The sequence below is a fragment of the Sphingopyxis sp. BSN-002 genome, from assembly GCF_022024275.1.
In the GTDB taxonomy this organism is placed as follows: Bacteria; Pseudomonadota; Alphaproteobacteria; order Sphingomonadales; family Sphingomonadaceae; genus Sphingopyxis.
In genome coordinates this window covers 2,589,200-2,644,430 of the sequence record NZ_CP091804.1, presented here as the reverse complement: position 1 = coordinate 2,644,430, position 55,231 = coordinate 2,589,200, and the positions used below count along the sequence as shown (strand labels likewise).

Genomic DNA, 55,231 nt, shown 5'->3' with positions numbered 1-55,231 from the left:
TCCAGTCGCTCGCCTTCCGTGCGTGCCGCCTGGTGGTCGACACCGGCATCCACGCCAAGCGCTGGACGCGCGAGCAGGGGGTCGACTTCTTCGTGAAGGAAAACGGCTCGAACCCGCTCGAGGTCGCAAGCGAGGTCGACCGCTATTGCAGCTGGGTCGGGCAGGCGTGCGGATACAAGGTCGGGCACAGCGAGATCGTCCGCCAACGCGGCCGCGCTCAGGCTGCGCTGGCGACGAAATACGACCTGCGCGATTTCGACGACGTCGTGGTCAAGGGCGGCAACGTGCCGCTCGACGTGCTCGCGAAGAATGTCGACGAATATATTGCGGTGACGAAGGGCTGATGCCGGGCGGCTTCGCCGCGGCTGCACTGATGCTGGCCGCGGCATCGACGCCGGCGGGCTGTCCCGAGACGAGCGTCGATGCATTGCACATGCAGATCGAGCAGGCCAGGATTTCGGTGGCGGCGGGTGGCGACGGGATGGATGCCACGCCCTTTCCCCTCCTCGGAGGAACCGCGCTGGGCATCTACACGTCCGCGTTCGAAAAAGGGGATCCGAACCCCTTTTATTTGCAGGTGCACATCCCGCTGTCGGGCTCCGCCGACGACTATCGGCAAGCGTTCCTCGCTGCCCATCCTGCGGCCGGCGCATTTCGCTCCTTCTGCAACGAGAAGCTCTGCGCATGGGCGCGGTCGGACAGCCTCTCCGGCGCGCAAGCCGCCGCTTCGGTGGAGCAGAGCCATCGCTATCTCGCGATGCTCGGTACCGAGCCCAAGGAGGGCAAGGCCATCCTCATCTGCCGCTATCGCCGGCTGTAGGCCGGCGATAGCCGATTGCCTATTTCTTGCCGAACAGCGACCCCGCGATGTCGCCGAGGTCGTTGAGCGGGTTGCCGTCGCCGTCGCGGTCGAGCGCACCGAGAATGCCCGAACCGCCGTCCTGCTGGACCATCTGCGCAAAGCGGCCGAGCGAGCCTTCGCCGCCGATCTGGCCGACGATTTCCTGCAGCTTTTCGAGCGGCAGCCCGGTCGCGGCGGCGGCACCTTCGGCGGTGTCGCCCTGCATCGGATGATGCTTGGCGAGCGCGGCGATCGCCGATTCGACATGTTCGGGCGACAGCCCGACCTTGGCGGCGAGGTTGGTCACCGTGCTGTTGTCCGAAATCTGGCCGAGAATATTGTCCAGGATGCTCATGTCATACGCTCCTTCGGGAAGAACCGGCGCCATGCTATCACGCCGCGGGCAGCGGCGCGAGGTCGGGTTCGACGAACCCGCGCCGCGCGGCGACCGAGAAGAGCAGCTCGCGGCTGTAGAAGCGCAGCGGCCAGTCGCGGCGACCGACGTCCGAGAGCAGCATCGCGTTGACGCGCGCCGCCAGCGCCTCCTCAGCCGTTTCCGACAGAAACAGCCGCACGCCCGCGACATAGGCGCGGGTGATGCTGTCATGATAGCCCTGCGTGTCGTCGTTCACCCCGCCGACGCTCTCGTTATAGCGGCTGATGATGGTCGCAATCTCGGCATCGACGTCGATGTCGGGCCGCTCGCTGACGAGCCACAGGCACGCGCCGAGATGCGCCTCGTGCGTCCACGCCTCGCGCGGCAGGGTACGCGCGAGCAGGCCCTCGCCGATCGCGCGGATGTCTTCATCGCCTGCAAACAGGCGGGGGATGTAGTCGGTAGTCATCTGTCCGGTCCTTCCGGGTGAATGAGCACCCGGAAGTTTCCGGGTCAATCAGGCTGCGACGGCGGCCTGCGGGGCTGCCTGGCGGACGCCTTCGTCGACATGCTCCGCAAATTGCGCGAAATTGTCGATGAATTGCGCGACGAGCGTTTGCGCCGTGCGGTCATAGGCTTGCTTGTCGGCCCACGCCTCGCGCGGGTCGAGCAGCGCCGTGTCGACGCCGGGCACCGCTACGGGAACCATGAAACCGAAATTCGGATCCTTGCGGAATTCGGCATCGTTCAGGCTGCCGTCGAGCGCCGCATTCAGCAAGGCTCGCGTGGCCTTGATCGGCATGCGCTTGATCCCGTCCATCGTCGCCATGCCGCCGGTCCAGCCGGTGTTGACGAGCCAGCACTGGACGCCGCCCTTCGCAATGCGTTCCTTGAGCAGGTTGCCATAGACCGACGGGTGGCGCGGCATGAAGGGCGCGCCGAAGCAGGTCGAGAAGGTCGCCTCGGGCTCGGTCACGCCGATTTCGGTCCCCGCGACGCGCGCGGTGTAGCCCGACAGGAAGTGGTACATCGCCTGATCGGGGGTCAGCTTCGCGATCGGGGGCAGCACGCCATAGGCATCGGCGGTCAGCATGATCACCGTCTGCGGCACCGGACCCATATTCTTTTCCGACGTGTTCGGAATGAAATCGATCGGATACGAACCGCGGCTGTTTTCGGCGAGCGTCGCGTCGTCGAAGTCGAGTTCGCGCGTTTCGGGGTCCATCACGACATTTTCGAGCACCGTGCCGAAGCGCTTGGTCGTCGCGAAAATCTCGGGCTCGGCCTCGGGCGAGAGGCGGATCATCTTGGCGTAGCAGCCGCCCTCGAAATTGAAGACTGCGGTGTCCGACCAGCCATGCTCGTCGTCGCCGATCAGCGTGCGCGAGGCGTCGGCCGACAGCGTCGTCTTGCCGGTGCCGCTGAGGCCGAAGAAGACCGCCGTGTCGCCGTTCGCGCCAATGTTGGCCGAGCAGTGCATCGGCATCACGCCCTTCACGGGGAGCAGATAGTTGAGGATGCCGAACACCGACTTCTTCATCTCGCCGGCATACTGCGTGCCGCCGATCAGGATCAGCTTTTCGGTGAAGTTCACCGCGATCACCGTTTCGGTGCGCGAGCCATGCTTTGCCGGATCGGCCCGGAAGCTCGGCAGGTCGATGATCGTATATTCGGACGCAAACGCCGCGAGCTCCGCCGCTGTCGGGCGGCAGAGAAGCGTGCGGATGAACTGGCTGTGCCACGCGAATTCGGTGACGACCTGCACGCCCACGCGGTGCTCGGGCTGCGAACCGCCGAACAGCTGCTGGCGATAGAGGCGCGGGCGGTCGGCGAGATGCGCGAAGAAATCGGCCTTCAATGCGGCAAAATGGTCGGGGGTCATCGGGACGTTCGTTTTGCCCCACCAGATGGTGTCGCGCGTCTCGTCATCCTGGACGATGAACTTGTCCTTGGCGCTGCGGCCGGTGTGCTTGCCGGTCGCGACGACGAGCGGGCCGTCCTTGGCGAGCAGGCCCTCGCCGTTACGGATCGCATCTTCGATGAGGGCCGAGGTGCCGAGGTTTTCGGCCACCTCCGCCTTCGTCTCGACCGTGTCGGTGCCGATCGCGAGCTTCGTCATTCTCTTCGCCTTTCCTCTGTCCCGGCCGCACCTTTGCATAGGTATGCAGGGCATGCCATGCGAAAGCGCTGGGCCCGCATGAACATGGGGTGCCGACGGGACGTCGATTCCGAAATCCCGGCCGCGTTAGCGTCGATGCGGTCCGAGGTCAAAAGATTAAAGGGTGAATTGCGGGCGGAGCGTGTGCGGTTGTCGCTCGGCGGCAGATCGGCTAGTCCCTGCCGGTTCCGCCCCAATGGAAAGAGCATGACGGCAACCATCGCGCTGGTCGACGACGACCGCAACATATTGCAATCCTTGTCGATTGCGCTGCAGGCTGAGGGATTCGTCACGCGCGTCTATTCGGACGGCGAGGCAGCGCTGAAGCCGCTGATCGACAATCCGCCCGATCTTGCGGTGTTCGACGTGAAGATGCCGCGCATGGACGGGCTCGAACTGCTGCGCCGGCTGCGCGAGAAGAGCCAGCTGCCCGTCATCTTCCTGACCAGCAAGGACGACGAGATCGACGAGGCGCTGGGCCTTGCGATGGGCGCCGACGACTATATCGCCAAGCCCTTCTCGCAGCGGCTCGTCATCGCGCGCATCCGGGCGATCCTCCGCCGCGTCGAACTCAATCGCGCTCCGCCCAGCGAGGACGACGAGCCCGTCGCCGAGCCTATCACTCGTGGAAGGCTGCAGATGGACCCGGCGCGTCACAAGGTGAGCTGGGACGGCAAGGACGTCACACTGACGGTCACCGAATTCCTGATCCTCGAAACGCTGGCGAGCCGCCCGGGCATCGTGCGCAGCCGCAACCAGCTGATGGATGCCGCCTATCAGGACGATGTCTATATCGACGACCGCACGATCGACAGCCACATCAAGCGCCTGCGCCGCAAGTTCCGCGAGGTCGATCCCGAGTTCGACGCGATCGCCACGCTATACGGGGCGGGTTACCGCTTTTCCGATGACAGCTGACGCCGCCAGGCCCGAAGGGAGCGCCGCCGAACAGGAGGAGTCGCCGCTCGTCTGGTCGGCGCGCTGGTCGCTGACGACGCGCATCCTGGCGGTGAACATCCTCGCGATCGTGCTGTTCGGTTTTGGTTTCTTCTATCTCGACACCTATCGCACGCGGCTCGTCGACACGCGCATGGACGTGATGGCGGCGCAGCTCGGACAGCTCGACGAAGCGCTCGAAGCGGCGCGACCCGACCAGCGACAGCATCTGGTCGACGAATTCACCCGCGCGACCGAGTCGCGGCTGCGCTTCTACACCGTCGGCGGCATCAAAATCGCCGACAGCTTCGCGACGGGCAAGCCGACCTATACGCTTCGCGATCCCGATCTCCAGCCGTGGCGTCGCGACGCCGCGCGCGCGATGGATCGCGGCATCGACTGGATCGTCGGCGCGCCGGCCTATCCCGATTTCGAGGAGCCACCCGTCGACCGTGGCACCGCATGGCCCGAGATCCGCGAAACGGTGAAAACCGGGCATGAGGCCAGCCGCTTCCGCTACGCGCCCGAGCGCACCCCGTTGCTCAGCGCGACCCGGATCGTCGACCTCGACAAGCCCGAGGTCATGCTGATGACGGTCAACGCGCGCGACATCACCAAGACGGTGCGCGCCGAACGCTTCCGCCTCGCAGTCGTGGTGTTCATGGTGCTGCTCACGTCGGTGCTGCTGTCGCTGTTCCTCGCGCGCACGATCGTCCGTCCGCTGCGCCGGCTCGCGCGCGCCGCGGTGCGCGTCCGCCTCGGCCGTGCGCGCGAAGTCGTCGTCCCCCGCCTGCCGAGCCGCCGCGACGAGATCGGGACGCTCGCGCGCGCGCTTTCGGACATGACGCAGGCGCTGCGCGAGCGCATCGACGCGGGCGAGCACTTCGCCGCCGATGTGACGCACGAACTCAAGAATCCGATTGCCTCGGTGCGCTCGGCGATCGAGGGGCTCGGCCGCGTCACGAGCGACGAACAGCGCGCACAGCTGCTCGCAATCGCCGACGAGGACGTCCGCCGGCTCGACCGGCTGGTCACCGACATCAGCGATGCGAGCCGGATCGACGCCCAATTGTCGCGCACGCTGTTCGAACCGATCGACCTTGGCCTGATGATCGAATCGATGCTGGCCGGCCGGGCCGCCCGCGCCGAACAGGCGCTGCCCACACCCCGCGTCGCCTTTGCGCGCCCGCGCAAGGGCACGACGGTGGTCATGGCCGACGGCCACCGCCTCGAACGCGCGATCGACAATGTCATCGACAATGCGGTCAGCTTCTCACCGCCCGAGGGTCTCGTCTGTATCGCCGCAACACGCCTCGGCGACGAGGTTCATATCCGCGTCGACGACGACGGACCGGGGATCGAGCCGTCGCAGCGCGAAGCTATTTTCCGGCGTTTTCATAGCGAAAGACCGAGCGGCGAATCGTTCGGGCGCCACAGCGGGCTGGGCCTTGCGATCGCGAGGACGATCATCGAGGGGCACAACGGCACCATCTCGGCACGCGACCGCGACGACGGCAAGCGCGGTGCGAGCCTGCTGATCACCCTCCCCGCGCGCGAAGGCAGCGACGAAACCGGTTAACGCGCCGCTGCCTATCGCCTTGCAGCCTCGCTTCGTCGCCGGTAAGCCCAGGGTCCGTGCTCCATTACAGCGTCGTCGAGGTTTGAAGCAAAATGGCGCAGTGCGAGGAGAGAAGGCGAAGATATATGTCGATATTTCGAGACTTCTCGACGAAGCAATGAGCCATTTTGATCAAATCCGTTCGGACGCCCAAATGGCTTCCATCTCGGGCCGAATGCCGCTTGGAAAGGCGACCCGCCTTCCCGGCGCGTCATTCGGCCCGATCTGTTCGCCATTTGGGCGCCTCGACGACGCTGTAATGGAGTACGGACCCTAGCCATGCTCCCGAGCCGGACCAAGCCCGAGATCGTCAATATCCATGCCAGCTGCGTCGCGGCGGGCAATGGAGGCGTGATCATTTTGGGCAATTCGGGCCAGGGCAAATCCGACCTCGCGCTGCGCCTCATCGACCGCGGCGCCAAGCTGGTCGCCGACGATCGCTGCGACCTCTGGTACGATCGCGAGCGGCTGTGGTGCCGCCCGCCCGAAAATCTCGCCGGCAAACTCGAAGTGCGCGGGATCGGCATCATCGACCGGCCGTGGACCGCGCCCGTTCCGCTCGCGCTGGCAGTGCGGCTGACCGACCGTTACGACCGCATGCCGACGGTGAACCAGATCGAGATGGTGGCAGGCCATCCGCTGCCCGCCCTGCTGCTCTCCGCCTTCGAGGCGTCTGCGCCGATCAAGATCATGCTGGCCCTTGAGCGGCTGGCGCCCGGCGCATGACCGATCCGGGCGAGCAACGGCTGCTGCTGGTCACCGGCCTGTCGGGCGCGGGCAAGTCGACCGTGCTCAAGGTCCTCGAGGATCTGGGCTGGGAAGTCGTCGACAATCTGCCGCTGGCGCTGCTCGAGGCGCTGATCGATGCCCCCGCACGGCGCAGCGAGGCGAACCGCCCGCTCGCGGTCGGGATCGACAGCCGCAGCCGCGGCTTTCGCCCGCCCCTGCTCGTCAAGCGGATCAAGGAACTGCGCGAAGGCGGCGAGCGCAGCATCCAGACGCTCTTCCTCGACTGTGCCGGGGCCGAGCTCGAACGCCGCTTTTCGGAAACGCGGCGGCGCCATCCGATGGCCGAGGACCGCCCGGCCGCCGACGGAATCGCCCGCGAACGCGAGATGATGGAGCCGCTCCGCCGCTGGGCCGAGCATGTCATCGACACCACCAATTACAGCAGCAACGACCTGCAGCAGGAAATCCGCCAGCGCTTCGGCGACACCGACGACGACGAGCCGGTGCTCAACGTGCTGAGTTTCGGCTTTGCGCGAGGCCTTCCGCGCCATGCCGACCTAGTGTTCGACATGCGCTATCTGCGCAATCCGCACTGGGATCCGAAGCTGAAGCCGGGCACGGGACTCGACGCCGACGTCGCCGCCTATGTAAAGGCCGATCCGGCGTATGAAGACAGCGTCGCACAGATCGAGAAGCTGATCCTGACGTTGCTGCCACGCTACCGTGCCGAGGGCAAAAGCTATGTCACCATCGCCTTCGGTTGCACCGGCGGGCGGCATCGCTCGGTCCATGTGGCCTCGCGTGTTGCCCAAACGCTACGCGAGTCCGGTTATGAGCCAACGCTGACCCACCGCAATCTTGACTCGGCACCGCAAGATGGGCTTGAGGGCAGGCCCCCGCCCGCATCTTCTGCCGGCACCGGAAAAGCATAAGGGTCCGCAACTTCATGGCCGTCGATAAAGCTCTGCCGCTGCTGGGAATGGTCCTCGTCACCCACGGCCGCCTCGCCGACGAAATGGTGCGCGCGATGGAGCATGTCGTCGGTCCGCAACGCGCGATCGGCACCGTGTGCATCGGCCCCAACGACAATATGGAAATGCGGCGCAAGGAAATCGCCGACGCGATCCGCGCGGTCGACGAAGGGCGCGGCGTCATCATGCTGACCGACCTGTTCGGCGGAACGCCCTCGAACCTTGCGATCAGCCTGCTCGAACACGGGCGCACCGAAGTGATCGCCGGCGTCAACCTGCCGATGCTGATCCGGCTGGAAAGCGCCCGCAAGACGATGGACCTGCGTGCCGCGGTGATCGCGGCCAAGGAAGCAGGCCAGAAATATATCTCCGTCGCGTCGGAGATGCTGGGAGTGGGACCATGAGCGGCGAAGTCAGCGAGACGGTCGAAATCACCAACCAGCGCGGGCTGCACGCGCGCGCAAGCGCCAAGTTCGTGACCTTCGTCAGCCGCCTGCCCGAAACGGTCTCGGTCGAGGTCGAAAAGGGCGGATCGCGCGTCAACGGCACCTCGATCATGGGGCTGATGATGCTCGGCGCCGCGAAAGGCGACAGCATCACGATCCACACCCGGGGCGACGGCGCCGACGCGGCGCTGCTGAAGCTCGTCGGGCTGGTCAAGGACAGCTTCGGCGAGGACTGATCCTATGTCCGGCCGTCGCAGCCGCATCGAAAGCTTCTCGAACCCGCTGGTCAAGCGGATGCGCCTGCTGCGCGAAAAGCGGCACCGGCGCGCCGAAGGATTGTTCCTCGCCGAGGGGCTGCGCATCGCGACCGAAGCGCGCGAGGCAGGCGTGTTGCCGCACTGGCTGTTCCTCGCCGAAGAGGGCGCGGCGCATCCGCTGGCGCAGGCGCTGGTCGAGGCGGTGCTGGCGAACGGCGGCGAGGTGATCGACACGACGCCCGCGATCCTCTCGAAACTCTCGGGCAAGGACAATGCGCAGGCCATCGTCGCCATCTACGCCGAACCGAAGACCGCGCTCGCCGATCTCGACCGCAGCGCCGCACCGATCTGGCTCGTCGCCGAGCGTCTGCGCGATCCGGGCAATCTCGGCACGATCTTGCGCACCGGCGATGCGGTCGGCGCGGGCGGACTGATCCTGCTCGACGAATCGACCGACCCCTGGGCGGTCGAGGCGGTGCGCGCGAGCATGGGCGCCATCTTCACGCAGCGGCTTGTGCAGGCGCAGTGGGACGAGTTTCTGCCTTGGCTGCGGAGCGGCCCGGGCGAACTCGTCGCGACATGGCTCGGCGACGATACGCAGGACTATCAGGCCGTGCGCTACGCCGCACCGACCTTCATCCTGATCGGCAATGAATCGCAGGGAATGCCCGAGACCTATGCCGCGGCGGCCGATGTGCGGGTAAAGATGCCGATGATGGGCAAGGCCGACAGCCTGAACGCCGCGGTCGCGGCGGCGGTCATGGCCTATGAGGTGCTGAACCAGCGGCGAAGCTGAACGCGGAGCCGCGTTTCGGTTCAGCCCGGCGCCAGCTCCATGCTATTATGGCGCTCTCCACCAAGGAGCACTCCGATGATCAAGCCCGTCCTGCCGATCGCCCTTTCGCTCCCGCTGGCCGCCTGCGTGCCGGCAGCCGAGGCGCCGCAATCCCCCACCCCGCCCGCATCCGCCTATATGGCGATCGGCACCGAGCCCGGCTGGACGCTCGAGATCACGCCCGCCCAGCTCAATTATGCGGGCGATTATGGCGAGACGCGGATCGCGGTGCCGAACCCCGGCGCGACGGCGTCGATGAACGGCGAGGTCTATGCTGCCGGGCGGCTGTCGGTCGTGATCAAGCATGCCGCGTGCAGCGACGGGATGAGCGACCGCCGCTACGCCGACACGGTGCGGGTCATCGCCGACGGCAAGCGCGTCGACGGGTGCGGCGGCGCCATCCTGCCGCCCGACACGCTTGCGGGGTCGAGCTGGACCTTCGTGTCGATCGGCGGGGTATCCGTTGCCGGCGATCGGCCGACGTCGCTGCAGTTCGACGGCACGCGGCTGAGCGGTAGCGCCGGATGCAACCGTTTTTCGGGAACCTATGTCGCCGACGGCCGGCGGCTGACCGCGGGACCGCTGATGGCGACCGAAATGGCGTGTCCCGGCCCGGCGATGACGCAGGAAGCGGCCTTCTTCAAACTGATGCAGGGACCGGTGCAGCTTGGCTTTCCGACCCATGGCACGCTGGAAATCACCGGCGCCGACGGGCAGACCGCCGTGCTGAAACGCGCGATCTAGTCGTTCGCGCCACCGGCGCCCGACAACTTGGCGAGCGGCCGCGCAGCCTGTTCGGCGACGGGGAGCGCCGGAATCTCGCGATCGCCGGTTTCGACGTCGAGCGCCTCGAAGCGCTTCGCCTGCGTTAGAACCTGCGATTCAAAGCTGCCCACGAAGGCGTTGTACGCGCCGGTCGCCTGATCGAGGTTCTTGCCGACACGCGCGATGTGCGATCCCATCACCGACATGCGCGCATACAGCTCTTTGCCGAGCGCGGCGATCTCGCGCGCCTGCCCGGCCAGCTTCTCCTGCCGCCACACCGCCGCAACGGTGCGCGCGATCGCGATCAGGTTGGTCGGCGTCGCGAGCAGCACCTTGCGCTCGAACGCATAGTCCCAGAGCTCGTGATCCTGATCGAGCGCGGCGGCAAGGAAATGCTCGCCGGGAACGAACATCACGACGAAGTCAGGGGTGTCGTCGAACTGGTTCCAGTAGGATTTGGCGCCGAGCGTGTTGACATGCGCCTTCATCGCCGCGGCGTGCGCGGCGAGATGCACCGCCTTCTCGCCCTCGTCGACCGCGCCGAACGCATCCTGATAGGCGTTGAGCGACACCTTGGCGTCGATGACGAGGCTCTGTCCGCCGGGCACCTTCACCACCACATCAGGGCGGAGGCGCCCGCCATCGCCGTCGGCGACACTGACCTCGGTCTGGAAATCGGCATGTTCGCTAAGCCCGCAGCTTTCGAGGACGTTGCGAAGCTGCTGCTCGCCCCAGCGTCCGCGCGCCTTCGGCGCGTTGCGGAGTGCGTTGACGAGCTTCGCGGCCTCGCTCGACACGCGCTCGGTGCCCTCGCGCATCGCGGCGATCTGGCCGTGGAGCAGCCCGAAAGCGTTCTGGCGCTCGGCCTCGACCTTGCCGACGGCTTCCTCATATTTCTGGAGGCGGTCGTGGACGGGCGAAAGCAGCGCCTTCAGATTCTGCCCTGCGGTCTCCTCGCTCTGCTTGAAGCGCTGGTCGGCGCGTTCGAGGAAGGCTTTTTGCGCCTCGCCCAGCATCGCCTGCCCGACCTCGCGGAACTGCGCGGTCAGCGCCCCCTGCGCTTCCTTGAGCTGCGCGATCTGCGCGTCATGCGCCGCGTCGCGCGCCTTTTGTTCGGCGAGCAGCGCCGCCAGCTGCAGGTCGGCGGCCTTGCGCGCTTCGGCCTCGGCCGCGAGGTCGGTGACCGCGGCCTTGAAACGCTCCGACAATCCGTCGCGCTCGACCTTGAGCGCCCCCGCCTGCCGCCCGGCGAGCAGCCAGCCGATCAGCCCCCCGAGAAAGAGAGCGACGAAGGCGATAGCGAGCGCGGTGACATCCATGCGCGGAACATAGATCGAACACTGCCCCGCTGGCTAGCCGCTAATTGCCGCGTCAGAGCATTTCGCTCGAGACGTCGAGTTCGCGCACGCGGCGCTTCTGCCGCGCCGCGTCGACCAGTCGGCGCAGCTCCTCGCGCCGTTCGGCCGCGCGGTCGATATGCGGCATCACGAGTGCGCCGTCGCGCGTCGTCTCGTCCGACGAATCGATGCTGATCGTGCCGATGCCCGCCCACTGGTTGATCAGCGTAAAGTCCATGCGGACGTCCTTGACGCGGTAGAGCTCGATCTCGTCAACGCTTTTGACGAAGATTCCCTTGCGCAGGATCAGCCGGTCCTCGGTCAGCTCATAGGTCATGTCGAGATTGCGGATCCACTGGACGAGGATGATCAGGAAGCCGACCCCGACGAGGCAGAGCAACAGCGTCAGCCAGCCGACGAGCGTGCCGCGCAGCCAGCCCCAGGTCGAGGAACGGAAGCGGTCGAGAACTTCGGGCATGGGCCTCTCCTTCAGACAATCAGATAGGCGACGACGTAGCGCGCGATGAGCAGCGACAGGATGACGATACTCCAGCGCCGGTCCTTCACCCACATCGCCGCAACGATCAGCCCCGTGAGGATGGCGGTCATCGCGAGCGGCAGCGGATGGAGCAACAGCGGCGCCAGCTTCGGATCGCCGGCGAAATAGACGAGCTGCGCCGCGAGCAACGCCAGCAGCAGCGCGAAGACGATCCGCCGGACGCGGAAATAATGCGTGTCGAGGTTCGCGAACCCTTCGGGGTGCGACGGAAAGACGAGCCGTGCCGCGAGGAAATAGACACTCGCGAACAGCGCGACCGCCATCAGCACCGCCGACGACACTGCGACATCCTCCCTCACGCGCCACGCCGTGCCCCAGAAGGAGAGGAGATCGAGCATCACGAACACCGCGAGCAACGGCGTCAGCCAGCCGATCGCGAACTTCCCGTGGCTTTCCTCCGCCGCGAACCGCGCTTCGAGCGCGCGCCCGAGCCCGCCGAGCAGCTCGACCATCGAAAGGCCGAGGAGCAGGCTGTAGAGCGCAAAGACGAATTCGAAATCGCTCATGCCGCGGCTTTCCAAGCATCGGGCAGGATCGCGCGATAGGATTCGACGTCGGGCGCGCCGCCGATGCTCACGCCCTGCGTCAGCAACCAGTAGTGGCGCACAATCTCGGCCTGCTGCTCGAGCCCGTAGCGGTGCAGCGGCCAGCCGGGCTTGAGGCTGTAGTCATAGGTCGCGAACGGGTGGCGCATCAGCACGAGATACCAGCGCCCGCGCTGCTGCGCCTGCCAGACGTGCGTCAGTTCGTGGAGGAACAGGCCCTTTGCCTTCAGCTCTTCCTCGCGCCCGCCGGCGGGGCAGGAGAAGTCATCGCAATAGGCGGCGCCCTTCGGATGAAAATGCAGGTCGCCCATCGGCGCCATCACGATCCGGCGCGGCTGGAAGAAAATCCATTTATAGTGGCGTACCCGCACACGCGCATAATCGATCGCATCGCCGAACACGCTGCGGGCAAGAGCGATTTCGCCGCTGGTCAGGGGGCGCGACGGGCGCGGCACACGCGCTTACTTCTTGGCCGCACCCGCTGCCGGGGTGTCGTCGCCCATATCCATCGAGCCATGATCCATCGCCGCATCGCCCGAGCCGGCAACCTCGCTCGTCGCCCCCCTGATCGGCATGTCGAAGAGGATGCGTTCGTTGTTGTTGTTGGTGAAGACGAACGCCATCGGCAGCTTGCCGGCGCGTACCGCGGCGCCGTTGATGTTCCAGATCATCAGATGCTTGCCGCCCTGTCTGAATTCGAGCTTGCCCTTCGCAGGAACGTCGGCGCTGAGCAGCGGCTTCATCGTCATCACGCCGTTTTCCTTGACGCTTTCGTGCATCTCCACCCGCTGCGCGAGGTCGGCGGTCACCGCGACGAGCTGGACGTCGCGCGGCCCGCCTTCGACGGTGAAATAGCCGACTGCGGGCCGGTCGGGGGTCGCGCCCATCTGGATATAGCCGCTCACCACATTGAGCTGCTGTCCGGTGCCCAGATTCTTCTCGCACGCCGACAGCGTCAGCGCGGTGGCGGCAAGGGCGAGCATGGCAAAGGGTTTCATTTCGGGAGGACTCCGTAAAAACGCGATATTTTCGCGTCCCAGATACGCGGTCAAAACCCTTGTGCCAAGGCAAAGCGCACCTATATCGCCCCCATCAAAACCCATGGACGGCGTGCCTTTTCAGGGCGCCGAAGAAGCAACAAGGACGAATTACCAATGGCCAAAGTGATCGGGATCGACCTCGGCACCACGAACAGCTGCGTCGCGGTGATGGAAGGCGGCAAGCCCAAGGTTATCGAAAATGTCGAAGGCACGCGCACGACGCCGTCGATCGTCGCCTTTGCGAAGGACGGCGAACGTCTGATCGGCCAGCCGGCGAAGCGCCAGGCGGTCACCAATCCCGAAAACACGATTTTTGCGGTGAAGCGCCTGATCGGCCGCCGCTTCGACGATCCCATGACCAAGAAGGACATGGAACTCGTCCCCTATTCGATCGTCAAGGGCCCCACCGGCGATGCGTGGGTCAAGGCGGGCGGCGAGGATTATTCGCCGTCGCAGATTTCGGCCTATATCCTCCAGAAAATGAAGGAAACCGCCGAGGCCTATCTGGGCGAGAAGGTCGAGCAGGCGGTCATCACCGTTCCCGCCTACTTCAACGACGCCCAGCGTCAGGCGACCAAGGACGCCGGCAAGATCGCCGGCCTCGAAGTGCTGCGCATCATCAACGAGCCGACCGCGGCGGCGCTGGCCTATGGCCTCGACAAGACCGAGAACAAGACGATCGCGGTCTATGACCTTGGCGGCGGCACCTTCGACATCTCGATCCTCGAAGTCGGCGACGGCGTGTTCGAGGTGAAGTCGACCAACGGCGACACCTTCCTCGGCGGCGAGGATTTCGACAGCAAGATCGTCGAATATCTGGCCGACGGCTTCAAGAAGGACGAAGGCATCGACCTGCGCGGCGACAAGCTCGCTCTGCAGCGCCTGAAGGAAGCCGCCGAAAAGGCGAAGATCGAACTGTCGTCGGCCGCGACGACCGAGGTCAACCTGCCCTTCATCACCGCCGACGCCAACGGGCCGAAGCACCTCGTCAAGACGATCACCCGCGCCGACCTTGAAAAGCTGGTCGAAGAGCTGGTGAAGCGCACGCTCGAGCCCTGCAAGAAGGCGATCAAGGACGCCGGCATCTCGGCAAGCGAGATCGACGAAGTCGTCCTCGTCGGCGGCATGACGCGCATGCCGCGCGTCCGCGACGTCGTGAAGGATTTCTTCGGCAAAGAACCGCACACCGGCGTGAACCCCGACGAAGTCGTCGCGATCGGCGCCGCGATCCAGGCGGGCGTTTTGCAGGGCGACGTCAAGGACGTGCTGCTGCTCGACGTGACCCCGCTGAGCCTTGGCATCGAGACGCTGGGCGGCGTGTTCACGCGCATGATCGACCGCAACACCACCATCCCGACCAAGAAGTCGCAGGTTTACTCGACCGCCGACGACAACCAGTCGGCGGTGACGATCCGCGTGTTCCAGGGCGAACGCGAAATGGCCGCCGACAACAAGATGCTCGGCCAGTTCGACCTCGTCGGCATTCCGCCGGCGCCGCGCGGCGTGCCGCAGATCGAGGTGACCTTCGACATCGACGCCAACGGCATCGTGTCGGTCCACGCCAAGGACAAGGGCACCGGCAAGGAACAGCAGATCAAGATCCAGGCCTCGGGCGGTCTCAGCGACGCGGACATCGATCAGATGGTCAAGGACGCCGAGCAGTTCGCCGAAGAGGACAAGAAGCGCCGTGAGGCGGCCGAGGCGAAGAACAACGCCGAAAGCCTGATCCACACGACCGAACGCCAGCTCGAGGAACATGCCGACAAGGTCGATCCCGGCCTGAAGGGCGAGATCGAGGCGGCAATCGCCGAAGCCAAGACCGCGGTCGAAGGCGGCGATCCGGCGGCGATGACCGAAAAGTCGCAGGCGCTCGCACAGGTCGCGATGAAGCTGGGTCAGGCGATCTACGAGAAAGAACAGCAGTCGGCCGCGTCCCCCGGCGCCGACGATGCCGGCGAAGCCAAGGCCGACGAAGATGTCGTCGACGCCGAATTCTCGGAAGTCGAAGACGACAAGAAGTAAGGTAAGAAACTCTCCCCGCTGCGCCTCCGGGCGCGGCGGGGTTGAGGGGGCTTTTGGATTATGTCGCTCGACATCGATTATTACGAACTGCTCGAAGTCGAGCGCACCGCCGACGACGCGACGCTGAAAGCGAGCTATCGCAAGCTCGCGATGAAGTATCATCCCGACAAGAATCCGGGATGCGACGACAGCGAGGCGCGCTTCAAGGCGATCAGCGAAGCCTATGACTGCCTGAAGGACCCCCAGAAGCGCGCGGCCTACGACCGCTTCGGCAAGGCCGGGGTCAACGGCGGCGCGGGCGGCTTCGGTGGCGGCGGCAATGCCGATTTCGGCGACATCGGCGATATTTTCGAATCGATCTTCGGATCGGCCTTCGGCGGCGGCGGGCGCCAGCAGCGTGGCCCTGCGCGCGGCGCCGACCTGCGCTACGACATGGAAATCCGCCTCGAGGACGCGTTCACCGGCTGCGAGCGCGAGATTCAGGTCGACGTCGCGGCGCGCTGCGAGACCTGCGACGGATCGGGCGCCAAGCCCGGCACCGCGACCAACCGCTGCTCGACCTGCGCCGGCCACGGCAAGGTCCGCGCGCAGCAGGGCTTCTTCATGGTCGAGCGCACCTGCCCGACCTGCCAGGGCGCGGGCGAGGTCATCGCCGACCCCTGCAACAGCTGCCATGGCGAAGGCCGCGTCGACCGGCGCAAGACGCTGACCGTCAACATTCCTGCCGGGGTCGACGAGGGCACGCGCATCCGCCTGTCGGGCGAAGGTGAGAGCGGCGCGCGCGGCGCGGCGCCCGGCGACCTCTACATCTTCCTCCACATGTCGCGGCACAAGGTGTTCGAGCGCGAGGGCACGACGCTCTTCACGCGCGCGCCGATCAGCTTCACCACGGCGGCACTCGGCGGGTCGATCACCATCCCCGGCCTCGACGGCAAGAAGCACGACATCGCCATTCCCGCCGGCATCCAGTCGGGCAAGCAGCTCCGCCAGCGCGGCGCGGGCATGCCGGTGCTCAACGCGCGCGGCACGGGCGACCTCGTCGTCCAGATCGACGTCGAGACGCCGACGAAGCTCACGGCGCGGCAGAAGGAATTGCTCTGCGAGTTCCGCGAGACCGAGACCGGCGAGGAATGCCCCGCAAGCCAGGGCTTTTTCGGCCGCATCAAGGAAATGTGGGACGATCTGACGGAGTAAGTCCCCCTCTCCCGCCGGCGGGAGAGGGATGCACAGACTTGGCAGCTTGCTGCCTAGTCGAAGCTGGGTGAGGGTGGGACGCCGTCCGCTGACCCTCACACCCTCATCCAACTGCGCCTAGCCGCTGAGCGGCGAGGCTTCGTATCCTTCTCCCGCAAGCAGGAGAAGCAGCTTATGTGCCGATCTCGCCCCGCAGTTCGGCAATCAGCGCCTTCACTTTCGGCAGCCGGCTCTCCTCTTCGTCGAGGATCGCGTGGAACGCCTGCCGCTTGATCGCGCCCAGCTCTTCCGTGGTCAGTGCGCCCGCGACGCTGCTCGCGACGATATCGATCAGCCGGTCGGCGCCGTGCAGCCGTCCCCACAGATAATCATTCTCGCGATAGGCGCGGCTGAAGAAAGCGCCGAAGCTGTTGAATTCGACCCCTTTGAGCATCGCGGCAGCGCCGCCGGTGCGGATCGCTGTCGCATCCGACGGCGAGATGCGGTCGACCTTGATCGGGTCGAACTCGTCGAACCCCTCGCCTTGCAGGAGCGGCAGGGTCGCGATGTCGTAGAAGGGATAGCCGAGATAGGCGAGGAGCAGCGTGCGCCGGTCGTCCTTCGGCAACTGCGCGAGCCCCTCGGCCACGCGCTCGTCGGCCTCTGCGTCGGCGCCGATCAGGTCGCGGCGCTCGCCGATCGCGTCGATCCACGCGGCGGGGTCGGCATCCGCGGGCACGTCGATCCCGGCCAGCCAGTTGTCGCCCTCCCGTTCCAGATACAGGCCGAGCGCCGCATAGATGGCGTCGCGCATCGCATCGCACGCGGGATCGCGCGCTTCGCGCTTCGCCTCGACCACCCGGTCGAGTTCGCGCGCAAGGAAGCGCAGGCGCCGGATACGGAAGCCGATGTCGTGGATACGGAAAAAGACGACCGCATCGTCGCTCGCCCCCATCCCTTTCCTGCCCGACAGCCGATCCAGTCCGCGCGCACGGACTTCGTCCCACAGCGCCGCCCGGCGGTTACGGCGATGGATATCGCCTTCCGGCGGCGCGAGGCGGCCAACGACGCCCACGAGATCCTCGACGACCGACGACAGCTTAAGATGCCCATAGGGCGCGTAGGAAAAGCCCGCGCGCACCGCCGCCTGATCCTGCGCCTTGGCGCGCCACTTCTGCAGCCTTGCAGGGGTCGGCGTGTCGAGGAAAAAGGTCGTGCCGAACAGCGCGGCGACCTGTTCCTCGACCTCGACCTTCATTGCGTCGACGATATGCTGCATCCGGCGGATGCGCCGCGACATCCCCTCGATCGCCTCGACACTTTCGCGGATCGGCTGTTCGCGCGGAATTTCGGAGAGCGCGCCGAGGATCGTCGAGAGGAAGCCCGGAAGTTTCGCCTCGTCCCCGTCGACCTCGCCCGGCTTGCCGAAGCTGATCGAGCGATAGTCGGGCTTGGGGTCGATATAGACGAAGCGCCGGTCGATCTCGCGCCGCGCCGGACGTTGCTTGAGCGCCGCGATCGCGGGACGGAACGGCGCGTTGGCGAGCACCGAACCGTCGATCAGCACCCGGTCGGCCGGATCGCCTTCACCGCCCCCGGGCAATTGCGTGCGGATAAAGCTGTCGCGCGCCGGCCAGGCGATCCGGCGCTTGTGGAGGACGCGGTCGAGTTCGCGGAGCGTGAAGGGCGGAAAGGCGCCCGGAAAGCTCGCGGTAGCGCGCGCCGCCGCGGCGAGCGAAGGAACGTCGTCTAGGCTCTTTCCTGCGCGTGCATCCTGCCGGAAGCGCAGGATCAGGCGATGCTCCTCCTCGGTGACGCGCGGCGGACTGTTGAGCGACAGGAAGGTCTGGTGTCCGGCGAAATCGGTGACCGACACGAAAAGATCGACCGGCTGCCCCTCGGGCACGAGCGCCGGCCCCATCGGCCCGCTGTCCATCGCATCGAAGGCATCGAGCAGCAGCGCCGAAAATGTCTCGCCACCGAAGGGCGGCTCGAACCAGCGCGCCCGCACGAAACGCGACAGCTTTGCGCGCACCTCGTCCTGCGCGTCCTCGCCGACGGTGCGATCGATGACGTTGCCGCGCTTTTTCATCATCCAGCCGGCGATCGGGACCGCCCAGAATTTGGTCGCCGCAGACAGCGGGCGCGCGTCGGGGTCGAGCAGGCTGTCGACGTCGGCGTCCTTCAGCCACAGCTCGGTCAGCGGGTCGAGCGACTGCCCGGTCGCGATCGCACGCGCAAGGAAGATGCCGTTGATCCCGCCGGCGCTGGCGCCCGCGACGATGTCGGCAAGGACGCGCAGCTTGACCCCGCCCTTTCCGGCGAGCGCCGCGAGCAGGTCTTCATAGACGCGGCCCGAGCCGTCTTGCCGTGCGCCCTCATGAAACGCTCGCGATGCCGCCGCGAGCCGCCACACCTCCTTGGTGATGCCGTGCATATAGACGGCAAGGCTGATCCCGCCGTAGCAGATCAGGGCAAAGCGTAATTCCTTCTCGCGCATCGCGAGCGTGATAGCGCGGATTCGGGAACCTGTCCCCTGTTCCGAAGATCAGGCCAAAACGGTCTTTCTTCTTGCATTTGAGAATAGCTCGCATTAGCGGCCCCTCGAAACAGGAGCCATGAATGAATCGCAAATGGATCGTTGCCGCGCTGCTTTCGGGCGCGCTTCCCTTCCCCGCTTTCGCACAGGACGCCGCGCCGGCGGACGCGAATGCCACCGCTCAGGATGACGACAGCATCATCGTCACCGCCGCGCGCACGATCCTGCCGCCGAACGCGCTGCCGCTGACGATCGACGTCATTTCGAAGGACGTTCTCGACCAGCAGATTGCGATCTCGGGCTCGGTCACCGATGCCGTATCGACGCTGACCCCCAGCTTCTCGCCGACGCGCCAGAAACTGTCGGGCGCGGGCGAGACGCTGCGCGGGCGCTCGCCGCTCTATGCGATCAACGGCATTCCGCAGTCGACCCCGATGCGCGACGGCAGCCGCGACGGCTTCACGATCGACGGTTTCTTCGTCGACCGCGTCGAGCTGATCTATGGCTCGAACGCGCTGCAAGGGATCGGCGGCACCGGCGGCATCGTCAACCAGGTCACCGTCGGCGCACCGAAGGAAGAGGGCTTTGGCGGCCGCTTCCTACTGCAGGGCACCACCGACAATGATTTCTCGGGCGACGGAATGGGCGGCAAGGTCGCGGGCCTCGTCCAGTATCGCGCCGGCCGTTTCGACGCGACCTTCGGCGCCGCGTGGGAAAAGCGCGGCGCCTTCTACGACGGCGAGGGCCGCCGCGTCGGGCTCAACCTCACGCAGGGCGAGACGCAGGATTCGCGAACGCTCTCGCTCTTCGCGCGCCTCGGCTACGAACTGTCGCCGACCGCACGCCTCGACCTGATCGCGAGCCGCTTCGAGCTGAAGGGCGACGGCGATTATGTCGCGCTCGCGGGCAATCGCCTGACCGGCATTCCGACGACCGCAGTCCGCGGTACGCCGCCCGGCAAGTCGGCGCAGAACCGTACCGAAAGCATCGCGGCGTCGCTGACCGACACCGACCTTGGCGGCGGCAATTTCGTCAGCCAGATCTTCTTCAACCGCAGCCGCGACACCTTCGGCGGCGAGGTTGCGACGCAGGCGACCTTCCAGGACCCCGCGCTCGCGCCGGTGGGCACGCTGTTCGACCAGTCACAGAACCGCAGCCGCAAACTTGGCGCGAAGCTCAGCTATGAGCGCGCAGTCCCGGGCTTCGAGGATCTGACGCTGACGATCGGCTTCGACGCGCTCGTCGACAAGACCGAGCAGGCGCTGATCGCAACCGGGCGCGTCTGGGTGCCGCCGAGCGACTTCCGCAGCCTCGCGCCCTTCGGGCAGGCGAACCTCAAGCTGTTCGACGGCGTCGTCCGCCTCGCGGGCGGGGTGCGCTGGGAAAATGTGAAGATCAAGATCGACGATTATCACACGCTCGCATCAACCACCTTCCGCGCCTGTTCGGCAACCGTCACCACCAATTGCGGCCTGCCGAGCTATGGCGGCGTCGATGTCGCGGGCGGCAAGCCCAAGTTCCAGGATCTGCTCATCAACGGCGGCGTGATCGTCGAGCCGTGGCACGGTATCCGCGCCTATGCGAGCTATGCCGAGGGCTTCACCGTCCCCGACATCGGCCGCATCACCCGCGCGGTCAACACCACGGGCGTCGACCTCGATACCTTCCTCGACATCTCGCCGATCGTCTCGAACAACCGCGAGATCGGCATCGAGCTGAAGCGCGGCCCGCTCGACGCGAGCGCGACCTATTTCTGGTCGTCGAGCGACAAGGGTCAGCTGCTGATCGCGCGTCCCGACCGCATCTTCGACGTCCAGCGCCAGCGCGTCGAGATTCAGGGACTCGAGGTCAACCTGCGCGTCGCGCTGCCGATCGACGGGCTGAAGCTCGGCGTCGGCTATGCGCATCTGCAGGGCAAATATGACAGCGACAGCGCCAACCCCGACGGGATCGTCGACACCGACCTCGACGGCACGAACATCTCGCCCGACCGCCTGAACCTCAACGCGTCGTACAACAAGGGCCCGCTTTCGGCGCTGATCCAGACCCAATTCTTCCTCGACCGCACTTTCCACGGCAAGGCGAACCCCGATCCGCGCAACAATTTCGGCGGCTACAACATCACCGACGCCAGCATCCGCTACCAGACCGGCTTCGGCGGCCTCAGCTTCAGCGTGCAAAACCTGTTCGACAAATTCTATATCGACTATTCGAGCGACACGCGGCTTCCCACCGACAATCTCGCCTTCTTCGCGGGCCGCGGCCGGACCTTCACGCTGGGGTGGGATTACAGGTTCTAGACATGATGCAGTTGCTCGACACGCTCCACCGCTGGACCGGCGGCCTGATCGGCCTCGTGCTCGCGCTCATGGGCCTGACGGGCACGATCCTGCTGTACGAGCATCTGTGGATCGGACTGCCCGGGACCGGCGATCCGCTGCGCGGCGACCTGCCGACGGTCGCCGCGACAACCGAAAAGCTGATGGCGATGCCGCATGCGCAGGGCATCATCTATGCCGACGAGCGCTTCGGGCTGAACCAGCTTCGCCTCGGCAAGGAGGCGGGCGCCTATGCCAGCCAGTCGGGGGAGGTCGTCACGCGCTGGGCGAGCCAGTGGGAGCGGCCCGAACTGTGGATCTTCGATTTTCATCACCATCTCTTCGCGGGTGATAGCGGTGAATGGGTGATCGGGATTGCAGGCCTCGCGGGCATTTTCTTCGTCGTCACCGGCGCGATCCTGTGGTGGCGCACGCGCAAGACTTTCCAGCTCCGCCTCTGGCCGAAACGCATGTCGCGCCCATCGATCGTCTGGCATCACCGCGACATCGGCATCGTCGCCGCGCCGCTGCTGCTGATCTCGGTCGTCACCGGCACAATGATGATATTTCGCCCGTTCGCGCTCGGCGTCGTCGCGCCCTTCGGACCGATGGCCGAGACCGCGAAGGCGCTCGATCCGCCGAAGTACAAGGGCGGACCGCTGGCAGATAAACCCGATTACACCGCAATGCTGACCGAGGCCCGCCGCCGCTTTCCCGACGGTGAGTTCCGTATCCTCAGCCTGCCGCGCAAACCCGGCGACCCGATCAGCCTGCGCATGAAGCAACCCGCCGAATGGTTGCCCAACGGCCGCACCACGATCGCCTTCGACGCCGCGACGGGGGAAGTGCTCGCCGCGCGCGACGCACTTGCGCTGCCCTCGGGCGCGCAGGCGTTCAACATGGCCTTCCCGATCCATGCATCGAAGGTCGGCGGCTGGACGTGGCGCATCCTGCTGACGCTCTCGGGCCTCGCGATGACGATGCTCGGCAGCTTCGCGGTGTGGACCTTCTGGTTCAAACGGCCGAAGCCGGCGAAGCGGATCGCGAAGAAGGCAGTCCTCGCCACAAGCTGACGCGCGGCGCTTTCCTATTTTGCGGGGCATCCTATATCCTGCCCAGTTCATGACCCGCGCCCGCGTCCTCCTCCTGACCGCCGCTCTCGGCCCGCTCGACTATCGCGTGCCCTATGGCAGCGAAGCCCCGCTCGGCAGCGTCGTCGTCGTGCCGCTCGGCCCGCGGCGGATGGGCGGCGTGGTGTGGGAGGACACAAGCTTCGGCGCGCCCGAACCCGTCGGCGACAATCGCCTGCGCAACCTGTTCGAGGTCGCGCCGGTACCGCCGGTTCCCGCTCCCTTGCGCAAGCTCGTCGAATGGACGAGCGACTATTATCTCGCCCCCCCCGGATCGGTCCTCCGCATGGTGCTGCCCGGCGCGGCCTTTGCCGACGCGCGGCGTCCGATCGTCGAGTATCGCGCCACCGGCGAGCTGCCGGCGCGGATGACCCCGCAGCGCACCGTCGCGCTCGAGAAGATCGGGACACGGCAGGGGATAATCCGCGAACTCGCCGCGATGGCCGAAGTCAGCGAGGCGGTGATCCGCGGCCTCGTCCAGACCGGCGCGCTCGAAGCGATCAGCGTCTCGGCCGACCAGCCTTATCCCGAACCCGATCCGGCCTTCGCGCCGCCCGACCTCTCGGATGAGCAGTCGGCCGCCGCGCACCAGCTTCGCGAGGCAGTCGATGCCGCGAAATTCGAAACGCTGCTGCTCGACGGCGTCACCGGATCGGGCAAGACCGAAGTCTATATGGAGGCGATCGCCGCCGCGATCGACGCGGGGAAGCAGGCGCTGGTGCTGCTCCCCGAAATTGCGCTGACCGAACCGATGCTGACGCGCTTCGCCGCGCGTTTCGGCTGCGAGCCGGTCGCCTGGCACAGCGGCCTCCGTTCGACCGAGCGCCGCCGCGCCTGGCACAGCATCGCCGCGGGCGAGGCGAAGATCGTCGTCGGCGCGCGATCGGCGCTGTTCCTGCCCTATGGCAACCTCGGCGTCATCGTCGTCGACGAGGCGCATGAGACGAGCTTCAAGCAGGAGGACGGCGTCCATTATCACGCGCGCGACGTCGCGGTGATGCGCGGGCATTTCGAGGGACTGCCGGTGGTGCTCGCGAGCGCGACCCCCGCGCTCGAAAGCCTCGCGATGGTCGAGGCGGGGCGGTATCGCCATATCGTCCTGCCCGCGCGCTACGGCGGCGCAACGATGCCCGATCTGGCGGCGATCGACATGCGGCAGGACCCGCCCGACCGCGGCCGCTGGCTCGCGCCGCCGCTCGTCGAGGCGCTGGCCGACCGCTTGGCGAAGGGCGAGCAAAGTCTGCTCTTCCTCAATCGCCGCGGCTTCGCGCCGCTGACGCTCTGCCGCACCTGCGGCCACCGCATCCAGTGCCCGAACTGCACCGCATGGATGGTCGAGCACCGCCTCGTCCACCGCCTCGCCTGCCACCATTGCGGCCATGTGATGCCGCCGCCGCGGCTCTGCCCCGAATGCGAGGACGAGGACAGCCTCGTCGCCTGCGGCCCCGGCGTCGAGCGCGTTGCCGACGAAGTGACGCTACGCTTCCCCGAGGCGCGCACCGCGATCGTCACCTCCGACACGCTCTGGTCGCCCGCCAAAGCGGCCGAGTTCGTCGATGCAGTCGAAGCCGGGATGGTCGACATCATCATCGGCACGCAATTGGTGACCAAGGGCTATCATTTCCCGAACCTCACGCTCGTCGGCGTGGTCGACGCCGACCTCGGCCTCGACGGCGGCGACCTTCGCGCGTCCGAGCGCACCTTCCAGCAGATTGCGCAGGTCGCCGGACGCGCGGGACGCGGGGTGAAGCCCGGCGAGGTGCTGATCCAGACGCGTGTGCCCGACGCCCCGGTGATGGCGGCGCTCGTCGCGAACGACCGCGAAGGCTTTTACGCCGCCGAGGCCGCGGCACGGAAATTCGCCGGCGCCCCGCCCTATGGTCGCTTCGCCGCGCTCGTCATCTCGTCCGAGGATATCGAGGTCGCGCGCGGTGTCGCGCAGCGGCTGGGACAGAAAGCTCCGGTCGCCGATGGCCTCGCCATCTATGGCCCGGCTCCGGCGCCGCTCGCGATGCTGCGCGGGCGTCACCGCTTCCGCCTGCTGCTCCACGCCCCGCGCAGCTTCGACCTGCAGGGGACGATCCGCGAATGGGTCGGCAGCATCGACTGGCCTAGCAAGGCGCGGCTGGCGATCGATATTGATCCATATAGCTTTGTTTAACGGCGCCAGCCCTTTACAGCGCTGAGACGCGCTGGCAGCATCGCGTCCACCAATGGGCGGGGGCGCAGAAATGGGGAAAGCCGGCTTGGGCCTGATGGCCGGAATCGCGATGGCTGGCGCGGCGGCGCCGGCGGAGGCGAAATGGCTACGCGCCGACACCAACAATTTCATTATCTATAGCGAGGGCAGCGAACGCGACCTGCGCGATTTCGCGGAGAAGCTCGAGCGTTTCGATGCGACGCTTCGCTATCGCTTCAAGGTCGAGGGGGGCAAGGATCCCAATCCGCTGACCATCTATCTGGTCGACCGCGCGACCGACGCCGGGCGCCTCGCCTCGGGCAAGGGCGGATCGTCGATCGCGGGCTTCTACAGCCCCGACCCGGAGGGCAGCTTCGCGGTGTCGAACCGCGAGGATTATGTGATCAAGGGGACGCCGCAGTCGCAGCAGACGCTGTTTCACGAATATAGCCATCATTTCATGAAGCGCTTCCTGCCCGGCGCCTTCCCGGCGTGGTTCATCGAGGGCTTTGCCGAATATTATTCGACCGCCGATTTTACCAAGGAAGGTAAGGCGGAGGTCGGCAAGCCCGTCTACAGCCGCGCCTATGGCCTGCTGACGATGCCGAAAATCCCGGCGGCCACATTGCTGTTCCAGCGCCCGCTCGAGATGCGCAATTCGGGGCAGATGGATGTCTATTATGGCCGGTCGTGGCTGCTGACGCACATGCTGTTCAACGACAAGGGACGCGTCAGCCAGCTCGGAACCTATATCGCCGCGATCAACAAGGGTGAGGATCCGAAGAAGGCCGCGACCGACAGTTTCGGCGACCTCGCGGTGCTCGACCAGGACCTCAATCGCTACATGAACAAGCCGATGAGCTATCGCACCACCGCCGAGGCGATCGCGATCGCCGGTCCGATCACGATCGTCGCCCTGACGCCCGCACAGGATGCCGTGGTGCCGCTGCGGCTCGAACGCCTGAGTGCCGATGGCGACACCCGGATGCTCAAGGCGCGCGACGGACTGAAGAAACTGGCCGCGCAATATCCGGGCGACGCAGGCATCTGGTTCGAGCTTGCGAAGGCCGAATGGGACCTGACCGACGAGACACGCGACAAGGCGGCAGCGCGGGCGGCGGTCGACAAGGCGCTCGCCCTCGACCCCAAGCATGTCCGCGCCAACGTCCTGCTCGGCGAGATGCTGACCGTCGAGGTCGAAGACAGGAAGGATGCGACCGCGGCCGACTGGAATGCGGTCCGCAAACCGATCATCCTCGCGAACCGGACCAATTCGGACGACCCGGTCCCGCTCTCCGCCTATTACAGGAGCTTCGTCAATCAGGGGATGAAACCGCCTCCGATCGCGATCGACGGGCTCGCGCGCGCGTTCAATCTGGGGCCCGAAAATATCGAGGCGCGGATGAACTATGCCTTCGCGCTCGCCAACGACGGCAAGTTCGACGCCGCGATCAATCTGGCGCGGATCGTCGCTTTCGACCCCCACGACGGCGGCAGCGGCGAGGAGTTGCTGGGTCAGCTCGAAAAGATGCGCAAATATGCCGAAGGCGGGGCCGAAGAGGCCCCCGACACGGACGCCGGCGAATGAAGCTCCTGACACTGGCGCTGGCTGCGCTACTGGCTCTTCCACAGACCGCCCACGCGGAATGGCAGCGGATCGAGACCCGGGAATTCGCGCTCCAGGCCGATATGGAGCCCGAGGCGCTTCGCGCGCTGGGCGTGCAGTTGCTCGATCTCGATCACCTCTTGCGCGAGGTGTTCGGGGTGGTCGGACCCGGTCGCGGCCGCCGCGTCGAGATGATCATGTACGGCGACCATGCACAGCTGATGACCGAGGCGGGAATGCCCGGCTTCGCCGCGGGCTTCTTCAATGCCAATCCGGTCGAGAATTTCGCGCTGATGCCGGTGACCGCGCGGGGCTATGAGGACTTCGATCCCGCCGAAACGCTGAGGCACGAATATACCCATTATTTCATGCTGCGGCACCTCGGCAACTGGCAGCCCGGATGGTTCATGGAGGGCGCGGCCTCCTTTTTCGAAACCGCGCATCGGGGCGCCGACGGGACCATGCGCTATGGTGGGGCGCCCCCGCAGATCGTCAGCTTTCTCAATGAAGTCGGCGGCATGCGCTTCGACGATCTCGAACGCCCGTCGCGCAGCTTTTCCGATCCGGAATCGATGGGCCGCTTCTACGCTAAGGGCTGGCTGATCACGAGCCACCGTTATCTGGGCGGCAAGCAGTCGGCGGGCATCGCCGCCTATCTCGATGCGAAGGCCAAGGGCGGCAAGGCCGACGCGTCGCTGTTCGCGGGTGGCTCGGCGGAGCTCGACCGGGATCTCGACGACTGGCTGGCCGCAGGCATTCCGCCCGAAAAAGCCATCGCGATTCCGCCCGCCGACGCGTCGCTCATCCGCGCGCGGCCGCTGACCCCGGGCGAGATCGCGCTGGTCGGCATGCGGCTTGAACTCTACCGGCAGGCGTCACGGGCCGACAGCTTCACCGCGGGCGTGAAGGCGCAGGAAGAATTGTTGGGGCACATCCGGAAAATCATCGCCGAGCATCCCGGCGACAGGGTGGTCGGCGCCTTTTCCGCCAAGATGCTGCTGGCGATCGACAACGGCCATATCGGCGCCGCCGAACTCGAAGCGCTGCTCGATCCCGCCGGCACGACGGCCGAGGACCGGATATTGCGCGCGCGGGTCATGACCCGCAGCGCCGACGAAGGCTCGCCCGCACAATTCCAGGGCAGGATCGCCGCTGCCCGCAAGCTGCTCGACGGCGTGCTGCGCGAGGACCCCGACAATGTCGACGCGCTGTTCGCAACGTTCGAGAATATCCGCGAGGACGAAGGAGCCTCCGACGCGGCGATCACCTATCTTGCGAAGGCACTCGCGATCGATCCCAACAACGGGCAATGGCGCATGGAACTGCTCGAACTCTATCTGCGCGACGGGCGCAAGAAGGACGCCGTCGCGCTGCTCCGCCCCATCGCCAACCTGCCGCATGGCGGACCGGAGGTTCAGGAAGCGCTGGCGACAATCAGGTCGCTCGTCGGCGGCGGGCTATAGACGGGCTCAGTAGCCGGGCTCGTCGCCGCCGAACACGCGCCCGGCCTCCGCTGTCAGCCATGCCATCGCCGCGGCCCACGGCTGGTGCCCGTGGCTGATCCGCGCGACGCCGAGGCTCGCGAGTTCCCTGTGCGTCGGGCCGCCCTTGCCGCGCAGGATATTGACCGGCAGCGGCGAGCCTTCGCAGATCGCGCCGATGCATTTGGGGTCGAGCAGGAAGGGCACGAACAGCGATCCCGCGCCCGCGTCGGCATAGGCGCGTGCACGCTCGAGCGTCGCGGCGACGAGCGCCTCGCCATCCTTCGCCGCATCCTGCCCGCGGAACGTGTCGCAGCGTGCGTTGATGAAAATGCCGGTATCGGCGGCGGCGCGGTAGCGCGCCTGCGCGCCGGCGATCGGCAGCAGCGCACTCTCACCGGGCAGCCGGTCCTCCATATTGATCCCCGCCGCGCCCGCATCGAAGGCTCGGCCGACCGAGACGCCGACCGCCGCCGGATCGGCGCCATAGCCCGACTCCATGTCGATCGTGACCGGCAGGTCGGTGACCGAGAGGATGCGGCCGAGATTCTCGAACACATCCTCGAGCGGGAAATCCTCGCCGTCGTTCCGGCCCTGCGCGCCGGCGACGCCATAGCTTCCCGTCGCGATCGCTTTCGCCCCCGCCGCGGCGACCGCCTTCGCGCTCCCCGCGTCCCAGATGTTGACGAGGATCAGCGGGTCGCCCGGAACATGGAGCGCACGAAACTCGGCTACTTTGTCGGTCATTTGCTTTCCCTTTTCAGAAGCTCGCGCTTGATCGGCAGGCCATAGGCATAGCCGCCGAGCGTCCCGTCGCTGCGTACCACGCGGTGGCACGGGATCAACACCGCGACGTTATTCGCGCCGTTCGCGCTCCCCGCCGCGCGCACCGCCTTCGGCTTGCCGACCGCGGCGGCGATGTCCGAGTAGCTCCGCGTCTCACCCGCAGGAATTCGCCGCAGCTCGCGCCACACGGCTTCCTGAAAGGCGGTACCCTTCACATCGATCGGGATATGGTCGAATCCGTTCACCGGCGCCTCGACCGCATCGACGACCTGCTTCAACAGCGCCGAAAACTCCTCGCCGCCCTCGACCAGCTCGGCCGCGGGGAAGCGCTCTTCGAGTGCCTCACGGCCCTCGTCGAAGCTGAGGCGACATACGCCTTTCTCCGTCGCCGCGACGAGCATGTCGCCAAGGCTGGTCGGTACGACACCCCAGTGGATCGTCGCGCCCTTGCCGCCATTCACCCAAGCCGAAGCCGTCATGCCCATGCGTCCCTCCATATTCTCGTAAAAGCGCGACGGCCCCGAAAAGCCCGCGTCGTAAATCGCGTCGGTCACCCTCGTGCCATCGCTCAGCGCCTGCCGCGCCCGCTCCTCGCGCAGGGCGCGAGCGTAAGCGGCGGGCGACAGGCCGGTGTGGCGGGTGAATACGCGCTGGAAATGCGTCGGCGAATAGCCGGTGCGCGCCGCGAGGTCGGCGAGCGCGAGCGGCTCCTCGCTGCCTTTGATCGCCTTGATTGCGGCCAGCACCGCACCCTCGTCGCGCGCGACATCGTCGGGCAGACAGCGCTTGCACGGGCGGAGCCCCGTCTCGCGTGCCGCGGCGCCATCGGCGAAGAAGCGGATATTGTCGCGCAGCGGATGCCGTGCGGCGCAGCTCGGCCGGCAATAGATGCCGGTCGTCAGCACCCCGGTGACGAAGCGCCCGTCGAGCGCGCGGTCGCGGCGCAGCACCGCCGCCCAGCGATCGTCGTCGGTCATCAGGTCGGCGCTCATGCTGCATCCCTTTCGATTCGCGCGGCAAAACAGCCATGCGCGGCGTTATGGGCGTCGATATAGGATATGCCCTCATCGGCGAACAGGTCGCGGATCACGCCATCGGCCTCGCCCGGCGCCGCGAGCCGTGCGGTCTGCAGCATCCCCGCCGCATCGAAAGCACGCAGCGCCAGCGGACGCCCCTCGAACACCGGCGGCGTCTCGTCGCGGTAGCTTGCCGCCGTCACGTCCGGTCGTACATAGATGGCATAGGCGCTGCGATACGGCGTCGCGACATCATGGCTGGTGTGATGGAGCAGGATCAGCTCCTCGCCCGCCTTCGCATCGTCGAGACTGACGCGGCACGGAAAGCCGCGGTCGGCGGTCGCCGTGACGCGGCGCGCGTTGACCGCGGCAAGCCCGGCCTCGTCGAGGTCGAACAGCGGCGCGAACGGATCGGGGTCGAGGCCCCGGATCATATAGGTCATTTGCAGGTCCTTTCTTGTCTGACCCGGCAATGCCACGCCGCGATTCCCGGCGCGTCCCGATGCTTGCGTTCAAAGTAGCGACCTTAGTGTGTTACTGTATTATATCATTGACTCACCATAAGGCTTGCGGCACTCTCCCGGGAAAATCGGGGAACTGCCATGGCGACGATCGACGCATCCTTCGAACCTGTGCGGCCGGCACGCCGCGCCGACTGGCTCGGTCGCGCCGCGACCTTCTGTTATCTCGCAATCGCGGCGGGCCAGTTGCTCTTCACCGCCTTCATCCTCGCCTTCTATTATCCCTCGTCGCTGTCAGGGAATTTCGCGGCGTGGAACGCCAAACCGTTGATCAAGGGCTTCGTCGCGGGCGACGCGAGCGGCAATCTCTTCTTCGCGGCGCATGTGCTGATGGCGGCAGTGATCACCTTCGGCGGGCTGGTCCAGCTCGTCCCCGCGATCCGCAGCCGCTGGCCCGCAGTCCACCGCTGGAACGGCCGGCTCTATCTGCTGAGCGCGCTGGCGCTGGCGCTCGGCGGGCTGTGGCTCACCTGGGGGCGCGGCACGTGGCTCAACCTCATCGGCGCGTTCGGCATCAGCCTCGACGCGCTTCTCATCCTCGCCTTTGCCGCGATGGCGTATCGCACCGCCCGCGCCCGTCGCTTCGCCGACCATCGCCGCTGGGCGCTCCGCCTGTTCGCGGTCGCGAGCGCGGTCTGGTTCATGCGCGTCGGCTATATGGCGTGGGGGATCGCAAGCGGCGGCGCGGGGATCGGCAAGGCGATGGACGGGCCGTTCGATATCTTCCTCGCCTTCGCCAATTCGCTGCTCCCGCTCGCGGTGACCGAGCTCTATCTGCGCGCCGGTGCACACGGCACGCCCGCAGCGAAGACGAGTGTCGCTGCGTTGCTTGGCGTAAGCGGCCTCGTCATCCTCGCCGGCAGCGCGGGCGCGTGGATGATGATGTGGAGCCCCTATCTCTAGCTTGCCTTCGCATCATCAGCGGCTAGGTTCGCCGCCATGACCCGCCTCCTCGCGCTGCTGCTCGCCGTCCTGACCATCACCCTGCCCGCGCGCGCCGCCGACGATATCAGCGCGACCTCGCGCAGCGTCGTGCGCGTCGTCACCGTCGCGATGGTCGATGGCGAGGTTGTCGGCTTCGGCCACGGCAGCGGCATCGCGATCTCGCCGACGCGCATCCTGACCAACGCACATGTCGTCGAATCGGCCGCGAAATATCCCGACAATGTCGCGCTCGGCGTCGTCCCGTCGGAGGGGCAGAAAAGCTATGCGGCGAAGCTGATCGCGATCGACACCGACCGCGATCTCGCGCTCATCGAGATTACGGGAACGAGGCTTCCCGCCGCGGCAGTCTATACCGGCCCGCTCGATTCGGGCGTTGATGTCGTGGCGCTCGGCTATCCCGGCAATGTCGACCTGGCGACCGCGCGCAGCGCGTCCGACTATATTACCCCGCGCACGCCGACGCGGAGCGAGGGCAATCTGTCGAACACGCAGAGCGTCGACGGGGTCGCGATGCTCGTCCACACCGCAAAGATCTCGCGCGGCAATTCGGGCGGGCCGCTCGTCGACCAGTGCGGCCGCATCGTCGGGATCAACAGCGCGATCACCCGCGCCGACGACGGCGATTCGCCTTTCGCCTTCGCGATCTCGACGCGCGAGCTCTCGCGCTTCCTTGCCGATGCCGGGCAGCAATATGGCTCGGTCGGCACGCCCTGTCTCTCGCTTGCCGAGGCCGACGCGCGCGACCGCGCCGCGATGGACGCCGACGCGCGCAAGCTGGCCGAGGCGAATGCCGCAAAGGATGAGGCCGCGCGGCTCGACCACGACCTCAAACAGGCGCGCGCCGAGGAAGGAGCGCTTGCCGCGCGCGAGAACCGCATCGCGCTCGCCGGGGTGCTGTTCGTGATCGGCGCGCTGTCGGCGGGCGCGGCGCTGATGTTCCACGGCCAGAAGAATATCCGCAACGCGAAGATCGCGGGCGGTGCTGGCGGCGTGCTGATCCTCGCGGCGGCGGTGCTGTTCGTGACGCGCCCCGATGCCCATGCCGAGGTAAAGGACGAGGCGGCCGCTCCGGCGGCTGTCGATGCGCCTAAACTCGCGGAGGGCAATCTGCTCTGCACGATCCGTCAGGACCGCAGCCGCATCACCGTTTCCGAGACCACCGACGTGCCGATCAAGGTCGCCGCAAACGGCTGCGTCAACGACAAGACGCAATATACACAGGCCGCCGACGGACACTGGCAGCGGATTCTCGTCCCCAACGAGGAAGCGACCGTCACCGTCGCCTCGATCGACCCCGCAGGCCGCGAATATCGCGTCGAGCGCTACCTGCTCGACGCAGAAACGATGGCGAAAGCGCGCGAGGTCCGCGCGGGCGTGACGCTGAAAGGCTGCACCGCCGACGCCGATGCGCTTGAAGGTTTGCGGGTTCAGCAGGATGCGGTTCGGGCCGTGCTTCCCGCGAGCCCGAACGAGCGGCTCGTCTATCAGTGCCAGAAGGTAGCCGCCGGTGCGGCAGCCGCGATCAAACCTGCGGCCGCGCCTTGAGCCGCCAGCCCGCGCCGGGATCGATCCAGATATAGCTCGCCATCAGTTCGCCGGCGAATTCGCCGTCGACGGTACCGACCTCCAGCTGCATGTCGTCGCCCGGCCGCGCAAAGGCATAGGAACAGGTCTTGCGGTTCCACAAGGTCGCGAGCAGCCCTTCGCGATAGAGGATCGCATAACGCTTGTTGTCGGCGGGCGCATAGGGCGCGCTGCCGCTGACGATGCGGAAGCCGGCCATATAGCTTTCGTTCACCACCCCGCAGAAGCCGGCACCCTCACGCGTCAGGGCGATATTGAGCTCGGCGGCAAGCGAGGGCTTGTCGGCGAGCGCGGTGATCTGGCGCGCCTGTACGCGGCCGTCGGCGCCCTCACTGAACCAGGTCATGATCCGGCAGGTGTGCCCCTCGGTATCGGGCTCGTGACACTGGATCTTGCCCGCGCGCGCGGGCGCGAGCGGGTCCTTCACCGGCTTGTACGACGGATCGATATCGAAGGTCGTCATCAGCAGCATGGCAGCGATCAGCGGCATGGGCCTGCCCTCCTCGCACGCGAGGCTGCGCCGAAGAAGTTGACAACGGGTTAGCCGTCCGACGTTCCGTCGGCGCTATCGCAGTCCTGCGACCCAGTCGGTCATCGCCCGCTGCGCCACCTCGCCATAGACAAGTTCGTGCCCTGCACCGGGAACGATCGTCAGCGTCGATCGCGGTCGCGCGGCATGCAGGCGGCGCGCGTTGGCGACCGACACCAGCGCATCATGATCGCCGTGGAGGATCAGTACCTCCCCGTGGACCCTCGCAATCTTGTCCGCGTTCGCGAAACGGTCGCTTACCAGCGCCCGGACCGGGAGCCAGCGGACATGCGCACCCGCGACATCGGGCAGGCTCGAGAATCCCGAGACGAGAATCAGGCCGGCCACCGGATGGCGCAGCGCCATTTCGGTCGCCGGTCCGGACCCGATCGAATTGCCGACGATCACGATCTGCGACGGCGCGACGCCCGCCCCGGCAAGCCAGTTCATCGCAGCCTCGCCGTCGCGATAGAATCCGGCCTCGTCCGGCGACCCCGGATTGCCCGCATAACCGCGATACTCGACCAGCAGCACGCCGCTGCCGCTCGCCGCAAGGCCCCGCGTCGCCTCTGCCGCGCCCGCCAGATTGTCGCCGTTGCCGTGGAAGAAGACGATGGTGCGATGACCCGGCGCAGCAGGACGATAGAGAGCGGTGAGCCGCAGGCCATCTTCGGTCCGGGTCTCGATCGAGCCGAAGCCCGGCAACGCCTCGCGCGGATAATCACGCGGCGCCGGATAGAAGATGCCGCGCTGGCTGAAATAGAGAATGGCCGCCGCCCCGGCATAGAGCGCGACAATGACGAACAGCCCGAACAGCGCGATCCGGACGATCGTCACCCCCCGCACGCCCTGAACAGCATCAACGTCCGCTCGCGCGCCAGTTCGCTCGACGCTTCGTGATAATCCTTGCGCCGGTCGCTGTTGAAACCATGCCCGGCCTCATAGACGAAGATCTGCGCGGTCGGATGATCCTTCGCGATCAGCGCCTCGACGCCCTCCATCGGGATACCGTCGTCGAAGCGGCCGAAATGCGCGATGGTGGCGCAGGCCGGAGCCTCGTCCCTGAACATCGTCGGCACCAGACTGCCATAATAAGAGGAAGAGGCCGCAAGGTCGGGGCTGATCTGCGCCATCCGCCACGCAACCGACCCGCCATAACAATAGCCGGTGATGAAGACGGGGCCTTTGCCTTTCAGCGCGTCGATACAGGTCTGCGCATCCTTCAGGCTCTGCTCGAACGGGTGCAGCTCGCGCGCCAGTTGCACCGCGCGCTGGAACTGCGGCCCCGAATAGTCGCTCTCGAACCCCGGATGCTCGCGGTCGAAGATTGCGGGGCTCAGGACCTCATAGCCGTCGGCGGCATATTCGTCGCACATCTCGCGGATATGGTCGGTGACCCCGAAAATCTCCTGGATCAGCACCAGCCCGCCGCGCCGCTCGCCTTCGGGTTGCGCGTGATAGACGGCGATTTCGGCGCCATCGTCCATCGTCATCCGGATCATCTCGCCCATCATTGTCTCCCGTGTTAGCTTGGGCGGGTTTATGGGAGGGCGGCAAGAATGCAAGCAAGAGGTCTGGCGCTCGGGGCAGTCGCGATGGTCCTGCTGGCAGGTTGCAATCCTCCGGCTCCGGAGATTTCGGAAGCCAGACGGAAAGAGATACAATCCGGCCGCGTTGTGAAACTCGGCGATCAAATATGCCTGTGCGCGATGGCCGGACGTGACACATCAAGGCTAGATCGCGAACTGGAGCGGCTCACCGCTTCACTGGAGACGAAAACCTGGATGACATCGAGCGTTCCACTCCAGGCCGACAGCGTCTGCTACCCCCAACTCGGCGAGCAGGCCTGCGCGGGCCGCATTGTAGTGACTCACTCCCGATCGGACAGCGACTTCGTCTGCACAGCAAAGCAGGCCGATGAACTGCAAAGAGTTTGGGATGCCGCGGCCCCGGACGACGGGACAATCGAAGGCTGGAACAAGACCAGGAAAAAACGCGATGACGCATTACTGACTCGGCTCAGGGCGATGCACGCCGAAGCCGCAGCGAAGATTCCGCAATCGGCCTGCAACTAGCCCCCACCCTCACCTTGCATTGCAACAGAATCGTTGCTACGCGCGCCGCGACTGTGCAGCGGGGGTGTTTTCGGACGCCATGAAAATCCGCGCAGCCATCCCCCAAGGGATCGTAGAAAAGGACTTTCGCGCGTGGAGAATTCCGGCGGCATTCAGGGCAACATCACGGCGGGCCTCGCGGGCCGCTATGCCAGCGCGCTGTTCGATCTGGCGCGCGAATCGAACGCCATCGACAGCGTCCAGAAGAGCCTTTCGGTTCTGAAGACCGCGCTCGCCGATTCGGCCGACCTTTCCGCGCTCGTGTCGAGCCCGGTCGTCGGCCGCAGCGATGCGGCGAAGGCGATCGCAGCGGTCGCCAAGGCGCTGAAGCTCGATTCGCTGACCGCGAAGTTTCTCGGCGTCCTCGCCGACAACCGCCGCCTCGCCGACCTCGCCGGCATGATCGACGCCTATAATGCGATCGTCGCGGCGCACCGCGGCGAAGTGACCGCCAAGGTCACCAGCGCGCACCCGCTGAGCGCCGAGCAGCTGAAAGCGCTCGCCGCCAACCTCAAGACCCGTGTCGGCCGCGACGTCCAGATCGCGACCACCGTCGACCCCGCCATCCTCGGCGGCCTCGTCGTCCAGCTGGGCAGCCAGCTGATCGACGGCAGCATCCGTACCCGTCTCAACAGTTTCGCCCAGGCGATGAAGGGCTGAAAGCCCGTACGCCAAACTGCCCGATGAAAGGCTGAATAATGGAAATCCGCGCCGCTGAAATCAGCAAGGTCATCAAGGACCAGATCGCCAATTTCGGCACCGACGCCACGGTCAGCGAGATCGGCTCGGTGCTGTCGGTCGGTGACGGCATCGCCCGCGTCCACGGCCTCGACAATGTCCAGGCCGGTGAAATGGTCGAATTCGCCAATGGCGTGAAGGGCATGGCGCTCAACCTCGAAGCCGACAACGTCGGTATCGTGATCTTCGGCTCGGACAGCGAGATCAAGGAAGGCGACGTCGTCAAGCGCACCGGCACGATCGTCGACGTTCCCGTCGGCAAGGGCCTGCTCGGCCGCGTCGTCGACGGTCTCGGCAACCCGATCGACGGCAAGGGCCCGATCAAGGCCGACAAGCGCATGCGCGTCGAAGTGAAGGCGCCGGGCATCATCCCGCGCACCTCGGTGCACGAACCCGTCCAGACCGGCCTCAAGGCGCTCGACGCGCTCGTCCCCGTCGGCCGCGGCCAGCGCGAACTGATCATCGGCGACCGTCAGACCGGCAAGACCGCCGTCGCGATCGACACCTTCATCAACCAGAAGGACGTCAACGCGGGCAATGACGAGAGCAAGAAGCTCTATTGCATCTATGTCGCGGTCGGCCAGAAGCGTTCGACCGTCGCGCAGATCGTCCGCCAGCTCGAAGAAAATGGCGCGATGGAATATTCGATCGTCGTCGCCGCGACCGCGTCGGAGCCCGCTCCGCTGCAGTATCTCGCGCCCTACACCGGCGTGACGATGGGCGAATTCTTCCGCGACAACGGCATGCACGCCGTCATCGTCTATGACGACCTTTCGAAGCAGGCCGTCGCCTATCGCCAGATGTCGCTGCTGCTGCGCCGCCCGCCGGGCCGCGAAGCCTATCCGGGCGACGTGTTCTATCTCCACAGCCGCCTTCTCGAGCGCGCTGCGAAGATGAACGAAGACAATGGCTCGGGCTCGCTGACCGCGCTGCCGATCATCGAAACGCAGGCGGGCGACGTTTCGGCGTACATCCCGACCAACGTGATTTCGATCACCGACGGCCAGATCTTCCTCGAAACCAACCTGTTCAACGCGGGTATCCGTCCGGCGATCAACGTCGGCCTGTCGGTGAGCCGCGTCGGCTCGGCCGCGCAGACCAAGGCGATGAAGAAGGTGTCGGGCTCGATCAAGCTCGAGCTCGCGCAGTATCGCGAAATGGAAGCCTTCGCGCAGTTCGGTTCGGACCTCGACGCCTCGACGCAGAAGCTGCTCAACCGCGGCGCGCGCCTGACGCAGCTGCTGAAGCAGCCGCAGTTCCAGCCGATGCCGTTCGAGGAACAGACCGCGTCGATCTTCGCCGGGACCAACGGCTATCTCGACAATGTCGCGACGACCGACGTGTCGCGCTACGAACAGGCGATGCTCGCCTATCTGCGCAGCGACCATGCCGACGTGCTGAAGACGATCCGCGACACCAAGGATCTTGGCGACGACGCCAAGAAGGGCCTCGTCGCGGCGCTCGAAGCGTTCGGCAAGATTTTCGCGTAAGCCAAGTTACCGTGAGCCCGGCTCCGCGCCGGGCTGACGAACAAGAGGGGCCGTAATGGCATCGCTTAAGGAACTCAAAGGGCGGATCGTCTCGGTCAAGTCGACCCAGAAGATCACCAAGGCCAAAAAGATGGTCGCGGCCGCCAAGCTGCGCAAGGCGCAGGCCGCGGCCGAAGCCGCGCGCCCCTATGCCGAGCGGCTCGAAGGCGTCGTCGCCAGCCTTGCATCGAAGGTCGGCGCGTCGGATTCGGCGCCGAAACTGCTGTCGGGCACGGGCAAGAGCGACACGCACCTGCTCGTCGTGCTCAACAGCGACCGCGGCCTTGCGGGCGCGTTCAACTCGAACATCGTCAAGGCCGCGCGCGACAAGGCGCTCGAACTGCAGGCGCAGGGCAAGACGGTCCGGTTCTTCCTGGTCGGCCGCAAGGGCCGCCCGGTGATCAACCGCCTGTTCCCGGGCCAGATCATCGAGAATTACGAAACCACGAGCATCCGCGACATCGGCTTCGATCAGGCGCACGAAATATCGGCGAAGATCATGGAGCTGTTCGAAGCGGGAGCCTTCGACGTCGCGCACCTCTTCTATTCGAAGTTCCGCTCGGCGCTCCTCCAGATCGCGACCGGCCAGCAGCTGATCCCCGTTCCCGCCCCGGCCGAAGCGCCGGCGTCGAGCGGTGCCGCGGTCGAGTATGAGCCCGACGAGGAGGCGATCCTCGCCGACCTGCTGCCGCGCAACGTCACCATCCAGATCTTCAAGGGCCTCCTTGAAAACGCCGCGTCCGAACAGGGCGCGTCGATGACCGCGATGGACAATGCGACGCGCAACGCGGGCGAGCTGATCAACAAGCTGACCATCGTTTACAACCGCACGCGTCAGGCGGCGATCACCACCGAACTCATCGAAATCATCGCTGGCGCGGAAGCGCTGTAGCTTCACGAAGAAATCGGGCGCCGAAGCGCTCTAATCGATCAACCCAAGGAAGAAGACCATGGCTACCGCTCCCGCTGAAAAGAAGGCACCCGCCAAGAAGGCCGCCGCGCCCAAGGCTGCTGCGCCGAAGAAGGCCGCTGCTCCGAAGGCCGCCGCAACCGCCGGCACCGCGACCGGCCGCGTTGCGCAGGTCATCGGCGCCGTCGTCGACGTCCAGTTCGACGGTGCGCTGCCCGCCATTCTGAACGCGCTCGAAACCGACAACAACGGCAACCGCCTCGTCCTCGAAGTCGCGCAGCACCTCGGCGAGAACACCGTCCGCACCATCGCGATGGACGCAACCGACGGCCTGACCCGCGGCCAGCCCGTGACCGACACCGGCGCGCAGATCTCCGTGCCCGTCGGCCCGCAGACGCTCGGCCGCATCCTCAACGTCATCGGCGAACCGATCGACGAACGCGGCCCGGTCAATACTGACCTGCGCGCGCCGATCCACGCCAAGGCCCCCGAATTCGTCGACCAGTCGACCGAAGCGGCGATCCTCGTCACCGGCATCAAGGTCATCGACCTGATCGCCCCTTACGCCAAGGGCGGCAAGATCGGCCTGTTCGGCGGCGCCGGCGTCGGCAAGACGGTTCTCATCCAGGAACTGATCAACAACATCGCCAAGGGCCACGGCGGCGTGTCGGTGTTCGCGGGCGTCGGTGAACGCACCCGCGAAGGCAACGACCTCTATCACGAATTCCTCGACGCCGAGGTCATCGCCAAGGACGCCGACGGCAACCCGACCCCTGACGGGTCGAAGGTGGCGCTGGTGTTCGGCCAGATGAACGAGCCCCCGGGCGCCCGCGCCCGCGTCGCCCTCTCGGGTCTGACGATGGCCGAATATTTCCGCGATCAGGAAGGCCAGGACGTTCTGTTCTTCGTCGACAACATCTTCCGCTTCACGCAGGCGGGTTCGGAAGTGTCGGCGCTGCTCGGCCGTATTCCCTCGGCAGTGGGCTACCAGCCGACCCTGTCGACCGACATGGGCGCGCTGCAGGAACGCATCACCTCGACCACCAAGGGTTCGATCACCTCGGTGCAGGCCATCTACGTTCCCGCGGATGACCTTACCGACCCTGCGCCGGCAACCTCGTTCGCTCACCTCGACGCGACGACGACGCTCAGCCGTGCGATTTCGGAACTCGGCATCTACCCCGCGGTCGACCCGCTCGATTCGACCTCGCGCGTTCTGACCGCCGCGACCGTCGGCCAGGAGCATTACGAGACCGCCCGCCGCGTTCAGGAAACGCTGCAGAAGTACAAGTCGCTGCAGGACATCATCGCGATCCTCGGCATGGACGAGCTGTCGGAAGAAGATAAGCTCGTCGTCGCCCGCGCGCGCAAGATCCAGCGCTTCCTGTCGCAGCCGTTCCACGTCGCGGAAGTCTTCACCGGCATCCCCGGCAAGTTCGTCGCGATCGAAGACACGGTGAAGTCGTTCAAGGCCGTCGTCGACGGCGAGTATGACCACCTCCCCGAAGCGGCCTTCTACATGGTAGGCGGCATCGAGGAAGCGGTTGCCAAGGCCGCCAAGCTGGCTGCCGACGCCGCATAATTACCCAATTCCCCTCCCGCTCCGGCGGGAGGGAATTCGAGAGACAGATATGGCCCTGAAGTTCGAACTCGTCACCCCCGCCCGCCTCGAGCGGTCGAGCGACGTCTATATGGTCACCGTGCCGGGCAGCGAGGGCGATTTCTCGGTGCTCGAAGGCCATGCACCCTTCATGGCGACGCTGCGCAACGGTCCGCTGACCATCTATGCCACCAACGGCGCCGCGCCCGAGACGATCGAGGTCGAAGGCGGCTTTGCCGAAGTCAACGAAGCCGGCCTGACCGTCCTCGCCGAGCATATCGCGAACTGATTTTTCCGCATTTTGCGGCAGATCAAAGGCCCGCATCCTGCTGGATGCGGGCTTTTTCATGCGCGCTCCGAAGCCGGCCGGCGCATTAGGAGAATGTCAAAGTTTCCGGTTTATTCACCGTGTCGGATGGGGGTTTGCCATGAGAAATGGCCGATTCCCGCGCTTGTAGTTTCGAAGCAGGATGATGACATGAGTGCATTCGGACGCCGCCCCGGTACCGCTGGCCGCCCCGCCTTTGGCGTGGCGAAGCCGATGCAGACTGGCTCCGGCATGGGTGGCGGCTCGCAATTTCCTGCCATCGAAACCCCGCCGGCCGAAGCGCCGCCCCCGATCCCGTCGAACCTGACCCCCGAAGAAGAGGCGATGGAGCGGCTGAATCAGCGCTCGACCGCCGAGATGGCGGAGCCTGAAAAGGCCCAGGGATTCGAAGCGTCAGTTCACAAGATCAAGGAACAGGTGCTGCCGCGCTTGCTCGAACGCGTCGACCCCGAGGCCGCCGCGACGCTGAGCAAGGACGAGCTGACCGAGGAATTCCGCCCGATCATCCTCGAAGTGCTCGCCGAACTGCGCATCACACTCAACCGCCGCGAACAGTTCGCGCTCGAAAAGGTGCTCGTCGACGAACTGCTCGGCTTCGGCCCGCTCGAGGAACTGCTGGCCGACCCCGACATTTCCGACATCATGGTCAACGGGCCGTATCAGACCTATGTCGAACGCAAGGGCCAGCTGGTCATCGCGCCGATCCAGTTCCGCGACGAACAGCATCTGTTCCAGATCGCGCAGCGCATCTGCAACATGGTCGGCCGCCGCGTCGACCAGACCACGCCGCTCGCCGACGCCCGTCTGAAGGACGGCAGCCGCGTCAACGTGATCGTGCCGCCTCTTTCGCTTCGCGGCACCGCGATCTCGATTCGTAAATTCTCGGCCAAGCCGATCACGCTCGACATGCTCTTCCAGTGGGGCGCGATGAGCCAGAAGATGTGTACCGCGCTGAAGATCGCGGGCGCCAGCCGCTTCAACATCGTCATCTCGGGCGGTACGGGCTCGGGTAAAACGACCATGCTCAACGCCCTGTCGAAGATGATCGACCCGGGCGAGCGCGTGCTGACCATCGAGGACGCCGCCGAACTTCGTCTGCAACAGCCGCACTGGCTGCCGCTCGAAACGCGCCCCGCGAACCTCGAGGGCAATGGCGCGATCCACATGGGCGACCTCGTCAAGAACGCGCTGCGTATGCGCCCCGACCGCATCATCATGGGTGAGGTCCGTGGCGCGGAATGTTTCGACCTCCTCGCCGCGATGAACACGGGCCACGACGGCTCGATGTGTACGCTCCACTCGAACAGCCCGCGCGAATGCCTCGGCCGTATGGAGAACATGGTGCTGATGGGCGACATCAAGATCCCGAAGGAAGCGATCTCGAAGCAGATCGCCGACTCGGTCGACCTGATCGTCCAGATCAAGCGCCTGCGCGACGGTTCGCGCCGCGTCACCAACGTGACCGAGGTGATCGGCATGGAAGGCGACGTCATCGTCACCCAGGAACTGTTCAAGTTCGAATATCTGGACGAGGACAAGGACGGCAAGATCATCGGCGAATATCGCGCGATGGGTCTGCGCCCCTATACGCTGGAAAAGGCCCGCCAATACGGCTTCGACCAGCCGTATCTCGAGGCCTGCCTCTAGTTTTTCAGCGCAAGCGTTGCGGCGAGCAGCGCGACCGCCACGGCGGTCAGCGCAATCCCTCGCCATGGCATGAAACCGACATTGTCGATGTCGTGCCGGTTACGGCGCCGATAGTCGGCGACTTCGGCAATGACGGCAACGGCAGCACCCGCCGCACTGACCGCCAGCATCGACCCTTGCATTGACGCGCATCCCTTCGCAAACAGGGGCCTCTTCCCCCCCAACTCTCCAAGAGAGAAATCGAGAGGTGCCCATATGCGTCCGTTCCTGATCGTTGCAAGTGCCGTCGTCGCGCTTGCCACACCCGCACTCGCGATGACCGAAAGCAAGGTCGCCGACCCGCTCGCGGCCGCGGTGGCCGCACCGACCCGCTCGGCTGCGAACGTCGCGCGCGACAAATATCGCCATCCCGCCGAAACGCTCTCCTTCTTCGGCGTAGAGCCGGGCGATACCGTCGTCGAGCTGTGGCCCGGCGGCGGCTGGTACACCGAAATTCTCGCGCCGCTGTCAAAGGCCGGCGGCGGCACGCTGTATGTCGCGGCGCCGTGGGACAAGGGACTGACCCGCGTCAGGGACAGGCAGACGGCCGACGCCGCGACCTATGGCGCGCTGAAGCTCGCCGAGTTTCCGGCCACCGGCGCGGGACCGAAGGTACCCGACGGCACCGCCGATTTCGTGCTGACCTTCCGCAACATCCACAACTGGCGCTTCGGCGGCAAGGACAACACCGCCGAGGCCTTTCGCCAGATCTATGCGATGCTGAAGCCCGGCGGCGTGCTGGGGGTCGAGGAACATCGCCTGCCCGAAGACATGGATTCGGCGCTCGAGGAAAAGAGCGGCTATATGAAGCGCTCGTCGGTGATCGCCTTCGCCGAAGCCGCGGGCTTCAGGCTGGCGGGCGAGAGCGACATCAACGCCAACCCCAAGGATACGCACGATTATCCGAACGGCGTCTGGACGCTGCCGCCGAACCTGCGCGAGGGCGACAAGGACCGCGAAAAATATCTGGCGATCGGCGAATCGGACCGCATGACGCTGAAATTCGTGAAGCCCGCGTCCTGAGACACGTCGAAACCATCGACCCTGCGCTCCTGCTGAGCGCCTATGCGCAGGGGCTGTTCCCGATGGCCGACGGGGCGGATGACCCGTCGGTCCATTGGGTCGAACCGCGGCTGCGCGCGATCCTGCCGCTCGATGGCTTTCACCTGTCGCGCAGCCTCAGGAAAGTCATCGTCTCCGATCGCTTCCGCGTCACCACCGACACCGCCTTTCGCGAGATGATGGCGCTTTGCGCCGAACCCGCCGACGACCGGCCGACGACGTGGATCAATCCGGTCATCAGGACGAGCTACGAGCGCCTGTTCCAGCTCGGCCACGCGCACAGCGTCGAGGTCTGGCTGGACGGCGATCTTGCCGGGGGCCTCTACGGCGTTTCGCTCGGCCGCGCCTTTTTCGGCGAATCGATGGTCAGCCGCGCGCGCGATGCATCGAAGGTAGCCTTGGCGCACCTCGTCGCGCGGCTGATTGCCGGCGGCTGGCGCCTGCTCGACTGCCAGTTCATCACGCCGCACCTCGAAAGCCTCGGCGCGATCGAAATTCCGCAGGCCGACTATCTCAGGCGGCTTTACTCGGTGTTGTCGGACGGTGCGGGCGCGGCCTTGGGTGCCGCCGGAGCCGGCGCGGGGGACGTTCCCTCGCCGCCGTTCGCCGCAGGCGACTGGGGCGCACTCGACGCCTTGGGCGCCGCCGATGCCGATTTGGGCGCCGGGCGCGTCACGGGCTCACCGCCCGGATATGTCATCGCGCAGCTTTTGACGAAGACGTCATAGATCGGGTGCTGGATGACATTGCGTTCGGGGCGTTCCTTGAACAGCCACCCCGAAAAGACGCGATACCATTTGTCGTCGCGCTGATCCTGCACGGTCAGCTGGACGAAAGCGCCGGTTTCGGGCGGGTCTTCCCACGGCGCCGTGGTCTCGCACGCGCGCAGGCGCACGATCGCGCGACCGGCGCGGACGGTATCGCCGGGCTTCATCTCGAGCTCGCGGACCAGCCCGTTGCGCTTGTTGAGCAGGCCGACCACCGCGACGCGCTGGTCCATCGGGGTCGCCCCCTCGATCCCGCCGACTTCCTGCGGCACGCGTTCGGACTTGGCGAGCTGCGCGGTCGTCTCGCCGGGGCGCTTGCCGTTGTTGCCGCGATCGCACGCCGTCAGCGCGGTCGCCGCGACAAGCGTCAGAAGCGCGATGCGGATGCTATGCGACCTCACGAAGCTCAGTCGGCGCCGGGACGCCACGCCTCATAGTCGCCGGTCGCGGCGGCGCGGTGGCCGCCACGCTCGAGCGCGCCGGCGGGGCGATAGGCGCCCACGCTGCCGGTCAGGTTCGCGGTCGGTTCCTTTTCCCACGCGCGCGGTGCCGGAAGCACATCGCCGGGCAGTTCGTCGAGAGTGCCGTGCAGCCAGCCGTGCCATTCGGGCGGCACGCGGCTCGCGTCGTTCGATCCGTTATAGATCACCCAGCGACGGCTGCCCTTTTTCGCCCGGAAATAGCGGTTGCCAAGGCTGTCCTCGCCGACCTTCTCGCCGGTGCTCCAGCTGTTCAGCAACGTGCCGACGGTCGCGCCGTCCCACCAGGTGAAAATCTTGCCCAAAATGCTCATGGCTGCGGCGTTTACAGGCAAGCCCCCGCGGTCCGCAAGCTGCAAACCGCGCCGCGCGACGCTATTTCGTGTCTTTCCATGTCACCTTGGCGGTCTCGTCGATGCCGAGCTTCGCAGAGGTGCCGCCCGCAAGCTCGAGGACGGCGGCAACCTCGCCCCCGCTCGCCACCGGCTCGAGCGATTCGGGGATGGTGTTTTCGGCGATCCGGTCGATGCTGCCGTCGGCGCGGACGAAGATCATGTCGAGCGGGATCAGCGTGTTCTTCATCCAGAAGGTCGCGATCCTCGGCTTGGGAAAGGGGAACAGCATACCCCCGTCATCGGACAGCCTCATGCGGAGCATCAGCCCCTGTTCCTGCTCGGCTTCGGTGCGCGCGACCTCGACGTTGAAGCGATGCGCCTTGCCCGCCATCTCGATCGTCAGCGGGATCGTGTTCGCCTTTGCCGCGGCGCTCGCATCCTTGTCGCCGCATGCCGCCACGGGAAGGGCAAGCGACAGGGCGAGGGCGGTCAGCAACGGGCGCATCGGCAGATCCTTCTCCGGAAAACCAGGTTCCGCGGACCTAGTCGAGCGCCGCCTCGGCGTCCAGCGCGGCCAGCGCCGGTTCGTCCCCCGGCGGGACCGCGAGGATGCGGCGCGCGAATTCAAGGCTGTGTCCCGCCCGGGCGAACGCCGCGACCTGCCGTTCGCGGTCCTTCGGATCGTCGGCCGCGCGCACGCCGAAGGGGCCGAGTCGCCGCCGCCGCGCAAAGCCGATTGCGGACGCCATCGCCTTCCCCTCGGCCTCGGCGATCGCCTCGCCGCTGTCCTCGGGCGCGATGCCGTCGACGAAAAGCTGTGCCTTCACCCGCCGCACGCCCAGCCCGCGCCGCGTCATCGCCCCGGCCCGCATCGCGGCATATTGCCGGTCGTCGAGAAACTGCAGCCGTTCCATCCGGTCGGCGACCGCCTCGCACGCCGCCATGGCGTCGGCTTCATCGGTCCAGTCGGATTCGCGTATCTTCCGGGCAAGATAGCGCGTCAGCTTCGCGCGGCTCGTGGCGAATCGCGCGACATAGGCCAGCGCCAGCTCGTCGAGCTTCGCTGCGCCAAGAGGTTTGCGGGACCGGTCGGACGGATTGCGGCGAGACACCATGCCATGTTTATGCCACAGTCGGGCCTGATTGAGAACGATCAGCGCCGCCATATCGGGCCTTGACGCCCGAAAATGGGCCTTTTTGTTCCAACTATCAGGGATCGCGCAAGGCAGACATGGCTGAAAAAGATGACATGATTATTGCCACGCGTCCCGTTTCCGGGGACCCGACACGCCCTATGACTGAAATTTCCGCTCCTGTGGTGGAGGACCTTGTCCCCACCCCGACCGAATGCGCCCTGCCGCGCCGCTTTTCGGATTTCGCCACCGTCGGCGAAGCGCTCGACTATGCCGCCAGCGGCACGCGCGGGCTCAATTTCCACGATCCGCGCGGCAAGCTGGTGCGTCCCTATCCCTATAGCGAGCTCAAGGCCGACGCGCTGGCGACCGCGTACCGCCTGATCGCCGCCGGGGTGAAGCCGAACGATCGCATCGCACTGATCGCCGAGACCGGGCCGGAGTTCGCCGCGCTCTTCTTCGGCACCATCTATGCCGGCGCCTGGCCGGTGCCGCTGCCGCTGCCGACCAGCTTCGGCGGACGCGACTCCTATGTCGGTCAGCTCGTCGTCCAGCTGACGAGCAGCGATCCCAAGATGCTGTTCTTCCCGCCCGAAATCGCCACGATGGCGGTCGACGCGGCGCAGGAACGCGGTGTCGAGCCGATGGACTGGAGCGCCTTCGAAAAGCGCCCCGCGCCGGTCGCCGGGCTGCCCGAACAGAAGACCGACGAGACCTGCTACCTTCAGTACAGCAGCGGCTCGACGCGCTTCCCGCACGGGGTCGCGGTCACCCATGGCGCGCTGCTCAACAATCTCGCCGCGCACTCGCATGGCATGCATGTCCAGGACAGCGACCGCTGCATCAGCTGGCTCCCCTGGTATCACGACATGGGCCTCGTCGGCTGCCTGCTCTCGCCCGTCGCCAATCAGGTGTCGGTCGATTACCTCAAGACCGAGGATTTCGCCCGCCGACCGCTCGCCTGGCTCGACCTGATCAGCCGCAACAAGGGCACGACGCTCAGCTACTCGCCGACCTTCGGCTACGACATCTGCTCGCGCCGCGTGTCGAGCCAGACGCATGTCGCCGACCGCTTCGACCTGTCGCGCTGGCGCGTCGCGGGCAATGGCGCCGACATGATCCGCCCCGACGTGATGCAGCATTTCGTCGACGCCTTCGCCGACGCGGGCTTCAAGGCGAGCGCCTTCCTGCCGAGCTACGGCCTCGCCGAAGCGACCCTCGCGGTCAGCATCATGCCCCCGGGGGAAGGTATCGTCGTCGAGCTCGTCGAGGAAACCGAGCTGTCGGGCGCCTCGAACGACGCCGGCCGCCCGACGCGCTATCGTGCGATCGTCAATTGCGGCAAGGCCGCGCGCGACATGACCATCGAAGTCCGCGACGAAGCCGGCAACATCCTGCCCGACCAGACCGTCGGCAAGGTATGGTGCACCGGCCCGTCGCTGATGACCGGCTATTTCCGTGATCCCGAATCGACCGCCGCCTGCATGCAGGATGGCTGGCTCGACACCGGAGATATGGGTTATCTGTCAGATGGTTACATCTATATCGTCGGCCGCGCCAAGGACATGATCATCATCAACGGCAAGAACCACTGGCCGCAGGATATCGAATGGGCGGTCGAACAGCTCCCCGGCTTCAAGTCGGGCGACATCGCCGCCTTCGCGATCACCGCGCCGGGCGGCGAGGAGACCCCTGCGGTGCTCGTCCAGTGCCGGACCAGCGACGAGGAAGAGCGCGTCGCGCTCCGCGAAAAGATTCGCGACCGCGTCCGCGCGATCACCGGCATGAACTGCCTGATCGAGCTGATCCCGCCGCGCACGCTGCCGCGCACCAGCTCGGGCAAACTCAGCCGCTCGAAGGCGCGCGCGCAATATCTGGCCGGCGAAATCCAGCCGTTCGAACTCGCGGCCTGAGGCTGCGTTCGCGGGCAAGGGGCGGCTGGTAACGACCGGTTGTGGACGATAGAGATGTGCACCCCGGCGAAAGCCGGGGCCCATGATTTCACCAGCGCACTGGGCCCCGGCTTTCGCCGGGGTGCGCATGGGAGGCGTCCGCTTTCCACCCCGAAACCGCCATTGGCCAGCGAGTCACCCTCCGCATTTCTGTCCCGGCCCGGGACAAGAATTTCACGCCCGAACAGTCCGGTAGTTACCTTCCCGTAACCCGTCGCCGCTAAACCCGGCGATGTGAAGAGTTTGCTGACCGACCAGATAGTTGCCAACGATATTCCCGTGCGGACCCTTTTGGGGCTGGGGCCGCGCAACGAGGACGTGGGCGATCTCCGCCAGCTTCAGCTTGCGCCGCTTCGCGGCAAGGGCGGCCTGCGCCTGTGGATGGGCGTCGGCATGGCGCTCGTCGCCGCCTTCACGATGGTCCAAAGCATGGCCTGGCCGATCATCAGCGGCTGGCTCGCCGGGACGCTGGGTTTCAGCCTCTGGTCCTACCGCATCTTCGCACGGTTGCCGCTGGGCGATCCGAAATCGCCCGGCACGGCCGAATACCGGCTGTGCACGCGCCACGCCCTCTATTCGGCCGCCGTCTGGTCGACCCCCTTCTGGCTGCAGGGGCTGACGCCCTCGCTCGACCATGCGCTGTCGATGTGGGCGGTCGCGCTGCTGATGATGCTGACGCTCGCGATCGTGGCGCACAGCCTTCCCCGCGCCTGCCTGCTGTTCATCGCGCCGGTAAGCCTTTCGGCGAGTGCCGCCCTGTTCCGCGCCGGATCGCCGTCGCTCGCCGGGGTGTCGATCGTCGCGGGCACATTGCTCGGCCTGTTCTGCATCCGCTTCGGTCAGGCGCATGTCCGCTTCCGCCGCGCCGAGGAAACGCTGCACGAAAAGACCGAGACGGTGAGCCTGCTGCTCCGCGAGTTCGAGGAAACCTCGGCCGACTGGCTGTGGCAGACCGACAACAACCGCCGCCTGATCCATGTGACGCCGCGCCTTGCCTATGCGCTCGGTGGCACCGCCGAGGCGCTCGAGGGAATACCGCTGCTGCAGGCGCTTTCGGGCGACGCCTGGGAAACCGGCAACTTCCCGAAAAGCCTGCACAACATGGCCGAGCGGATGAAGCGGCGCGAGAGCTTTTCGAACCTGATCGTCCCCGTGACGATCGGGGGCAAGCCCCGCTGGTGGGAGCTGTCGGCTTCGCCGCGCCTCGACGAAAGCGGCAAGTTCCTCGGCTTTCGCGGCGTCGGATCGGACGTGACCGAACAGCATGCCACCGCCGAGCAGATCGCCAAGATGGCGCGCTTCGACAATCTGACCGGACTGCCGAACCGGCTCAGCCTGCACGAGGATCTGGCCCGCGCGCTGAACCAGGCGATCGAGACGAAGTCGCGCTGCGCGATGCTGATGATCGACCTCGACCGCTTCAAGGCGGTCAACGATACGCTGGGGCATCCCGTCGGCGACAAGCTGCTCGCGCAGGTCGCGGCGCGCCTCAAGGGGATGATGGAACGCGGCATGACCTGCGGCCGCCTCGGCGGTGACGAGTTCGCGGTCGTGCTTCACAATGTTCCTTCGGCGAACGAGGCCGAGGAGTTGGCGATGCGGATCATCCAGGCGATCAGCCGGCCCTATGTCGTCGACAACCACCAGCTCTTCGTCGGCGCCAGCGTCGGCTTCGCGATCGGCCCGACCGACGGCGCGACGGTCGAGACGCTGACCCGCAACGCCGACCTTGCGCTCTACAAGTCGAAGGACAAGGGCGGAAACGTCGTCGCGGCCTATGTCGCATCGCTCCATGCACAGGCCGAGGAACGCCGCGTGATGGAGCAGGAACTGCGCGGCGCGCTCGATCGCGGCGAGTTCGAGCTTTATTATCAGCCGGTGGTGACCGCCGCCGACGGGACGCTGAACGGCTTCGAGGCGCTGATCCGCTGGCACAACCAGAAGCTCGGCAATGTCTCGCCCGGCCGATTCATCCCGCTCGCCGAGGACAGCCGCCTCATCTCGCCGATCGGCGAATGGGTGCTGCGCACCGCCTGCCACGAAGCGATGAAATGGCCGTCGAACCTGAAGGTCGCGATCAACGTCTCGGCCGAACAGCTCACCGACCCCGCCTTTGCCTCGGTCGTCGTTTCGGCGCTCGCGCAAAGCGGGCTGCCGCCGCAGCGGCTCGAGATCGAAGTCACCGAAAGCGTTTTCCTGCGCGATGGCGGCGGCGCCGCGCAGCTGCTCGATCAGCTGATCGGGCTTGGAATCCGCCTCAGCCTCGACGATTTCGGTACCGGCTATTCGTCGCTCGGCTATCTGCGCAAGACGCAATTCTCGACGATCAAGGTCGATCGCAGCTTCGTCGTCGGGGCTGCCAAGGGCAGCATCGAATCGATCGCGATCATCCGCGCCGTGGTCGCGCTTGCCGACAGCCTCGGCATGTCGACGACGGCCGAAGGCGCCGAGACCGAGGTCGAGGTCGATACGCTGCGCACCCTCGGCTGCAGCAACATCCAGGGCTATTATTACGGCCGTCCGATGCCCGCGACCGACGTGCTGATGCTGTTTCGTCCGCCCGAGCCCGCCGCGACCGCTGCCGCCTGATCGCCCGGTTCTTCCGGTGAACCGACGGCCTCGCGCGACGAGCTGAAACTGTTACCAAAAGGTTCCCCCGCTCACCGCATCGATGGCGCAATTCACCGCTTGGCGGTTGGTGGAAAAGCCAAGCCATAGCAAAGACCCTGCAACGCCCGAACACGGGCCACAGGGGGTCGCAATCCATGCTCCATCGTCGTTATCTGGCTGCCGTCGTCGCGTCTGTGATGACCATCACCGGTCTGTTCGCAAGCGCACCGGCCGCCGCCCGCGACTATCTGCAGTGCGTCCCCTTCGCCCGCGCCGAATCGGGCGTCGAGATCCGCGGCAATGCCAAGACCTGGTGGTCGCAGGCAGCCGGCACCTACGAACGTGGCCAGGAACCCCGCAAGGGCGCCGTGATGGCTTTTGCCGGCACCGGCGGCATGCCGCTTGGCCATGTCGCCGTCGTCAAGAAGATCGTCAGCGACCGCGAAATCCTGATCGACCATGCCAACTGGTCGCCGATCAACGGCCGCCGCGGCCAGATCGAGCGCAACGTCCGCGTCGTCGACGTCAGCAGCGCCGGCGACTGGAGCATGGTCCGCGTGTGGTATGCCCCGATCGGCGATCTCGGCCTGCGCGCCAACCCGGTGCAGGGCTTTATCTATGCAGGCGGAAACGCCCGTCCCGACCACAAGGCGTTCGACACGCCGGCGTGGGCGAACAACAACTGGAAACCCGGAAACGGCCTCGAACTCGTCGCCGCTTCGCTCGGCAGCTAAGGCCCTGCCCCCCATTACCCTCAAGGGTCATTGCCGAGCACAGAAGCCATCCGGGGACCACCCTCCCCGGGTGGCTTCCCCCTTTTGCGCGCGTCAGTCGTCCGACGCTTCGCCGTCCTTGTCGGCGACGTCCGCGACATCCTCGAACCAGGCCTCGACCTCGCCCGACAGCTTGATCGTCATCGGCTGACCGAAGCGGTCCTTCGACTTGCCCGCGGCGACGCGGATCCAGCCTTCCGAGATCGAATATTCCTCGACGTCGGTGCGCTCCTTGCCCTTGAAGCGGATGCCGATACCGCGCTGGAGCACGTCCATATCGAAATGCGGCGAGCGCGGGTTGGTCGACAGATGGTCGGGGGGCGTATCACTCATTGCAAAATCTCCGGTTTCTTGCGGCTGCCGCTAGGCGAGGATGCCCGCCAAATCAAGCGCCAGCCCGGCCCTGCACGGTTCAGCCTTCTTGACTGCGGTTAAGTAACCGCGTCCCGATCGGCGGCATCGTTCGCATTTCGGCTATCCCCGGCCACGGCCCACCGCAAAAATGCGTTAACCGGGCGACGGAAGGGGGCGCATGAAAGCCCTGCCATTTGAACCGGATAAATAGATATTGCGCATGGATAACAGGATTTAACCATATGAAAAATTGGAACTATTGTTAATTTCAACGGTCTTCGCGATGGGACCAGAGTATCGCGAAGGAGAACCTCCATGCGCTCGTCTCGTTTTACATCCATGATATTTGTTGCGATCCCCGCGTGCCTTGCGCTTACGGCATGCGAATCCTCGGGCAGTCAGCGTATCGGCAGCGTCGGTGCCAACGGCATTGCCGGGCCGGCCGGACCCGCCGGACCGACCGGCGCGACGGGACCGGCGGGACCTGCCGGGCCGGCAGGCGCTCCCGGCGGGACGCTCGGCCTCGGCGATGCCGGCGCTCTCGCAGTCGGCGGCCTCGTCGGACCGAAGGGCGTCGCGGGAACCGGCCTGCTCGCGAACACCGGCGACCCCTCGAACGTCAATCCGGTGATCGGCGGGGTGCTGATCAAGACCGGCGGGCTCGTCAACGTGGTGGCCGACAAGGGCCTGCTGCTTGCGAGCGCGGTCGACGGCAAGGTGCCGGGCGGCACCAATCTGGTCGGCACGGTGATCGGCGTCGTCAAGGCGACCGGCGTCGCGCTCGTCCAGACAGGCGAGGGCAAGCAATATCTGGTCGACGGCCTGAGCGCCGCCCCCGGCCAGCTGATCACCGCGACGATCGGCAAGGCGACCGCGCTGGGATCGCCGGGCGCATCGCCGCTGATCGGGGCGAGCATCCTCTCGCCGACGCAGAAGACGGGCTCGCTCCTGACCGTCGGCGTGGGATCGGGCGGCCAGCTCGTCACGCTCGGCAACGGGACGAATGGCAATCTGCTCGGCGGGCTGACGGGCGGTCTCACCGGAGGCAGTCCGGGCCAGCCCGCGGGAACGCCGGTCGCGCTGGTCGGCAATGTGCTGAACACCACGACGGGCGCGGTCAGCCAGGTGACCGGCGGGCTCACGGGCGGCGCCACCGGTGGAGGCGGCAGCGGCAACGCCGTCACCGGCCTTGTGCAGGGCGTAACCGGCACCGTCGGCGGCGTCCTCGGCGGCCTCAACCCGAAGGGCCAATAAGCCCCCATGCCGCACCGCATCGTGACGCTGAGGCGTCTCGGCCGCGCCGCGGCGGTGGCGGGAGCGCTGCTCCTCCCCGCCGCGGCCTCGGCGGCCCCACCGGCCGCGACGCCGATCGACGGCCGGCCGCCGCTCGCTCCCATCGGCGACAACCGCGACCCGCTCCCCGACCCGAAAGCGCCCGAAATCGAACTGGGCAAGGTCGAACTCGGCGCGCGCCCCGATGTCGTCATCCGTGAAATCCGCTTCCTCGGCGCCGGCGTACCCCCGAGCGTCGGCAGGGCGGCGCGGCGTTTCGTCGGCAAGCCCGCCTCGGCCGACAATCTCGCGCGCCTCGCCGGCGCGATGACCCGCGCCTACAGCCGGTCGAGCGTTGCGCTCTTCACCCTCGTCATTCCCGAACAGGATCTCTCCGACGGGATCGTCGAGGTCGCATCGGCCGAAGGTTATATCGCCGGGGTGACGCTGAGCGGCGAGACCGGCCGGGGAGAGAAGGGGGGCGGACCAACGCCCCTGATCCAGCGCATGGCGTCGACGCTGCCCGGCAAGCGCCCGCTGCCCCGCTCGCGCTTCGAACGCACGCTCGGCAATATCGGCGACATTCCGGGGGTCAGCGTCACCCCGACCCTCGCGCTCACCGGCGAACCCGGAGCGGTTGCGCTGGACCTCGGCATCGACGCGAAGCGGCCGACGCTCGGCCTCGGCTTCTCGACCCGCACCAGCCCCTATGTCGAGGACGGGATCGTCGAGGCGAACGCGCGCGGCACCAGCCTGCTCCGCAGCGGCGACGAGACACGGCTGACCGGCGCCGCCGCCGCGAACTTCAGGTCGCTGCTCTATGTCGCGGGTTCGCATGCCACCCCGATCGGGTTCGAGGGGACGCGCGCCGAAATTTCGGCGGCGGCGCTCCGCACCCGGCCACGCCGGCTCGCAATCGACGGCGATGCGTGGAGCGTCGGCTTCGGCGTCAGCCACCCGCTGATCCGCAGCACGCGGCGCAACCTCATTCTCGCGGCGCGCCTCGACCATCTCGATTCGAGGAACGCACTCTTCGGATCGACCCTCGCGGCCGACAAGACCTGGACCGCGGGCGGCAGCCTTGCTTTTCGGATGACCGAGGAGCGGACGGTGCTCGGCGCGCGGTTCGGGGTATCGAAAGGCCTCGACATCTGGGGCGCCGACGTGCCGGCGGCGGTCGGCGAAACGGGCTTTCTCTATGCCGACGCCGGGGTCGAGGCGAACCAGGCGATCGGCAAGATCGCGGTTCTGCGCCTCGCCGCCGTCGGCCGTTGGACGCGCGACCGCTTGCCTGCCGCGCAGCGCTTCAACGTCGGCGGCGCGACCTTTGGCCGGGCGTTCGACGAAGGGCTCGTCGCGGGCGACCGCGGCGGCGCCGGCTTTGCCGAATTTGCGCTGCGCCCTCTCAAAACCGGCAAGCTCGCCCAGAGCGAAATCTATGGCTTCGCCGATTATGCCGACGTCACCCTGCTCGCGCGTCCGACGAATCTGCGTACCGGTTATCAGCTCGGCAGCTGGGGCGGCGGGGTGCGCTTGTCCTATGCCGACAATGCCACGATCGGCCTCGAAGTCGCCGACGCGTGGAAGCAGCCGGTCCCCGGTTTCGACCAAGGCTGGCGCGTCGCCCTGAGCTGGAAATTGTCGATCCGGCCCTGATCGCGCGATCCCCTTGCGCTCGCGTCTCGCGCCGACGATAAGGGCCGCGGGTCGCGTATCGCAGGACAGGTCTTCGATGATACGCCGCGCTTTTGCCGTTCTGGCCGCCCTGCCGTTGGCGGCCGCCCTTCCCGCTCACGCCGCGAGCCCCGCACCCGCCCCCTGCCCCAAAAGCGCCAAAGGCGAATGCGACGATGAAGCGAACAAGGCGGTCAACGCGGCGCTCGAGCATTTTCAGGCGCTCGCCGGCGACGCACAGGTCGATGCCGCGATAACGCTCGTCGACCTCGTCGCGCGCAATCCCGGAAAGCTCTCGGAAAAGACGCGCTCCGACATCGATTTCGGGCTGTGGATCTATATGGGCGACGACAAGCGCAACGCCGACGGTCCCGAATATGCCCGCGTGATCGCGCGCATGCGATCGCATGCCGAACAGTTCCGCAGCGCGGGAAATCCGGAGGCCGAGCTGTTCTTCCTCGACTGGATGCAGAACGGCGTGCCGTACGACGACCGGCTGGGGCATGCGCGTCTCGTCCATCGCCGCGCCGCACAGCTCGGGCAATTGGACGGCCCCGTGGGACGCAGCGCGCGCGTGTCGATGGAGATCGCCAGCGAAACGCTGCTTCAGGAGGGTCGGCAGGACGAGGTTCTGCGCGCGTTCGACGACACATGGGCCGAACTCGATGCGGCG

54 protein-coding genes and 1 pseudogene (2 of these 55 cut by a window edge) are annotated in these 55,231 nt (G+C 66.4%); 34 read left to right on the top strand and 21 right to left on the bottom strand.

Annotated features, from left to right (window positions below; all coding sequences use genetic code 11):
- Both L7H23_RS13040 and L7H23_RS13035 read left to right on the top strand, forming a co-directional pair.
- On the top strand, positions 1 to 344 hold the 3' portion of the coding sequence (locus tag L7H23_RS13040) for a DUF885 domain-containing protein (protein ID WP_237836298.1). It extends 1,498 nt beyond the left edge of the window; only the last 344 of its 1,842 coding nucleotides appear in the window; its start codon lies beyond the left edge, outside the window; the stop codon is at positions 342 to 344.
- Positions 344 to 820, top strand: a complete 477-nt coding sequence (locus L7H23_RS13035) for a hypothetical protein (protein WP_237836297.1) — start codon at positions 344 to 346, stop codon at positions 818 to 820. The genes L7H23_RS13040 and L7H23_RS13035 overlap by 1 nt, the downstream gene beginning before the upstream one ends.
- A gap of 19 nt (positions 821 to 839) precedes the next feature.
- Here the strand turns inward: L7H23_RS13035 and L7H23_RS13030 are convergent, their stop codons facing one another.
- The 3 genes from L7H23_RS13030 to L7H23_RS13020 are packed head-to-tail and all read right to left on the bottom strand — an operon-like array spanning position 840 to position 3,336.
- Complete coding sequence (locus L7H23_RS13030; RefSeq protein WP_237836296.1) at positions 840 to 1,196, bottom strand: hypothetical protein; 357 nt, start codon at positions 1,194 to 1,196, stop codon at positions 840 to 842.
- A 37-nt stretch (positions 1,197 to 1,233) separates the two neighbouring features.
- Entirely contained in the window at positions 1,234 to 1,686 is a 453-nt protein-coding gene (locus L7H23_RS13025; RefSeq protein ID WP_237836295.1) for a hypothetical protein, read from the bottom strand.
- Positions 1,687 to 1,734: 48 nt separating this feature from the next.
- The gene (locus tag L7H23_RS13020; RefSeq protein WP_237836294.1) at positions 1,735 to 3,336 is read right to left on the bottom strand and encodes a phosphoenolpyruvate carboxykinase; all 1,602 of its coding nucleotides are present in this window, start codon (positions 3,334 to 3,336) and stop codon (positions 1,735 to 1,737) included.
- A 246-nt stretch (positions 3,337 to 3,582) separates the two neighbouring features.
- On the opposite strand from L7H23_RS13020, the gene L7H23_RS13015 reads away from it, so the two are divergent.
- The 8 genes from L7H23_RS13015 (at position 3,583) to L7H23_RS12980 (ending at position 9,911) form a co-directional block, all read left to right on the top strand.
- A complete protein-coding gene (locus tag L7H23_RS13015) occupies positions 3,583 to 4,293 on the top strand; it encodes a response regulator transcription factor (protein ID WP_237836293.1) in 711 nt (236 codons plus the stop codon).
- Positions 4,283 to 5,890: an ATP-binding protein gene (locus tag L7H23_RS13010; protein ID WP_237836292.1), complete on the top strand. Its 1,608-nt coding sequence runs from the start codon at positions 4,283 to 4,285 to the stop codon at positions 5,888 to 5,890. Before L7H23_RS13015 ends, L7H23_RS13010 begins: the two co-directional genes overlap by 11 nt.
- A gap of 318 nt (positions 5,891 to 6,208) precedes the next feature.
- On the top strand, positions 6,209 to 6,655 hold the full coding sequence (locus tag L7H23_RS13005; RefSeq protein ID WP_237836291.1) for a serine kinase: 447 nt from the start codon (positions 6,209 to 6,211) through the stop codon (positions 6,653 to 6,655).
- Positions 6,652 to 7,590 (top strand): RNase adapter RapZ, encoded by a 939-nt coding sequence (rapZ, locus tag L7H23_RS13000; RefSeq protein ID WP_237836290.1) that lies wholly within the window; start codon positions 6,652 to 6,654, stop codon positions 7,588 to 7,590. Before L7H23_RS13005 ends, rapZ begins: the two co-directional genes overlap by 4 nt.
- A gap of 38 nt (positions 7,591 to 7,628) precedes the next feature.
- Positions 7,629 to 8,033 carry a PTS sugar transporter subunit IIA gene (locus L7H23_RS12995; RefSeq protein ID WP_237839251.1) on the top strand — a complete coding sequence of 135 codons (405 nt, stop codon included), beginning with the start codon at positions 7,629 to 7,631 and terminating at the stop codon, positions 8,031 to 8,033.
- Positions 8,030 to 8,311, top strand: a complete 282-nt coding sequence (locus L7H23_RS12990) for an HPr family phosphocarrier protein (protein WP_237836289.1) — start codon at positions 8,030 to 8,032, stop codon at positions 8,309 to 8,311. Before L7H23_RS12995 ends, L7H23_RS12990 begins: the two co-directional genes overlap by 4 nt.
- A gap of 4 nt (positions 8,312 to 8,315) precedes the next feature.
- Positions 8,316 to 9,128 (top strand): RNA methyltransferase, encoded by an 813-nt coding sequence (locus L7H23_RS12985; protein ID WP_237836288.1) that lies wholly within the window; start codon positions 8,316 to 8,318, stop codon positions 9,126 to 9,128.
- A 75-nt stretch (positions 9,129 to 9,203) separates the two neighbouring features.
- Complete coding sequence (locus tag L7H23_RS12980; protein WP_237836287.1) at positions 9,204 to 9,911, top strand: META domain-containing protein; 708 nt, start codon at positions 9,204 to 9,206, stop codon at positions 9,909 to 9,911.
- Here L7H23_RS12980 and L7H23_RS12975 read toward each other — a convergent pair.
- The 5 genes from L7H23_RS12975 to L7H23_RS12955 are packed head-to-tail and all read right to left on the bottom strand — an operon-like array spanning position 9,908 to position 13,371.
- Positions 9,908 to 11,251, bottom strand: a complete 1,344-nt coding sequence (locus tag L7H23_RS12975) for a DNA recombination protein RmuC (RefSeq protein WP_237836286.1) — start codon at positions 11,249 to 11,251, stop codon at positions 9,908 to 9,910. The genes L7H23_RS12980 and L7H23_RS12975 overlap by 4 nt on opposite strands.
- 52 nt (positions 11,252 to 11,303) lie before the next feature.
- Positions 11,304 to 11,747 (bottom strand): PH domain-containing protein, encoded by a 444-nt coding sequence (locus tag L7H23_RS12970; RefSeq protein WP_237836285.1) that lies wholly within the window; start codon positions 11,745 to 11,747, stop codon positions 11,304 to 11,306.
- An 11-nt stretch (positions 11,748 to 11,758) separates the two neighbouring features.
- The gene (locus L7H23_RS12965) at positions 11,759 to 12,334 is read right to left on the bottom strand and encodes a hypothetical protein (RefSeq protein WP_237836284.1); all 576 of its coding nucleotides are present in this window, start codon (positions 12,332 to 12,334) and stop codon (positions 11,759 to 11,761) included.
- Positions 12,331 to 12,828: a vgr related protein gene (locus L7H23_RS12960; RefSeq protein WP_237836283.1), complete on the bottom strand. Its 498-nt coding sequence runs from the start codon at positions 12,826 to 12,828 to the stop codon at positions 12,331 to 12,333. Before L7H23_RS12960 ends, L7H23_RS12965 begins: the two co-directional genes overlap by 4 nt.
- A 6-nt stretch (positions 12,829 to 12,834) precedes the next feature.
- On the bottom strand, positions 12,835 to 13,371 hold the full coding sequence (locus L7H23_RS12955) for a copper chaperone PCu(A)C (RefSeq protein ID WP_237836282.1): 537 nt from the start codon (positions 13,369 to 13,371) through the stop codon (positions 12,835 to 12,837).
- A gap of 156 nt (positions 13,372 to 13,527) precedes the next feature.
- On the opposite strand from L7H23_RS12955, the gene dnaK reads away from it, so the two are divergent.
- Complete coding sequence (gene dnaK, locus L7H23_RS12950; protein WP_237836281.1) at positions 13,528 to 15,435, top strand: molecular chaperone DnaK; 1,908 nt, start codon at positions 13,528 to 13,530, stop codon at positions 15,433 to 15,435.
- A gap of 60 nt (positions 15,436 to 15,495) precedes the next feature.
- Positions 15,496 to 16,629: a molecular chaperone DnaJ gene (dnaJ, locus tag L7H23_RS12945; protein ID WP_237836280.1), complete on the top strand. Its 1,134-nt coding sequence runs from the start codon at positions 15,496 to 15,498 to the stop codon at positions 16,627 to 16,629.
- Positions 16,630 to 16,801: 172 nt separating this feature from the next.
- Here dnaJ and L7H23_RS12940 read toward each other — a convergent pair whose 3' ends face one another.
- Positions 16,802 to 19,108 carry a patatin-like protein gene (locus tag L7H23_RS12940; RefSeq protein ID WP_237836279.1) on the bottom strand — a complete coding sequence of 769 codons (2,307 nt, stop codon included), beginning with the start codon at positions 19,106 to 19,108 and terminating at the stop codon, positions 16,802 to 16,804.
- Between the two features lie 122 nt (positions 19,109 to 19,230).
- On the opposite strand from L7H23_RS12940, the gene L7H23_RS12935 reads away from it, so the two are divergent.
- The 5 genes from L7H23_RS12935 (at position 19,231) to L7H23_RS12915 (ending at position 27,843) form a co-directional block, all read left to right on the top strand.
- Positions 19,231 to 21,447, top strand: a complete 2,217-nt coding sequence (locus L7H23_RS12935; protein WP_237836278.1) for a TonB-dependent receptor — start codon at positions 19,231 to 19,233, stop codon at positions 21,445 to 21,447.
- A 5-nt stretch (positions 21,448 to 21,452) separates the two neighbouring features.
- The gene (locus tag L7H23_RS12930) at positions 21,453 to 22,538 is read left to right on the top strand and encodes a PepSY-associated TM helix domain-containing protein (RefSeq protein WP_237839250.1); all 1,086 of its coding nucleotides are present in this window, start codon (positions 21,453 to 21,455) and stop codon (positions 22,536 to 22,538) included.
- 49 nt (positions 22,539 to 22,587) lie between these two features.
- Positions 22,588 to 24,756 (top strand): primosomal protein N', encoded by a 2,169-nt coding sequence (locus L7H23_RS12925; protein ID WP_237836277.1) that lies wholly within the window; start codon positions 22,588 to 22,590, stop codon positions 24,754 to 24,756.
- Positions 24,757 to 24,826: 70 nt separating this feature from the next.
- On the top strand, positions 24,827 to 26,362 hold the full coding sequence (locus tag L7H23_RS12920) for a hypothetical protein (RefSeq protein ID WP_237836276.1): 1,536 nt from the start codon (positions 24,827 to 24,829) through the stop codon (positions 26,360 to 26,362).
- Positions 26,359 to 27,843, top strand: coding sequence for a tetratricopeptide repeat protein (locus tag L7H23_RS12915; protein ID WP_237836275.1), 1,485 nt, complete (start codon positions 26,359 to 26,361; stop codon positions 27,841 to 27,843). Before L7H23_RS12920 ends, L7H23_RS12915 begins: the two co-directional genes overlap by 4 nt.
- A 6-nt stretch (positions 27,844 to 27,849) precedes the next feature.
- Here the strand turns inward: L7H23_RS12915 and L7H23_RS12910 are convergent, their stop codons facing one another.
- The 3 genes from L7H23_RS12910 to L7H23_RS12900 are packed head-to-tail and all read right to left on the bottom strand — an operon-like array spanning position 27,850 to position 30,106.
- On the bottom strand, positions 27,850 to 28,608 hold the full coding sequence (locus L7H23_RS12910; protein WP_237836274.1) for an isocitrate lyase/phosphoenolpyruvate mutase family protein: 759 nt from the start codon (positions 28,606 to 28,608) through the stop codon (positions 27,850 to 27,852).
- Positions 28,605 to 29,639: a bifunctional DNA-binding transcriptional regulator/O6-methylguanine-DNA methyltransferase Ada gene (gene ada, locus L7H23_RS12905; RefSeq protein ID WP_237836273.1), complete on the bottom strand. Its 1,035-nt coding sequence runs from the start codon at positions 29,637 to 29,639 to the stop codon at positions 28,605 to 28,607. The genes L7H23_RS12910 and ada overlap by 4 nt, the downstream gene beginning before the upstream one ends.
- Positions 29,636 to 30,106, bottom strand: a complete 471-nt coding sequence (locus L7H23_RS12900; RefSeq protein WP_237836272.1) for a DUF1203 domain-containing protein — start codon at positions 30,104 to 30,106, stop codon at positions 29,636 to 29,638. The genes ada and L7H23_RS12900 overlap by 4 nt, the downstream gene beginning before the upstream one ends.
- Before the next feature lie 159 nt (positions 30,107 to 30,265).
- Here L7H23_RS12900 and L7H23_RS12895 point away from each other — a divergent pair, with 159 nt between their 5' ends.
- Positions 30,266 to 31,087 (top strand): DUF2306 domain-containing protein, encoded by an 822-nt coding sequence (locus L7H23_RS12895; protein WP_237836271.1) that lies wholly within the window; start codon positions 30,266 to 30,268, stop codon positions 31,085 to 31,087.
- Positions 31,088 to 31,123: 36 nt separating this feature from the next.
- Positions 31,124 to 32,674 carry a serine protease gene (locus L7H23_RS12890; protein ID WP_237836270.1) on the top strand — a complete coding sequence of 517 codons (1,551 nt, stop codon included), beginning with the start codon at positions 31,124 to 31,126 and terminating at the stop codon, positions 32,672 to 32,674.
- On the opposite strand, the gene L7H23_RS12885 is transcribed toward L7H23_RS12890, so the two are convergent.
- The 3 genes from L7H23_RS12885 to L7H23_RS12875 all read right to left on the bottom strand — a co-directional run bounded on the left by L7H23_RS12885 (position 32,652) and on the right by L7H23_RS12875 (position 34,756).
- On the bottom strand, positions 32,652 to 33,203 hold the full coding sequence (locus L7H23_RS12885) for a hypothetical protein (RefSeq protein ID WP_237836269.1): 552 nt from the start codon (positions 33,201 to 33,203) through the stop codon (positions 32,652 to 32,654). The two genes, L7H23_RS12890 and L7H23_RS12885, sit on opposite strands and share 23 nt — an antisense overlap.
- Positions 33,204 to 33,278: 75 nt before the next feature.
- Positions 33,279 to 34,079, bottom strand: coding sequence for an alpha/beta hydrolase (locus L7H23_RS12880; protein ID WP_237836268.1), 801 nt, complete (start codon positions 34,077 to 34,079; stop codon positions 33,279 to 33,281).
- A complete protein-coding gene (locus tag L7H23_RS12875; RefSeq protein WP_345790408.1) occupies positions 34,076 to 34,756 on the bottom strand; it encodes a dienelactone hydrolase family protein in 681 nt (226 codons plus the stop codon). The genes L7H23_RS12880 and L7H23_RS12875 overlap by 4 nt, the downstream gene beginning before the upstream one ends.
- 81 nt (positions 34,757 to 34,837) lie before the next feature.
- Here L7H23_RS12875 and L7H23_RS12870 point away from each other — a divergent pair, with 81 nt between their 5' ends.
- The 7 genes from L7H23_RS12870 (at position 34,838) to L7H23_RS12840 (ending at position 42,108) form a co-directional block, all read left to right on the top strand.
- Complete coding sequence (locus L7H23_RS12870) at positions 34,838 to 35,317, top strand: hypothetical protein (protein ID WP_237836267.1); 480 nt, start codon at positions 34,838 to 34,840, stop codon at positions 35,315 to 35,317.
- A gap of 132 nt (positions 35,318 to 35,449) precedes the next feature.
- Complete coding sequence (locus L7H23_RS12865; protein ID WP_237836266.1) at positions 35,450 to 36,016, top strand: F0F1 ATP synthase subunit delta; 567 nt, start codon at positions 35,450 to 35,452, stop codon at positions 36,014 to 36,016.
- 38 nt (positions 36,017 to 36,054) lie between these two features.
- Positions 36,055 to 37,584 (top strand): F0F1 ATP synthase subunit alpha, encoded by a 1,530-nt coding sequence (atpA, locus tag L7H23_RS12860; RefSeq protein ID WP_237836265.1) that lies wholly within the window; start codon positions 36,055 to 36,057, stop codon positions 37,582 to 37,584.
- Between the two features lie 55 nt (positions 37,585 to 37,639).
- Positions 37,640 to 38,515 (top strand): F0F1 ATP synthase subunit gamma, encoded by an 876-nt coding sequence (locus L7H23_RS12855; RefSeq protein ID WP_237836264.1) that lies wholly within the window; start codon positions 37,640 to 37,642, stop codon positions 38,513 to 38,515.
- A gap of 58 nt (positions 38,516 to 38,573) precedes the next feature.
- The gene (gene atpD / locus L7H23_RS12850) at positions 38,574 to 40,115 is read left to right on the top strand and encodes a F0F1 ATP synthase subunit beta (RefSeq protein WP_237836263.1); all 1,542 of its coding nucleotides are present in this window, start codon (positions 38,574 to 38,576) and stop codon (positions 40,113 to 40,115) included.
- A gap of 49 nt (positions 40,116 to 40,164) precedes the next feature.
- Positions 40,165 to 40,422 carry an ATP synthase F1 subunit epsilon gene (locus L7H23_RS12845; protein ID WP_237836262.1) on the top strand — a complete coding sequence of 86 codons (258 nt, stop codon included), beginning with the start codon at positions 40,165 to 40,167 and terminating at the stop codon, positions 40,420 to 40,422.
- A 189-nt stretch (positions 40,423 to 40,611) separates the two neighbouring features.
- Entirely contained in the window at positions 40,612 to 42,108 is a 1,497-nt protein-coding gene (locus L7H23_RS12840) for a CpaF family protein (protein WP_237836261.1), read from the top strand.
- On the opposite strand, the gene L7H23_RS12835 is transcribed toward L7H23_RS12840, so the two are convergent.
- Positions 42,105 to 42,290: a hypothetical protein gene (locus L7H23_RS12835; protein ID WP_237836260.1), complete on the bottom strand. Its 186-nt coding sequence runs from the start codon at positions 42,288 to 42,290 to the stop codon at positions 42,105 to 42,107. The genes L7H23_RS12840 and L7H23_RS12835 overlap by 4 nt on opposite strands.
- Before the next feature lie 73 nt (positions 42,291 to 42,363).
- Here L7H23_RS12835 and L7H23_RS12830 point away from each other — a divergent pair, with 73 nt between their 5' ends.
- Both L7H23_RS12830 and aat read left to right on the top strand, forming a co-directional pair.
- Positions 42,364 to 43,170 carry a methyltransferase domain-containing protein gene (locus L7H23_RS12830; RefSeq protein WP_237836259.1) on the top strand — a complete coding sequence of 269 codons (807 nt, stop codon included), beginning with the start codon at positions 42,364 to 42,366 and terminating at the stop codon, positions 43,168 to 43,170.
- On the top strand, positions 43,167 to 43,937 hold the full coding sequence (gene aat, locus L7H23_RS12825) for a leucyl/phenylalanyl-tRNA--protein transferase (protein WP_275671245.1): 771 nt from the start codon (positions 43,167 to 43,169) through the stop codon (positions 43,935 to 43,937). The genes L7H23_RS12830 and aat overlap by 4 nt, the downstream gene beginning before the upstream one ends.
- 35 nt (positions 43,938 to 43,972) lie before the next feature.
- Here the strand turns inward: aat and L7H23_RS12820 are convergent.
- From L7H23_RS12820 to L7H23_RS12805, 4 genes and pseudogenes are all read right to left on the bottom strand, one after another.
- Positions 43,973 to 44,143 (bottom strand): annotated as a pseudogene (locus L7H23_RS12820) (DUF2155 domain-containing protein); the annotation flags it as partial.
- 239 nt (positions 44,144 to 44,382) lie between these two features.
- Complete coding sequence (locus L7H23_RS12815) at positions 44,383 to 44,769, bottom strand: NADH:ubiquinone oxidoreductase subunit NDUFA12 (protein ID WP_237836257.1); 387 nt, start codon at positions 44,767 to 44,769, stop codon at positions 44,383 to 44,385.
- Between the two features lie 61 nt (positions 44,770 to 44,830).
- Positions 44,831 to 45,295 carry a DUF192 domain-containing protein gene (locus tag L7H23_RS12810; RefSeq protein ID WP_237836256.1) on the bottom strand — a complete coding sequence of 155 codons (465 nt, stop codon included), beginning with the start codon at positions 45,293 to 45,295 and terminating at the stop codon, positions 44,831 to 44,833.
- 37 nt (positions 45,296 to 45,332) lie between these two features.
- Positions 45,333 to 45,905 carry a RecX family transcriptional regulator gene (locus tag L7H23_RS12805; RefSeq protein ID WP_237836255.1) on the bottom strand — a complete coding sequence of 191 codons (573 nt, stop codon included), beginning with the start codon at positions 45,903 to 45,905 and terminating at the stop codon, positions 45,333 to 45,335.
- A 179-nt stretch (positions 45,906 to 46,084) separates the two neighbouring features.
- Between L7H23_RS12805 and L7H23_RS12800 the strand changes: the two genes are divergently transcribed.
- From L7H23_RS12800 to L7H23_RS12790, 3 genes are all read left to right on the top strand, one after another.
- Positions 46,085 to 47,836 carry a fatty acyl-AMP ligase gene (locus L7H23_RS12800; protein WP_237836254.1) on the top strand — a complete coding sequence of 584 codons (1,752 nt, stop codon included), beginning with the start codon at positions 46,085 to 46,087 and terminating at the stop codon, positions 47,834 to 47,836.
- Between the two features lie 273 nt (positions 47,837 to 48,109).
- A complete protein-coding gene (locus tag L7H23_RS12795; protein ID WP_237836253.1) occupies positions 48,110 to 50,464 on the top strand; it encodes an EAL domain-containing protein in 2,355 nt (784 codons plus the stop codon).
- Between the two features lie 218 nt (positions 50,465 to 50,682).
- Positions 50,683 to 51,219 (top strand): CHAP domain-containing protein, encoded by a 537-nt coding sequence (locus L7H23_RS12790; protein WP_237839245.1) that lies wholly within the window; start codon positions 50,683 to 50,685, stop codon positions 51,217 to 51,219.
- A gap of 93 nt (positions 51,220 to 51,312) precedes the next feature.
- Here L7H23_RS12790 and L7H23_RS12785 read toward each other — a convergent pair whose 3' ends face one another.
- Positions 51,313 to 51,591 carry a DUF3297 family protein gene (locus L7H23_RS12785; RefSeq protein ID WP_237836252.1) on the bottom strand — a complete coding sequence of 93 codons (279 nt, stop codon included), beginning with the start codon at positions 51,589 to 51,591 and terminating at the stop codon, positions 51,313 to 51,315.
- Between the two features lie 360 nt (positions 51,592 to 51,951).
- On the opposite strand from L7H23_RS12785, the gene L7H23_RS12780 reads away from it, so the two are divergent.
- The 3 genes from L7H23_RS12780 to L7H23_RS12770 form a co-directional block, all read left to right on the top strand.
- A complete protein-coding gene (locus L7H23_RS12780; protein WP_237836251.1) occupies positions 51,952 to 52,866 on the top strand; it encodes a hypothetical protein in 915 nt (304 codons plus the stop codon).
- A gap of 6 nt (positions 52,867 to 52,872) precedes the next feature.
- Positions 52,873 to 54,540, top strand: coding sequence for a ShlB/FhaC/HecB family hemolysin secretion/activation protein (locus L7H23_RS12775; protein ID WP_237836250.1), 1,668 nt, complete (start codon positions 52,873 to 52,875; stop codon positions 54,538 to 54,540).
- Positions 54,541 to 54,616: 76 nt separating this feature from the next.
- Positions 54,617 to 55,231 carry the 5' end (the start) of a CHAT domain-containing protein gene (locus L7H23_RS12770; protein WP_237836249.1) on the top strand. The gene runs 2,310 nt beyond the window's last position, so only the first 615 of its 2,925 coding nucleotides appear in the window; its start codon is at positions 54,617 to 54,619; its stop codon lies beyond the right edge, outside the window.

What these genes read in the sequence shown, in the direction of transcription:
- L7H23_RS13035 (WP_237836297.1), top strand. Translation starts at nt 344, where the DNA reads ATGCCGGGCGGCTTCGCCGCGGCTGCACTGATGCTGGCCGCGGCATCG.
- L7H23_RS13030 (WP_237836296.1), bottom strand. Translation starts at nt 1,196, where the DNA reads ATGAGCATCCTGGACAATATTCTCGGCCAGATTTCGGACAACAGCACG.
- L7H23_RS13025 (WP_237836295.1), bottom strand. Translation starts at nt 1,686, where the DNA reads ATGACTACCGACTACATCCCCCGCCTGTTTGCAGGCGATGAAGACATC.
- L7H23_RS13020 (WP_237836294.1), bottom strand. Translation starts at nt 3,336, where the DNA reads ATGACGAAGCTCGCGATCGGCACCGACACGGTCGAGACGAAGGCGGAG.
- L7H23_RS13015 (WP_237836293.1), top strand. Translation starts at nt 3,583, where the DNA reads ATGACGGCAACCATCGCGCTGGTCGACGACGACCGCAACATATTGCAA.
- L7H23_RS13010 (WP_237836292.1), top strand. Translation starts at nt 4,283, where the DNA reads ATGACAGCTGACGCCGCCAGGCCCGAAGGGAGCGCCGCCGAACAGGAG.
- L7H23_RS13005 (WP_237836291.1), top strand. Translation starts at nt 6,209, where the DNA reads ATGCTCCCGAGCCGGACCAAGCCCGAGATCGTCAATATCCATGCCAGC.
- rapZ (WP_237836290.1), top strand. Translation starts at nt 6,652, where the DNA reads ATGACCGATCCGGGCGAGCAACGGCTGCTGCTGGTCACCGGCCTGTCG.
- L7H23_RS12990 (WP_237836289.1), top strand. Translation starts at nt 8,030, where the DNA reads ATGAGCGGCGAAGTCAGCGAGACGGTCGAAATCACCAACCAGCGCGGG.
- L7H23_RS12985 (WP_237836288.1), top strand. Translation starts at nt 8,316, where the DNA reads ATGTCCGGCCGTCGCAGCCGCATCGAAAGCTTCTCGAACCCGCTGGTC.
- L7H23_RS12980 (WP_237836287.1), top strand. Translation starts at nt 9,204, where the DNA reads ATGATCAAGCCCGTCCTGCCGATCGCCCTTTCGCTCCCGCTGGCCGCC.
- L7H23_RS12975 (WP_237836286.1), bottom strand. Translation starts at nt 11,251, where the DNA reads ATGGATGTCACCGCGCTCGCTATCGCCTTCGTCGCTCTCTTTCTCGGG.
- L7H23_RS12970 (WP_237836285.1), bottom strand. Translation starts at nt 11,747, where the DNA reads ATGCCCGAAGTTCTCGACCGCTTCCGTTCCTCGACCTGGGGCTGGCTG.
- L7H23_RS12965 (WP_237836284.1), bottom strand. Translation starts at nt 12,334, where the DNA reads ATGAGCGATTTCGAATTCGTCTTTGCGCTCTACAGCCTGCTCCTCGGC.
- L7H23_RS12955 (WP_237836282.1), bottom strand. Translation starts at nt 13,371, where the DNA reads ATGAAACCCTTTGCCATGCTCGCCCTTGCCGCCACCGCGCTGACGCTG.
- dnaK (WP_237836281.1), top strand. Translation starts at nt 13,528, where the DNA reads ATGGCCAAAGTGATCGGGATCGACCTCGGCACCACGAACAGCTGCGTC.
- dnaJ (WP_237836280.1), top strand. Translation starts at nt 15,496, where the DNA reads ATGTCGCTCGACATCGATTATTACGAACTGCTCGAAGTCGAGCGCACC.
- L7H23_RS12940 (WP_237836279.1), bottom strand. Translation starts at nt 19,108, where the DNA reads ATGCGCGAGAAGGAATTACGCTTTGCCCTGATCTGCTACGGCGGGATC.
- L7H23_RS12935 (WP_237836278.1), top strand. Translation starts at nt 19,231, where the DNA reads ATGAATCGCAAATGGATCGTTGCCGCGCTGCTTTCGGGCGCGCTTCCC.
- L7H23_RS12930 (WP_237839250.1), top strand. Translation starts at nt 21,453, where the DNA reads ATGCAGTTGCTCGACACGCTCCACCGCTGGACCGGCGGCCTGATCGGC.
- L7H23_RS12925 (WP_237836277.1), top strand. Translation starts at nt 22,588, where the DNA reads ATGACCCGCGCCCGCGTCCTCCTCCTGACCGCCGCTCTCGGCCCGCTC.
- L7H23_RS12920 (WP_237836276.1), top strand. Translation starts at nt 24,827, where the DNA reads ATGGGGAAAGCCGGCTTGGGCCTGATGGCCGGAATCGCGATGGCTGGC.
- L7H23_RS12915 (WP_237836275.1), top strand. Translation starts at nt 26,359, where the DNA reads ATGAAGCTCCTGACACTGGCGCTGGCTGCGCTACTGGCTCTTCCACAG.
- L7H23_RS12910 (WP_237836274.1), bottom strand. Translation starts at nt 28,608, where the DNA reads ATGACCGACAAAGTAGCCGAGTTTCGTGCGCTCCATGTTCCGGGCGAC.
- ada (WP_237836273.1), bottom strand. Translation starts at nt 29,639, where the DNA reads ATGAGCGCCGACCTGATGACCGACGACGATCGCTGGGCGGCGGTGCTG.
- L7H23_RS12900 (WP_237836272.1), bottom strand. Translation starts at nt 30,106, where the DNA reads ATGACCTATATGATCCGGGGCCTCGACCCCGATCCGTTCGCGCCGCTG.
- L7H23_RS12895 (WP_237836271.1), top strand. Translation starts at nt 30,266, where the DNA reads ATGGCGACGATCGACGCATCCTTCGAACCTGTGCGGCCGGCACGCCGC.
- L7H23_RS12890 (WP_237836270.1), top strand. Translation starts at nt 31,124, where the DNA reads ATGACCCGCCTCCTCGCGCTGCTGCTCGCCGTCCTGACCATCACCCTG.
- L7H23_RS12885 (WP_237836269.1), bottom strand. Translation starts at nt 33,203, where the DNA reads ATGCCGCTGATCGCTGCCATGCTGCTGATGACGACCTTCGATATCGAT.
- L7H23_RS12875 (WP_345790408.1), bottom strand. Translation starts at nt 34,756, where the DNA reads ATGATGGGCGAGATGATCCGGATGACGATGGACGATGGCGCCGAAATC.
- L7H23_RS12870 (WP_237836267.1), top strand. Translation starts at nt 34,838, where the DNA reads ATGGTCCTGCTGGCAGGTTGCAATCCTCCGGCTCCGGAGATTTCGGAA.
- atpA (WP_237836265.1), top strand. Translation starts at nt 36,055, where the DNA reads ATGGAAATCCGCGCCGCTGAAATCAGCAAGGTCATCAAGGACCAGATC.
- L7H23_RS12855 (WP_237836264.1), top strand. Translation starts at nt 37,640, where the DNA reads ATGGCATCGCTTAAGGAACTCAAAGGGCGGATCGTCTCGGTCAAGTCG.
- atpD (WP_237836263.1), top strand. Translation starts at nt 38,574, where the DNA reads ATGGCTACCGCTCCCGCTGAAAAGAAGGCACCCGCCAAGAAGGCCGCC.
- L7H23_RS12845 (WP_237836262.1), top strand. Translation starts at nt 40,165, where the DNA reads ATGGCCCTGAAGTTCGAACTCGTCACCCCCGCCCGCCTCGAGCGGTCG.
- L7H23_RS12840 (WP_237836261.1), top strand. Translation starts at nt 40,612, where the DNA reads ATGAGTGCATTCGGACGCCGCCCCGGTACCGCTGGCCGCCCCGCCTTT.
- L7H23_RS12835 (WP_237836260.1), bottom strand. Translation starts at nt 42,290, where the DNA reads ATGCAAGGGTCGATGCTGGCGGTCAGTGCGGCGGGTGCTGCCGTTGCC.
- L7H23_RS12830 (WP_237836259.1), top strand. Translation starts at nt 42,364, where the DNA reads ATGCGTCCGTTCCTGATCGTTGCAAGTGCCGTCGTCGCGCTTGCCACA.
- L7H23_RS12815 (WP_237836257.1), bottom strand. Translation starts at nt 44,769, where the DNA reads ATGAGCATTTTGGGCAAGATTTTCACCTGGTGGGACGGCGCGACCGTC.
- L7H23_RS12810 (WP_237836256.1), bottom strand. Translation starts at nt 45,295, where the DNA reads ATGCGCCCGTTGCTGACCGCCCTCGCCCTGTCGCTTGCCCTTCCCGTG.
- L7H23_RS12805 (WP_237836255.1), bottom strand. Translation starts at nt 45,905, where the DNA reads ATGGTGTCTCGCCGCAATCCGTCCGACCGGTCCCGCAAACCTCTTGGC.
- L7H23_RS12800 (WP_237836254.1), top strand. Translation starts at nt 46,085, where the DNA reads ATGACTGAAATTTCCGCTCCTGTGGTGGAGGACCTTGTCCCCACCCCG.
- L7H23_RS12790 (WP_237839245.1), top strand. Translation starts at nt 50,683, where the DNA reads ATGACCATCACCGGTCTGTTCGCAAGCGCACCGGCCGCCGCCCGCGAC.
- L7H23_RS12785 (WP_237836252.1), bottom strand. Translation starts at nt 51,591, where the DNA reads ATGAGTGATACGCCCCCCGACCATCTGTCGACCAACCCGCGCTCGCCG.
- L7H23_RS12780 (WP_237836251.1), top strand. Translation starts at nt 51,952, where the DNA reads ATGATATTTGTTGCGATCCCCGCGTGCCTTGCGCTTACGGCATGCGAA.
- L7H23_RS12775 (WP_237836250.1), top strand. Translation starts at nt 52,873, where the DNA reads ATGCCGCACCGCATCGTGACGCTGAGGCGTCTCGGCCGCGCCGCGGCG.